This is a genomic window from Roseateles microcysteis, assembly GCF_036880965.1.
In the GTDB taxonomy this organism is placed as follows: Bacteria; Pseudomonadota; Gammaproteobacteria; order Burkholderiales; family Burkholderiaceae_C; genus JAUASW01.
In genome coordinates this window covers 113,215-167,633 of record NZ_JBAJMV010000006.1, presented here as the reverse complement: position 1 = coordinate 167,633, position 54,419 = coordinate 113,215, and the positions used below count along the sequence as shown (strand labels likewise).

General features: G+C 64.3%; 60 protein-coding genes, 1 tRNA gene and 1 riboswitch (2 of these 62 only partly in view). Of the genes, 16 read left to right on the top strand and 45 right to left on the bottom strand.

The genetic code is table 11. From position 1 onward, the window contains the following. The 11 genes from V3596_RS17510 to V3596_RS17460 form a co-directional block, all read right to left on the bottom strand. Window positions 1–752 carry the 5' portion of a FecCD family ABC transporter permease gene (locus V3596_RS17510; RefSeq protein ID WP_334279088.1) on the bottom strand. It extends 241 nt beyond the left edge of the window, so only the first 752 of its 993 coding nucleotides appear in the window; its start codon is at window positions 750–752; the stop codon falls past the left edge of the window. A 4-nt stretch (window positions 753–756) separates the two neighbouring features. Next, the gene (locus V3596_RS17505; RefSeq protein WP_334279087.1) at window positions 757–1,650 is read right to left on the bottom strand and encodes an ABC transporter substrate-binding protein; all 894 of its coding nucleotides are present in this window, start codon (window positions 1,648–1,650) and stop codon (window positions 757–759) included. Window positions 1,651–1,686: 36 nt separating this feature from the next. After that, a complete protein-coding gene (locus V3596_RS17500; RefSeq protein WP_334279086.1) occupies window positions 1,687–3,510 on the bottom strand; it encodes a TonB-dependent receptor domain-containing protein in 1,824 nt (607 codons plus the stop codon). A gap of 183 nt (window positions 3,511–3,693) precedes the next feature. Continuing rightward, window positions 3,694–3,932, bottom strand: a riboswitch (cobalamin riboswitch). After that, window positions 3,928–4,389 (bottom strand): hypothetical protein, encoded by a 462-nt coding sequence (locus tag V3596_RS17495; protein WP_334279085.1) that lies wholly within the window; start codon window positions 4,387–4,389, stop codon window positions 3,928–3,930. (Overlaps the previous riboswitch by 5 nt.) Then, window positions 4,386–5,036 (bottom strand): aminoacyl-tRNA hydrolase, encoded by a 651-nt coding sequence (pth, locus tag V3596_RS17490; RefSeq protein ID WP_334279084.1) that lies wholly within the window; start codon window positions 5,034–5,036, stop codon window positions 4,386–4,388. Before pth ends, V3596_RS17495 begins: the two co-directional genes overlap by 4 nt. Window positions 5,037–5,123: 87 nt before the next feature. Next, a complete protein-coding gene (locus tag V3596_RS17485) occupies window positions 5,124–5,750 on the bottom strand; it encodes a 50S ribosomal protein L25/general stress protein Ctc (protein WP_334279083.1) in 627 nt (208 codons plus the stop codon). 109 nt (window positions 5,751–5,859) lie between these two features. Next, a complete protein-coding gene (locus V3596_RS17480) occupies window positions 5,860–6,822 on the bottom strand; it encodes a ribose-phosphate pyrophosphokinase (protein ID WP_334279082.1) in 963 nt (320 codons plus the stop codon). Window positions 6,823–6,893: 71 nt separating this feature from the next. Further along, window positions 6,894–6,970, bottom strand: a tRNA-Gln gene (locus V3596_RS17475). A 41-nt stretch (window positions 6,971–7,011) separates the two neighbouring features. Continuing rightward, on the bottom strand, window positions 7,012–7,902 hold the full coding sequence (gene ispE / locus V3596_RS17470; RefSeq protein WP_334279081.1) for a 4-(cytidine 5'-diphospho)-2-C-methyl-D-erythritol kinase: 891 nt from the start codon (window positions 7,900–7,902) through the stop codon (window positions 7,012–7,014). 4 nt (window positions 7,903–7,906) lie between these two features. Next, window positions 7,907–8,452 (bottom strand): outer membrane lipoprotein LolB, encoded by a 546-nt coding sequence (locus V3596_RS17465; RefSeq protein WP_334279080.1) that lies wholly within the window; start codon window positions 8,450–8,452, stop codon window positions 7,907–7,909. Beyond that, window positions 8,452–10,182, bottom strand: a complete 1,731-nt coding sequence (locus tag V3596_RS17460) for a tetratricopeptide repeat protein (protein WP_334279079.1) — start codon at window positions 10,180–10,182, stop codon at window positions 8,452–8,454. The genes V3596_RS17465 and V3596_RS17460 overlap by 1 nt, the downstream gene beginning before the upstream one ends. An 80-nt stretch (window positions 10,183–10,262) precedes the next feature. Between V3596_RS17460 and mutM the strand changes: the two genes are divergently transcribed. The 3 genes from mutM to V3596_RS17445 are packed head-to-tail and all read left to right on the top strand — an operon-like array spanning window position 10,263 to window position 12,439. Continuing rightward, window positions 10,263–11,078: a bifunctional DNA-formamidopyrimidine glycosylase/DNA-(apurinic or apyrimidinic site) lyase gene (gene mutM / locus V3596_RS17455; RefSeq protein WP_334279078.1), complete on the top strand. Its 816-nt coding sequence runs from the start codon at window positions 10,263–10,265 to the stop codon at window positions 11,076–11,078. 35 nt (window positions 11,079–11,113) lie between these two features. Then, complete coding sequence (mutY, locus tag V3596_RS17450; protein ID WP_334279077.1) at window positions 11,114–12,115, top strand: A/G-specific adenine glycosylase; 1,002 nt, start codon at window positions 11,114–11,116, stop codon at window positions 12,113–12,115. Window positions 12,116–12,130: 15 nt separating this feature from the next. After that, window positions 12,131–12,439, top strand: coding sequence for a hypothetical protein (locus V3596_RS17445; RefSeq protein ID WP_334279076.1), 309 nt, complete (start codon window positions 12,131–12,133; stop codon window positions 12,437–12,439). Window positions 12,440–12,443: 4 nt separating this feature from the next. Here V3596_RS17445 and rapZ read toward each other — a convergent pair whose 3' ends face one another. The 3 genes from rapZ to V3596_RS17430 are packed head-to-tail and all read right to left on the bottom strand — an operon-like array spanning window position 12,444 to window position 15,915. Further along, window positions 12,444–13,364: an RNase adapter RapZ gene (gene rapZ / locus V3596_RS17440; protein ID WP_334279075.1), complete on the bottom strand. Its 921-nt coding sequence runs from the start codon at window positions 13,362–13,364 to the stop codon at window positions 12,444–12,446. Next, a complete protein-coding gene (gene recN / locus V3596_RS17435) occupies window positions 13,361–15,040 on the bottom strand; it encodes a DNA repair protein RecN (RefSeq protein ID WP_334279074.1) in 1,680 nt (559 codons plus the stop codon). Before recN ends, rapZ begins: the two co-directional genes overlap by 4 nt. After that, complete coding sequence (locus tag V3596_RS17430) at window positions 15,040–15,915, bottom strand: NAD kinase (RefSeq protein WP_334279339.1); 876 nt, start codon at window positions 15,913–15,915, stop codon at window positions 15,040–15,042. The genes recN and V3596_RS17430 overlap by 1 nt, the downstream gene beginning before the upstream one ends. Window positions 15,916–15,983: 68 nt before the next feature. On the opposite strand from V3596_RS17430, the gene hrcA reads away from it, so the two are divergent. The 4 genes from hrcA to V3596_RS17410 all read left to right on the top strand — a co-directional run bounded on the left by hrcA (window position 15,984) and on the right by V3596_RS17410 (window position 19,873). Beyond that, window positions 15,984–17,003, top strand: coding sequence for a heat-inducible transcriptional repressor HrcA (hrcA, locus tag V3596_RS17425; RefSeq protein WP_334279338.1), 1,020 nt, complete (start codon window positions 15,984–15,986; stop codon window positions 17,001–17,003). Between the two features lie 334 nt (window positions 17,004–17,337). After that, window positions 17,338–18,084: a type IV toxin-antitoxin system AbiEi family antitoxin domain-containing protein gene (locus tag V3596_RS17420; RefSeq protein ID WP_334279073.1), complete on the top strand. Its 747-nt coding sequence runs from the start codon at window positions 17,338–17,340 to the stop codon at window positions 18,082–18,084. Further along, window positions 18,081–19,004 carry a nucleotidyl transferase AbiEii/AbiGii toxin family protein gene (locus V3596_RS17415; protein WP_334279072.1) on the top strand — a complete coding sequence of 308 codons (924 nt, stop codon included), beginning with the start codon at window positions 18,081–18,083 and terminating at the stop codon, window positions 19,002–19,004. Before V3596_RS17420 ends, V3596_RS17415 begins: the two co-directional genes overlap by 4 nt. Window positions 19,005–19,480: 476 nt before the next feature. Further along, window positions 19,481–19,873, top strand: a complete 393-nt coding sequence (locus V3596_RS17410; protein ID WP_334279071.1) for a molybdopterin-binding domain-containing protein — start codon at window positions 19,481–19,483, stop codon at window positions 19,871–19,873. Between the two features lie 13 nt (window positions 19,874–19,886). On the opposite strand, the gene V3596_RS17405 is transcribed toward V3596_RS17410, so the two are convergent. The 28 genes from V3596_RS17405 to V3596_RS17270 all read right to left on the bottom strand — a co-directional run bounded on the left by V3596_RS17405 (window position 19,887) and on the right by V3596_RS17270 (window position 41,952). Then, entirely contained in the window at window positions 19,887–20,639 is a 753-nt protein-coding gene (locus tag V3596_RS17405; protein ID WP_334279070.1) for a sigma-70 family RNA polymerase sigma factor, read from the bottom strand. Beyond that, the gene (gene fliP / locus V3596_RS17400; RefSeq protein WP_334279069.1) at window positions 20,593–21,345 is read right to left on the bottom strand and encodes a flagellar type III secretion system pore protein FliP; all 753 of its coding nucleotides are present in this window, start codon (window positions 21,343–21,345) and stop codon (window positions 20,593–20,595) included. Before fliP ends, V3596_RS17405 begins: the two co-directional genes overlap by 47 nt. After that, complete coding sequence (locus tag V3596_RS17395) at window positions 21,342–21,728, bottom strand: flagellar biosynthetic protein FliO (protein ID WP_334279068.1); 387 nt, start codon at window positions 21,726–21,728, stop codon at window positions 21,342–21,344. Before V3596_RS17395 ends, fliP begins: the two co-directional genes overlap by 4 nt. Then, entirely contained in the window at window positions 21,725–22,036 is a 312-nt protein-coding gene (locus tag V3596_RS17390; RefSeq protein WP_334279067.1) for a FliM/FliN family flagellar motor switch protein, read from the bottom strand. The genes V3596_RS17395 and V3596_RS17390 overlap by 4 nt, the downstream gene beginning before the upstream one ends. Window positions 22,037–22,041: 5 nt before the next feature. After that, window positions 22,042–22,788, bottom strand: coding sequence for a FliM/FliN family flagellar motor switch protein (locus V3596_RS17385; RefSeq protein ID WP_334279066.1), 747 nt, complete (start codon window positions 22,786–22,788; stop codon window positions 22,042–22,044). Further along, window positions 22,785–23,975 (bottom strand): flagellar hook protein FlgE, encoded by a 1,191-nt coding sequence (locus tag V3596_RS17380; protein ID WP_334279065.1) that lies wholly within the window; start codon window positions 23,973–23,975, stop codon window positions 22,785–22,787. The genes V3596_RS17385 and V3596_RS17380 overlap by 4 nt, the downstream gene beginning before the upstream one ends. Window positions 23,976–23,983: 8 nt before the next feature. Then, window positions 23,984–24,325 carry a flagellar hook assembly protein FlgD gene (locus tag V3596_RS17375; RefSeq protein WP_334279064.1) on the bottom strand — a complete coding sequence of 114 codons (342 nt, stop codon included), beginning with the start codon at window positions 24,323–24,325 and terminating at the stop codon, window positions 23,984–23,986. Window positions 24,326–24,353: 28 nt separating this feature from the next. Beyond that, the gene (locus tag V3596_RS17370; protein ID WP_334279063.1) at window positions 24,354–25,517 is read right to left on the bottom strand and encodes a hypothetical protein; all 1,164 of its coding nucleotides are present in this window, start codon (window positions 25,515–25,517) and stop codon (window positions 24,354–24,356) included. After that, window positions 25,514–25,978, bottom strand: coding sequence for a hypothetical protein (locus tag V3596_RS17365; protein WP_334279062.1), 465 nt, complete (start codon window positions 25,976–25,978; stop codon window positions 25,514–25,516). Before V3596_RS17365 ends, V3596_RS17370 begins: the two co-directional genes overlap by 4 nt. Continuing rightward, window positions 25,975–27,303 carry a FliI/YscN family ATPase gene (locus V3596_RS17360; protein ID WP_334279061.1) on the bottom strand — a complete coding sequence of 443 codons (1,329 nt, stop codon included), beginning with the start codon at window positions 27,301–27,303 and terminating at the stop codon, window positions 25,975–25,977. Before V3596_RS17360 ends, V3596_RS17365 begins: the two co-directional genes overlap by 4 nt. Continuing rightward, window positions 27,293–27,997: a FliH/SctL family protein gene (locus V3596_RS17355; protein ID WP_334279060.1), complete on the bottom strand. Its 705-nt coding sequence runs from the start codon at window positions 27,995–27,997 to the stop codon at window positions 27,293–27,295. The genes V3596_RS17360 and V3596_RS17355 overlap by 11 nt, the downstream gene beginning before the upstream one ends. A gap of 11 nt (window positions 27,998–28,008) precedes the next feature. Beyond that, window positions 28,009–28,467, bottom strand: a complete 459-nt coding sequence (locus V3596_RS17350; RefSeq protein WP_334279059.1) for a hypothetical protein — start codon at window positions 28,465–28,467, stop codon at window positions 28,009–28,011. Further along, the gene (fliF, locus tag V3596_RS17345; protein ID WP_334279058.1) at window positions 28,464–29,903 is read right to left on the bottom strand and encodes a flagellar basal-body MS-ring/collar protein FliF; all 1,440 of its coding nucleotides are present in this window, start codon (window positions 29,901–29,903) and stop codon (window positions 28,464–28,466) included. The genes V3596_RS17350 and fliF overlap by 4 nt, the downstream gene beginning before the upstream one ends. A 3-nt stretch (window positions 29,904–29,906) precedes the next feature. Next, on the bottom strand, window positions 29,907–30,212 hold the full coding sequence (fliE, locus tag V3596_RS17340; protein WP_334279057.1) for a flagellar hook-basal body complex protein FliE: 306 nt from the start codon (window positions 30,210–30,212) through the stop codon (window positions 29,907–29,909). Beyond that, window positions 30,209–30,601, bottom strand: coding sequence for a flagellar basal body rod protein FlgC (locus V3596_RS17335; protein WP_334279056.1), 393 nt, complete (start codon window positions 30,599–30,601; stop codon window positions 30,209–30,211). The genes fliE and V3596_RS17335 overlap by 4 nt, the downstream gene beginning before the upstream one ends. Before the next feature lie 38 nt (window positions 30,602–30,639). Next, a complete protein-coding gene (locus V3596_RS17330) occupies window positions 30,640–31,002 on the bottom strand; it encodes a flagellar basal body rod protein FlgB (protein WP_334279055.1) in 363 nt (120 codons plus the stop codon). A 22-nt stretch (window positions 31,003–31,024) separates the two neighbouring features. Continuing rightward, a complete protein-coding gene (locus V3596_RS17325) occupies window positions 31,025–32,131 on the bottom strand; it encodes a flagellar basal body P-ring protein FlgI (RefSeq protein WP_334279054.1) in 1,107 nt (368 codons plus the stop codon). 1 nt (window position 32,132) lies between these two features. Further along, window positions 32,133–32,825, bottom strand: coding sequence for a flagellar basal body L-ring protein FlgH (locus V3596_RS17320; RefSeq protein WP_334279053.1), 693 nt, complete (start codon window positions 32,823–32,825; stop codon window positions 32,133–32,135). Further along, complete coding sequence (gene flgA / locus V3596_RS17315) at window positions 32,822–33,490, bottom strand: flagellar basal body P-ring formation chaperone FlgA (RefSeq protein ID WP_334279052.1); 669 nt, start codon at window positions 33,488–33,490, stop codon at window positions 32,822–32,824. Before flgA ends, V3596_RS17320 begins: the two co-directional genes overlap by 4 nt. A gap of 53 nt (window positions 33,491–33,543) precedes the next feature. Then, window positions 33,544–34,323 carry a flagellar hook-basal body protein gene (locus V3596_RS17310; RefSeq protein ID WP_334279051.1) on the bottom strand — a complete coding sequence of 260 codons (780 nt, stop codon included), beginning with the start codon at window positions 34,321–34,323 and terminating at the stop codon, window positions 33,544–33,546. Then, window positions 34,320–35,054, bottom strand: a complete 735-nt coding sequence (locus V3596_RS17305; RefSeq protein ID WP_334279050.1) for a flagellar hook basal-body protein — start codon at window positions 35,052–35,054, stop codon at window positions 34,320–34,322. Before V3596_RS17305 ends, V3596_RS17310 begins: the two co-directional genes overlap by 4 nt. Beyond that, window positions 35,048–37,099 carry a flagellar biosynthesis protein FlhA gene (locus V3596_RS17300; protein ID WP_334279049.1) on the bottom strand — a complete coding sequence of 684 codons (2,052 nt, stop codon included), beginning with the start codon at window positions 37,097–37,099 and terminating at the stop codon, window positions 35,048–35,050. The genes V3596_RS17305 and V3596_RS17300 overlap by 7 nt, the downstream gene beginning before the upstream one ends. Next, on the bottom strand, window positions 37,096–38,202 hold the full coding sequence (locus V3596_RS17295; RefSeq protein ID WP_334279048.1) for an EscU/YscU/HrcU family type III secretion system export apparatus switch protein: 1,107 nt from the start codon (window positions 38,200–38,202) through the stop codon (window positions 37,096–37,098). Before V3596_RS17295 ends, V3596_RS17300 begins: the two co-directional genes overlap by 4 nt. Then, window positions 38,199–38,963 carry a flagellar biosynthetic protein FliR gene (locus V3596_RS17290; RefSeq protein ID WP_334279047.1) on the bottom strand — a complete coding sequence of 255 codons (765 nt, stop codon included), beginning with the start codon at window positions 38,961–38,963 and terminating at the stop codon, window positions 38,199–38,201. The genes V3596_RS17295 and V3596_RS17290 overlap by 4 nt, the downstream gene beginning before the upstream one ends. A 3-nt stretch (window positions 38,964–38,966) precedes the next feature. Continuing rightward, complete coding sequence (locus tag V3596_RS17285; RefSeq protein ID WP_334279046.1) at window positions 38,967–39,233, bottom strand: flagellar biosynthetic protein FliQ; 267 nt, start codon at window positions 39,231–39,233, stop codon at window positions 38,967–38,969. A gap of 252 nt (window positions 39,234–39,485) precedes the next feature. Then, complete coding sequence (locus V3596_RS17280; protein WP_334279045.1) at window positions 39,486–40,718, bottom strand: 6-phosphofructokinase; 1,233 nt, start codon at window positions 40,716–40,718, stop codon at window positions 39,486–39,488. Window positions 40,719–40,789: 71 nt separating this feature from the next. After that, the gene (locus V3596_RS17275) at window positions 40,790–41,293 is read right to left on the bottom strand and encodes an outer membrane lipoprotein (protein WP_334279044.1); all 504 of its coding nucleotides are present in this window, start codon (window positions 41,291–41,293) and stop codon (window positions 40,790–40,792) included. A 101-nt stretch (window positions 41,294–41,394) separates the two neighbouring features. After that, a complete protein-coding gene (locus V3596_RS17270) occupies window positions 41,395–41,952 on the bottom strand; it encodes an HNH endonuclease (RefSeq protein ID WP_334279043.1) in 558 nt (185 codons plus the stop codon). A gap of 278 nt (window positions 41,953–42,230) precedes the next feature. Here V3596_RS17270 and V3596_RS17265 point away from each other — a divergent pair, with 278 nt between their 5' ends. From V3596_RS17265 to V3596_RS17225, 9 genes are all read left to right on the top strand, one after another. Then, window positions 42,231–42,947: a TetR/AcrR family transcriptional regulator gene (locus V3596_RS17265; RefSeq protein WP_334279042.1), complete on the top strand. Its 717-nt coding sequence runs from the start codon at window positions 42,231–42,233 to the stop codon at window positions 42,945–42,947. Window positions 42,948–42,975: 28 nt separating this feature from the next. After that, window positions 42,976–44,766, top strand: a complete 1,791-nt coding sequence (locus V3596_RS17260) for an acyl-CoA dehydrogenase C-terminal domain-containing protein (RefSeq protein ID WP_334279041.1) — start codon at window positions 42,976–42,978, stop codon at window positions 44,764–44,766. A 93-nt stretch (window positions 44,767–44,859) separates the two neighbouring features. Further along, entirely contained in the window at window positions 44,860–45,294 is a 435-nt protein-coding gene (locus V3596_RS17255; protein ID WP_334279040.1) for a DUF2147 domain-containing protein, read from the top strand. A 31-nt stretch (window positions 45,295–45,325) separates the two neighbouring features. Next, on the top strand, window positions 45,326–47,722 hold the full coding sequence (locus V3596_RS17250) for a 3-hydroxyacyl-CoA dehydrogenase/enoyl-CoA hydratase family protein (RefSeq protein WP_334279039.1): 2,397 nt from the start codon (window positions 45,326–45,328) through the stop codon (window positions 47,720–47,722). 24 nt (window positions 47,723–47,746) lie between these two features. Beyond that, window positions 47,747–48,247 (top strand): DUF4442 domain-containing protein, encoded by a 501-nt coding sequence (locus V3596_RS17245; protein ID WP_334279038.1) that lies wholly within the window; start codon window positions 47,747–47,749, stop codon window positions 48,245–48,247. A 14-nt stretch (window positions 48,248–48,261) separates the two neighbouring features. Next, window positions 48,262–49,476 carry an acetyl-CoA C-acyltransferase gene (locus tag V3596_RS17240; protein ID WP_334279037.1) on the top strand — a complete coding sequence of 405 codons (1,215 nt, stop codon included), beginning with the start codon at window positions 48,262–48,264 and terminating at the stop codon, window positions 49,474–49,476. Window positions 49,477–49,497: 21 nt separating this feature from the next. Continuing rightward, complete coding sequence (locus tag V3596_RS17235) at window positions 49,498–50,019, top strand: DUF1569 domain-containing protein (protein ID WP_334279036.1); 522 nt, start codon at window positions 49,498–49,500, stop codon at window positions 50,017–50,019. 28 nt (window positions 50,020–50,047) lie between these two features. Further along, window positions 50,048–50,812: an enoyl-CoA hydratase gene (locus tag V3596_RS17230; RefSeq protein WP_334279035.1), complete on the top strand. Its 765-nt coding sequence runs from the start codon at window positions 50,048–50,050 to the stop codon at window positions 50,810–50,812. Between the two features lie 22 nt (window positions 50,813–50,834). Beyond that, the gene (locus V3596_RS17225) at window positions 50,835–51,575 is read left to right on the top strand and encodes an SGNH/GDSL hydrolase family protein (protein WP_334279034.1); all 741 of its coding nucleotides are present in this window, start codon (window positions 50,835–50,837) and stop codon (window positions 51,573–51,575) included. On the opposite strand, the gene V3596_RS17220 is transcribed toward V3596_RS17225, so the two are convergent. The 3 genes in view from V3596_RS17220 to V3596_RS17210 are tightly spaced (at most 15 nt apart) and all read right to left on the bottom strand, a layout consistent with a single transcriptional unit that may run on beyond the window. After that, window positions 51,551–52,678 carry an NAD(P)/FAD-dependent oxidoreductase gene (locus V3596_RS17220; protein ID WP_334279033.1) on the bottom strand — a complete coding sequence of 376 codons (1,128 nt, stop codon included), beginning with the start codon at window positions 52,676–52,678 and terminating at the stop codon, window positions 51,551–51,553. The genes V3596_RS17225 and V3596_RS17220 overlap by 25 nt on opposite strands. Beyond that, entirely contained in the window at window positions 52,671–53,096 is a 426-nt protein-coding gene (locus V3596_RS17215) for an acyl-CoA thioesterase (protein WP_334279032.1), read from the bottom strand. Before V3596_RS17215 ends, V3596_RS17220 begins: the two co-directional genes overlap by 8 nt. Window positions 53,097–53,111: 15 nt before the next feature. Beyond that, window positions 53,112–54,419, bottom strand: partial view of an alpha/beta hydrolase family protein gene (locus V3596_RS17210; protein WP_334279031.1) — the 3' portion only. Its footprint extends 681 nt past the window's final position; only the last 1,308 of its 1,989 coding nucleotides appear in the window; its start codon lies beyond the right edge, outside the window — the gene reads right to left on this strand; it ends in the stop codon at window positions 53,112–53,114.

Below are 54,419 nucleotides of genomic sequence, written 5' to 3'. Positions count from 1 at the left end.
AGGCCGGCTTGCGCGACGGCGGCGCCGGTGCACAGGGTCAGCGTCGCAATCAGGATCAAGCGAACCATGGCCAGGCGCACGCCCAGGCTTTGCGCCGTGTCTGCGCCCAGGCTCAAGGCATCCAGCGCGCGGGCGGCACCGAGGCCGACAAGCAGAGCCACCAGCAACACTGGCGCCATCACGCCCACGCTTTGCCAGCTGAGGAAACCTGTGCTGCCGAGCATGAAGGCCTGCATCGAACGCAAGACATCGGCAGCGGTCAGGGTCAGCATCGACGTGATCGCGCCGAGAACCACGCCAACGATGACACCGGCCAGCAGCAAGCGCATCGTCTGTTCCAGCCCCTTGGCGAGAATCATTGTCAGTGCGACCGCGAAGACAGCGCCGGCAAACGCGGCCGTGGTCATGCCGATCTTGTAGCCCAGGGCCGCCGCTGTTGGCGACCAACCCAGCGCGACCAAGAGCAGGGCCACGCCCAGCGAAGCGCCGCTCGATGCGCCGAGCAGATAGGGGTCGGCCAGCGGATTGCGAAACAGCCCTTGCGCCACCGCACCCGCGAGGCCCAAGAGCGCACCGGTCAACCAGGCGCCGATGGAGCGCGGCAGGCGGATCTGCCAGAGGATCTGTCGGCCCACAGCGTCGTCCGCCGCTGGCAGCGCGAGGCCTTCGCTGCCAACGCCAATGCCGAGCAGCAGTAGTGCTGCACTGAGCAGCAGCAAGATGGCGAGCACGGTGACGGCCTTGCGGTTCATGGCTTCACTTCTTCGCCGCAGCGAGCTCCTGGAGGCAGCGCAGTACAGCCTGCGCTCCTTCACCCATGCGGGGGCCAGGTCTTGCCATCAGGTCGCCTTCGGCCGAGCTGAAGCGGCAGATGCGTTGATCACGCATGGCAGCGATGCGTTCCCATCCGGGGCGATCGGTCAGCTTCTGGGCATTGCGTTGCGACACCAGTATCAATTGCGGATCGGCGCGCACGACGAACTCGGGGTTCAGCTTCGGGAAAGGACCCAGCGCGGCCGGCACGATATTGCGCAGGCCCAGGCGAGCCAGGATCTCGCCGCTGAAGGAGATCTCGCCAGCGGCATAGGGCGCGCTGTCGACCTCGTAGTAGACGCGCAAGCCCTTCATCGATTCGGGCACTTGCGCGGCTGCAGCGGCGAGTTGCCGCTCGATGGTCTCTTTCAGCTGCGGGCCGGACTTGCTTTCGAGCAGGCGGGCGAGTGAGTCGATATGGCGGCGCACATCAGCGAGATTCAGGGTGTCGAGCACCAGCGTCTTGACGCCCAGCGCACCGAGGCGGTCATGCAGGCGCGAGGCCGGGCTCAGCATCACCAGATCGGGCCGCAAGGCCACGATGGCCTCGACCGAGGCATCGTCCATGGCGCCGAGCTTGGGCAGCTTGGCAATGCTGGCCGGGAAATTGGCATAGCGGTCCACGCCCACCAGGCGCTCGCAGGCGTCCAGTGCGCAGACCAGCTCGGTCAGTGAGGGCAGGAGGGAGACGATGCGCCGAGGCGGCTCGCTCCACTGCTGCTTGCGACCGAGATCATCGGTGAGGCTGATGTCGGCGGCCCGCGCGGGGCCGCCGCCCAGGGACAGGCCGCAAAGCAGGGCCAGGAGAAAGGAAGTCCTCTTGATTCTCTGCGTCACGGGCTGTCGTCCTCTGCTTCAGTGCTTAAACCAGGTTCAGAGCGCAGGCGTCCAGCGCAGGCCGATGAGGGCCTGGCGAGGGCCGGTGGCATAGCCATTGGCGTACTGGTAGGCGTGGTCGAAGACATTGTCCAGCTTCAATTGCAGGCGCAGTTCCTTCGTGAAGCTGTATTGCGCATCGAGCGTCACCACGCTGTAGCCAGGCAGGCGGACCGTGTTGGCCGCGTTGTCATAGCGATGGCCACTGCTCAGCAGCTGTGCGCCGAACTCCCAGCCTGCAACGCTGTAGTCGGCACGCAGCTTGGCTTGACGCTCCGAGCGACGTGCCAGCAGCTTGCCGGAGTTGGCAGAGGCCGCGCCGCCGCCGGTGCTCGCGTCTCGTGGCGCTTGCAGGTCCAAGGAGCCAGACAAGCGCAACGAGCCGAAGCTGCTGGCTGCATTCAGGCTGATGCCTTGCAGTCGCGCCTGGCTGACGTTTTCGTAGCAGCCGAACTGGTTCGGGCACTTCTTGATGTCAGCGGCGCCGAAGATGATCAGGTCGTTGATCAGGTTGCGGTAGGCGGTCACGCCAAAGCTCGTGCCGGCGTTCTCGTACTGCAGCGCGATTTCGCTGTTCTTGCCATGCTCGGCCTGCAGATGCTGGTTGCCGTAGGGGCTGAAGCGCTGGTAGAGCGTCGGCGCACGGAAGGCAGTGCCCACGGAGCCCTGGACGCGCCACTGCGGCGTCAGGCGGTAACCTGCAGCCAGGCTGCCCGTAGTGCTGCCGCCGAATTCGCTGTCGCGGTCATAGCGGGCGTGGGCTTGCACCGACAGCGGGCCCGAGCCCCAGACATAGCCGGCGCCAATCGCATTCTGATGGCGGTCGGCGGCGCCCGGCGTTGCGCTTTGTGGCAGGCTGGTGTTCAGGAGCTTGTCTTCACGACGCTCGACCAAGGCATTCAGCTGGCCGGAGCCCAGGCGCATGCTCGCATTGAAGGCATAGGCGCGGATGCGGGTTTCGGTCAGGTAAATGCTGGGCGCTGTCTCGTAGCGGTCCATCGATTCGCCGACCGAGAACTCGCTTGACAGGTCCTTGCTCCACTGGGCCGACCAGGCAGCGCGCAGCGCACGCATGTCGTTGCGGGTGCGGTCGTCGGTCTTGGGCTTGGCCGAGGCGTCGTACTGCGCATCCATCTTGTTCTTCAGGCCCAGCAGCTCGACGCGGTGTTGCTTGTTCAGCTGCAGGCCCAGGCGGGCGTTGCCGCTGGTGGACTTGTAGCCATCGTTGTCGGGCGTGAAGGTCGCGTCTGTCGTGGGGCGCGAGTTGAAACCGTCGCTGCGCTCGGTGGACAGCGTGATGGCGTAGTCCAGCATGCCACTGGCGCCAAAGATGCTGCCGTCAAGCTTGCGCAGGCCCAGGCTACCGGCGCCAACGCCCAGCTCGACCTGCGGCTTGCCGTCGCCCTTGCGGGTGAAGACTTGCACCACGCCGCCGACGGCGTCCGAGCCGTACACGGCAGCGCCAGGGCCGCGGATGATTTCCACGCGTTCGATCTGGGCCAGCGGAATCGCGTTCCAGCTGGCGCCGCTGCTGGCTTGCGAATCGAAGCGCACGCCGTCGATCAGCACCGTGGTGTGGCGCGTCTCGGCGCCGCGCACAAACATCGAGGTCTGGGCGCCGGGGCCGCCGGTGCGGACCATCTCGAAGCAGGCCTGGTTGCGCAGCAGGTCAGCCAGCGTGCCGAGGGCCTGGCGCTCGATGTCGGCGCGGGTCAGCACGGTCACATCGGCCAGCACATCGGCGAGGCGCTGCGGGCTGCGGGTGGCGGTGACAACCACCGAGTCCAGCTTGTTGGCGTTGTTCTGGGCGGTTGCGGGCATGCAGGCAATGGTGCAGGCAGCGGCCAGGGCGAGGGGAGTGGCACGCAGCGAAGCGGCCAGCAGGCGACGCTCTTGGCGTCGAGTCGTGGAGGTCATTAGAGAACGGGATCCGAAATACAACCAGTGGCCAGCTTCCCCGCAGGCCCCTGTGAATCGATGCTGTGCCGCCCAATTTCTTGGGCGAGCGCGCACCACCTGTTGGCCGGTATCCGGGCTGGTGGCACGCATCCCTGAATCCTTCCCAGCGCTCATGCGCCAGTGGATGTGTCGTTCAGGAACTGGAAGCCGGGCGGCTTCGTCCACTTACCGTTGCGGGGACAGCTCAGGTTGGCTTTGCTCCGCTGGAGCTTGGCTTCCTGATTCCCGTTTAACTGCCCCGGCATGTTTGCCTAAGGGCGAGCACCAACGGACGGGATTCTAGCGGGGCGCCGAGGAAGCGCCTGCCGGCACCGAAGACCTGTTGCGCTGCGGCAAGAACTTGGGTTTCTTGGGCTGTGGCTTGGTATGGGGGCTCGAGGCCGCTGCGCCCGGGGTGGCCGCAGGTGAGGCCAGGCCATCGATTCGGCCTGGAGCTGCCTGATTCTTGCGCTGCGTGGCCTCGGCCTGCAGCCGTTCCTGCTCCATTCGATCCGCCTGCTTGCGCTCGGCGGCAGCGCGCTCGCGCGCCTCGCGCTGCTGAGTGGCGGAGGGCTGATCAAACGCAACGGACTGAGCCGTGCCAGTGGGCTTGTCGCTGCAAGGGCTGTCCTGCAACTGGCGGCCTTCGGGGCCGCAACGGTAGATCTGGGCCTCGCGCCGTTGTGTCTGCGCCGGTGCGCTGCTGCTGAGGACTGCGAGGAGCAGGAGGTACAGCAGAGCGACAACCGGCGTCTTGGTCATGGCGTGGTTTCTGGTGTTGAAGGAGGAGGAGAAGCCGGTGCCGGCGGCTTGGGAGGCTTGGGGCGTGGCGGCTTGGCGTGGATCTTCATCATGGCCTTTTCCATGTCGCCGGCCAGCATCAGCGTCAGCGATTCATAGGATTTGGCGATGCAATCCTCAACCGCCTGGCGCTCCTCCAGCGGCGGCTTGCGCAGCACATAGTTCGCCACCTCGGCCTTGTGACCGGGATGGCCAATGCCCAGACGCAGACGCCAGAAGTTGGCGCTGGCTAGCTGGGCCTGCATGTCTTTCAAGCCGTTGTGCCCGCCGTTGCCGCCGCCCTGCTTGAACTTCATCTGTCCAGCCGGCAGGTCGAGCTCGTCGTGGACTGCGAGGATCTCTTCAGGCGCGATCTTGAAGAAGCGCGCGAGCGCTGCGACCGACTTGCCCGAGAGGTTCATGTAGGTCATCGGCTCGAGCAGCCAGATCGGGCCCGGCGCGCCTGGTGCATTGTTCACGCGGGCCACGAGGCCGTGATAGTTGCGGTCCAGCTGCAGCGAGGTGCCCAGGCCGCGTGCCACGCCATCAATCCACCAGAAGCCGGCGTTGTGGCGGGTGTCAACGTATTCGGAACCTGGGTTGCCCAGGCCAACAAGCAAGCGAATCATGGGCGTGGATTATCGGGGTGGCGAACAAGAAAAAAAGGCCCTGCGGTGCAGGGCCTTCCTCTGTAGAGCTGAAGCTCGACGCAAGAATTACTTCTTGCCTTTCTTCTTGCCCTTGCCGTCGTCTGCCGGAGCAGCTGCGACAACGATCACTTCTTCCGACACCGGCTCGACCGGGGTTGCGATCACCGGGTTCGGCTTGCCGTGCGTCACGACCTTGATGCCTTCCGGCAGCTTGATGTCGTTGACGTGCAGCGAGTGACCCTTGGTCAGGCCGCTCAAGTCCACTTCGATGAACTCAGGCAGTTGCTGCGCCAGGCAGGTGATGGCCAGTTCGGTCACGACGTGGTTGACCGTGCACTTGTCGGTCTTCACTGCCACCGAGTTCTCTTCACCGATGAAGTGCAGGGGCACCTTCTTCGTGATCTTGGTCGTGCTGTCGACGCGCTGGAAGTCGATGTGCAGCACTTGCGGCTTGTACGGGTGCATCTGGAAATCACGCAGCAGCACCTTCGAAACGGCGCCGTTGAGTTCCATGTCGAGGATGGAGCTGTGGAAAGCTTCCTTCTTCAGGGCGTGGAACAGTGCGTTGTGATCGAGTTCGATCATGGCGGGTTCGCCGGCACCAAAAACAATACCGGGGACCTTGCCCGCGATACGCAGGCGGCGGCTCGCTCCGGTCCCCTGCAGCTTGCGCTCAAAAGCGACAAAGTTCATAACAGACTCCAAACAATGGATGGGCACCCGCGACCAGGTTTGCCCGTGAATTGCAGCGTTGCCGCTGCGGCTTTACGGCCGCCCCGGCTTGAACCGAGGCGGCAGATTCTTAGAAATTGTTGTTCTGCTCGCTAAACAGGGAAGTGACCGACTCACCGTCAGAGATGCGGCGGATCGTCTCGGCGAACAGGAAGGCCACCGACAGCTGGCGGATCTTGCCGCAGGCCTTGGCCGCGTCGTTCAGCGGAATGGTGTTGGTGATCACCACTTCATCGAGCTGGGACTTCGAGATGCGCTCGATCGCCGGGCCAGACAGGATGGGGTGGGTGCAATAAGCAAACACGCTCTTGGCGCCGCGGTCCTTCAAGACCTCGGCCGCCTTCACCAGCGTGCCGGCGGTGTCGATCATGTCGTCCATGATCACGCAATTGCGGCCGTCGATCTCGCCGATCACGTGCATCACTTCGGAGACGTTGGCGGCCGGACGGCGCTTGTCGATGATGGCCAGGTCGCAACCGAGCTGCTTGGCCAATGCGCGGGCGCGCACCACGCCACCGACGTCGGGGCTCACGACCACCAGGTCGGAATAGTTGCGGGCCTTCAGGTCCGACAGCAGCACCGGCGAGGCGTAGATGTTGTCGACCGGGATGTCGAAGAAGCCTTGAATCTGGTCCGCGTGGAGGTCCATCGTCAGGACGCGCTCGACGCCGACGGTTTCCAGCAGGTTGGCCACAACCTTGGCCGAGATCGGCACGCGGGTGGAACGCGGGCGGCGGTCCTGGCGGGCATAACCGAAGTAGGGGATCACAGCGGTGATGCGGCGAGCGCTGGCGCGCTTCAGGGCATCGACCATGATCAGCAACTCCATCAGATTTTCGTTGGTCGGCGCGCAGGTGGGCTGAATAACGAAGACGTCGCGGGCGCGGACGTTCTGCTGGATCTCGACCGTCACCTCGCCATCGGAGAAGCGACCGACCACGGCCTTGCCGAGTTCGAGCCCCAGATGGGTGGCGATTTCTTGGGAGAGGACCGGGTTGGCATTACCCGTGAAGAGGACGGTGTTGAGCAGCACGACGGGCCATCCTTTGAATCAATGGCCCCGCGGCCAGCCCTGCGGGTCCCGGAGGTGAATAAACAGAAATTTGGCAGGGGCGGAAGGATTCGAACCTGCGCATGTCGGAATCAAAATCCGATGCCTTAACCAGCTTGGCGACGCCCCTACACAGGACACTGCAGAGGCTGCAGCACCCTATAACTTTGCTCAGTTGTCAGCCCAACCGCGTAACGGATGAACTTCCAGACTGCGGCACATTCTAGCAACCCATCCAGAGGGAAGCCCCTCTGCGAACGTCATGGACTGACAGTTTGCGCCTTCTTTCCCATCCACTCTGGCAAACACCGCGCTGCCCGAACCGGTCATCCGGCTGTTGCCGAATTTGCTCTGCAGAATCTGCAGGGCCTGACCAACTTCGGGGCTGAGAGCCTCGGCTGCTGGTTGCAAATCATTGCGACCAAACCCCTGTTGGGTTCCGCCTGAAAGCTCGCTGCCGTTGTGTGCAGGAAAGCCCGCTACTATAGCCACAGAATTCGATCTTGCCAAGTGGGGGCTCGAAAAAATGTCCTTGGTGGCGATGCTTTGCTGAGGCTTCACGACGGCAAAACATTGCTCGGGCAAGGAGATCGGGTGCAGGACATCACCGATGCCTTCGACGAATGCATGCGTGCCGCCAAGGAAGAAGGGAACGTCGGCGCCCAGGCTCAGCCCCAGCGGCAAGAGCTTGCTCAAAGGCCAGTTCAAGCCCCACAAGCGGTTCAAGGCCAGCAGCGTGGACGCGGCATCCGACGAGCCACCGCCCATGCCGGCGCCGGCTGGCAGGCGCTTCTCGATGTGGATGTCAGCCCCAAGGCCGCAGCCGCTCTGGGACTGCAAGGCGCGGGCTGCGCGCAGGCAGAGGTCATCGGGAGGCAGGGCATCGCCGCTGTCGTGGCGATGCAAGGCGCCGTCGTCGCGGCGCTCGAAATGCAGGGTGTCGGCCCAGTCGATCAGGGCGAAGATTGACTGCAGCAGGTGATAGCCGTCGGGCCGCTTGCCGACCACATGCAGGAACAGGTTCAGCTTGGCCGGGGCCGGAACATCGTAGAGCGCGCGCATCGCCTCATTGTCCCGCGACAGGAGACTCGAGGCGGGCTCGCAGCACCACTTCGTTGGGCTCGCTGCGCCGGGCGACTATCAAGCTCTTCTCTGCAAAGCCGCTGAGATCCACGGTCCAGCCGAGCTGCTTGAAGCCCTTGGTCTCGCCCTCCAGCGTCTGGCTGGGTGCATCAGGCCAGGGGCGGCCGCGCAGCCAGTCGAACAGGGCTGCAACTGGAATGGCTTCGCCCAGCAGGTCCTGCGTCAGGGTGTCGAGGTCTGGGTAGCGACGCTGCTCCTTTGGCGTCTGCATGAGCACAGATTCGCCGTCCCAGCGCGTGCGGGCGATCAATTGGCCCAGCGGTGTGCTGAGTTCCAGCAGGCCGGCTCGCGGCGTGCCTTGCAGATCAAAGCTGCCGCTACCGCCCTGGTCGCTGCCAGTGACCTTGACGCTCAGCTTGCCGCTGAACTGCATCGCGTCGGCCTGCACAGGCAGGGGCTGCGACTTGTCGCTGATGCTGGCGCAGGCCGTCAATGCCGCGGCAAGCGCGGCCACGAGCAAGCGTCGCATCAAGGCTTGGCCTTGAGCCGCTGCTGCGTGTCGCGCAGGGCTTCGTTGCTCGGGTCGCGCTTGGCGCCCTCGGCCCAGACACGTCGTGCCTCGTCCTGCTGCTGGGTCACCCACAGCAGTTCGCCCAGGTGGGCTGCGATCTCGGCGTCAGGGCGCGACTGGTAGGCCTGGCGCAGCAGCTTCAAGGCTGCGTCATGGTTGCCCAGGCGGTACTCGACCCAGCCCATGCTGTCGACGATGAAAGGCTCGTTGGGTGCGTACTGCAAGGCCTTGGCGATTAGCTCGCGGGCCTCGGGCAGGCGCTCGCGCCGATCGGCCAGCGAATAGCCCAGTGCGTTGTAGGCGTGATAGTGCTCGGGCTTGAGCTCGATGACGCGACGCAGCAGCGTTTCCATCTGGTCCACGCGGCCGAGCTTCTCTGCTGCCATCGACTGCTCGTAGATCAGGTCCACATCGCCCTCGAAGCGCTTGTTGGCCTGTTCGAGAACTTCGTAAGCCAGCTTCCACTGCTGCGATTCGCGCAGCAACTGGGCTTCGGCGATCAACTTGGCGCGGCCTTCGGCGTCGCTGGTTTCGGGCAGGGCCTGGATGAGCTTGCGGGCCTGTTCGATCTTGCCCTGGCGGGCCAGCAGCGAGGCGCGGCGGAACTGGGTTTCGGTGGCGCGCTGCGGGTTGTCGACCTTGGCCAGCCAGCTCTCTGCCGCCTTGTAGTCGCGCCGCATTTCCGCGGCCTGCGCCAGTTGCAGCCAGGCTTGCTGGAGCGCTTCCCTGGCGTCGAAGTCCTTGCTCGGAGGCATCTGCTCGATGCGTTTGACGAACTCGTTCAGCGCCAGTTCCGCGGCTTCCGGATGGTGGAGATCCAGCTCGAGCGCGCCGAGCGCATACCAGGCCGAGGGCAACTCGGGCGAGCGTTGGGTCACGAGACGGAACTCGCGCGCAGCATCGGCGCTGCGCTGCGAGCGGGCCAGTGCGCGGCCGTAGGCCTGGCGCAGGGAATGGCTGTCGGGGTGGGCGGCGAGGTGGTCGGCGACGACGGACTCTGCCTCCTTGCTGGACTGCATCAGTTCAAGCGCCAGCAATGGGGGCTCATCTGCGTCTGGCGCCGTCTGGGCTGCCAGGCGCACCAGCTCCAGAGCGCGAGCCGGCTCGGCGGCCATCGAGGCCAGGCGGCCATTGACCAGCAAGGCCATCAGCTTGGTGGACGGCAGGCGAGCCTGCTCCTGCAGTACCGGTTCCACGGCGGCCAGCACCTTTTTCGGCTCGGGCGAGCGCTGGAACAGCCGGGGCAGCGAGGCCAGTACGGCAATCCGCTGGTCTTCAGGCGTCAAGGCCAGCAGTGAACGCAGCGGTGCGGTGGCGTCCGCTGGGCGGTTCAGGAGGGTCACGAGCTGCAGCGTCATCTGCTGCGCTTCGATCGATTCCGGCACCGCATCGCGCCAGGCTCGTGCGGCGCTCAGTGCTTCGTCGCCGGCCCTAGCCTGCAATGCGATGTCTACGACGCGCCGGAAAAGTGCCTCGTCGCCGGTGCGACGTGCGGCATCAAGCAGCACCTGAAAGGCCACGCCGGGCTGGCCCGAGCGCAGTTCCATCTCGCCCACCAGCAACTGGTAGAACAGCGGCGCATCCATGTCGGAATTCGGCGGCGGCACCGGGTTGGCGCGTGCCGTCAGGCTGCTGGCGAGCAGGGCGGTGCACAGGGCGAGCTTGTGCAGGGCGGGGGTCTTGCGCATTGCTGAATGCTCCTGGTGGAGGCTCTAGTTGCGGGTCATTCTAGGGACGCTCTGTAAAGCTGCCACTTATCATGCCGGCCATGCCGGAATTGCCTGAGGTCGAAGTCACCCGCCGCTCGTTTGCCGACGCCATCGAGGGAGCGCGGGTCGAGGCTGTACGCCTGGGCAAGCCCTTGCGTTGGCCACTGGGCATCGAGCCGGGAGCGCTCAAGGGTCAGCGCGTCGGCCAGGCCCTGAGAAGAGGTAAATATTTGTGGCTGCCGCTGGAAAAGGGTGGCCTTCTGATGCATCTGGGCATGTCGGGCTCGCTGAATTTCTCGGCCGCCTCGTCGGCACCTGGTTTTCATGATCATTTCGACCTGCAGACCGACCGTGGCCTCTTGCGCCTGACTGATCCGCGCCGCTTTGGCGCTGTCGTCTGGTCGCCATCGTTGGAAGATGATCCGGCGGCCAAGCTGCTTTCCACACTCGGCCTGGAGCCCTTCGACCCTCGCTTTGACGGCGCCCATCTGCATGCCGGCCTGTCGGGCCGACGCGTCGCAGTGAAGCTGGCCTTGCTGGCGGGCGACATCGTGGTCGGTGCCGGCAATATCTACGCTTGCGAAGCGCTGTTTCGCGCCGGTATCGACCCGCGCGTGCCGGCGCAAAAGGTCAGTCGTCCGCGCGCTGCCAAGTTGGCGGCAGCGGTGCGCGGCGTACTGGCCCAGGCGCTTGAGGCGGGCGGGACAACCCTGCGGGATTTCAAGGACGCGCACGGCGTGGCCGGCAGCTTCCAGATGCAGGCCGAGGTCTATGGCCGCGAAGGGTTGCCCTGCCTGCACTGCGGCACCAAGATCAAGCGCATCGTGCAGGGCGCGAGGTCAACATTCTTCTGCCCCTCATGCCAGAAGCGCTGAAGGCAGTGAGCACCTTGAGCGCGATGAAGCTACCCATGGAATTCGGCCCTCTGCTGGTGGCCTGGCAACGCAAGCATGGCCGGCATGAGCTGCCTTGGCAGAACACGCAGGACCCGTACCGTGTCTGGCTCAGCGAAATCATGCTGCAGCAGACCCAGGTGACGACCGTGCTGGCCTACTACCAGCGCTTCCTGCAGCGCTTCCCGACTGTTGCAGATCTCGCGGCGGCATCGCTCGATGAGGTCCTGGCCATGTGGCAAGGGCTGGGCTACTACAGCCGGGCCCGCAATCTGCACCGTTGCGCCGTTGCCGTGGCGGCGCGGCCGGACGGTGCTTTCCCGCGCACAGCGGTCGAACTGGAGGAGCTGCCCGGTATTGGCCGCTCGACGGCAGCGGCCATTGCGGCCTTTTGTTTCCGTGAACGCGTGGCCATCCTCGACGGCAATGTGAAGCGGGTCTTGACGCGCCTGCTGGCTTTCGAGGGCGACATGGCCAGCAGCGCGCAGGAGAAATTGCTCTGGAAACATGCCGAAGCGCTGCTGCCGGACGAGGGCATCACGGCCTATACGCAGGGCCTGATGGACCTGGGCTCCAGCATCTGCTCGACCCGCTCGCCGCAATGCTTGCTATGCCCGGTGTCCGAGCTGTGTTCAGCGCGCGCGGCCGGGGAGACCGAGCGCTACCCGGTCAAGACGCGCAAGCTCAAGCGCGGCCGGCGCGAGAACTGGTGGCTGTGGCTGGAGAATCCGGCGGGCGAGGTGCTCTTGCAGCAGCGACCGGAGACGGGCGTCTGGGCGGGCCTCTGGACCCTGCCGCTGTTTGACGACGAGGCCGCGCTGCTATTGGCTGCCGAAGGCCTGGAGCCCGAAGTCCTGCCCCGCATCGAACATGCCCTGACGCATTTCGACTGGATACTGCATCCACGTCGGGCCGTTCTGACCAATGGCTATCAGGCGGCCGGCGTTGGACAATGGGTAGCTCGCGAGAAACTGGCCAGCTATGCGCTGCCCGCGCCGCTGAAGAAATTGCTTGGTTGAGGAGACAAGCGAACCATGAATGCTGCAGTGAAGAATGCCATCGAGTCCGCCCTGATCGCCATGCTGGTCGGTGCCGTGTGCCTGGGGCTCCTGATCATGGGCAATAACGGCGAAGAAGAGATTTCAGCCCTGCGAGCCAGCATGCTGAGCCTGGGTATTGCCGGCGCCATGGTGGCCCATTGGGTTTTCATGGCCCAGGCCTTGAAGCTGAGCGGCCGCTCGCTGCTGCCCTGGCTGATCGCACTCATCGTCTTCGTGCCCATCGCCTCGGTGGTCTTGCTCGCGCTGCTGATATCGGGCAACAAGACCAGCCAGGCCGGCTGAGGCTTCAGCGGTAGTCCAGCTCGCGGTGCCGCTTGAGCACCTGGCCGTGATAGGCGAATTGGCGCGTCAGCGTCTCCACCAGATAGACCGAGCGGTGCTGGCCGCCGGTGCAGCCGATGGCAATCGTCAGGTAGCTGCGCTGGTCGGCAGCAAAGCTGGGCAGCCACTGGCCGATGAAGGAGCCGATCTGCGCCAGCATCAGGCGCACCTCGGGCTGGTCTTCCAGGTAGGCCGCCACCGGCTTGTCTCGCCCGTTCAGCGGGCGCAGCTCGCGGTCGTAATAGGGGTTGGGCAGCACCCGCACGTCGAAGACGAAATCGGCGTCGCTCGGCACGCCATGCTTGAAGGCGAATGACTCGAACACCAGAGTCAGCGATTCGCCCTTGACCGCCACCAGGTCGCGCACCCAGGCGCGCAGTTGCGCGGGGCGCAAGAGGCTGGTGTCAATCACGGTCGATTCGACCCGCAGCGCGGCCAGCAGCTCTCGTTCCAGCTGGATTGCATCGAGCAGCGCGCGATGCGCGTCGTCGCCCGAGGTGTCGTCTTGACGCAGCGGGTGAGGACGGCGCGTTTCCGAGAAACGGCGCATCAGCGCCTCGGTATTGGCATCCAGGAAGATCGAGCGAACGGCCGTGCCCTCGCTGCGCAATTGCTTGATCAGCGGCAGCAGATGCGGCAAGGAGCCCGCGCTGCGCACATCCACTGCGATGGCCACGCGACGCTTGCCGCGGCGTTCTTCCAGCATCAGGAACTGCGGCAGCAATTCGGGCGGCAGGTTGTCCACGCAGAAGAAACCGGCGTCTTCCAGGGCATGCATGGCGACCGACTTGCCGCCGCCCGACATACCCGTCAGGAGCACCAGATCGGCGGCGCCAGTGGGGCTGACGCCGATATCAATCAAGGGGGCAGGGCTGGTGCTGATCATGATTTGGCGGCCTTGGCCGGCTTCGCGGAGAGCGTCAGCATCTCCTGCGCATGGGCCAGGCTGGTGGAAGAGAGACGTTCGCCGCCCAGCATGCGGGCGATTTCGGCCACGCGTGCCTCGCCGGACACCGGCTGCACATCGCTGCAGGTGACGCCGTGGTGCAAGGCCTTGGAGACGACGTAATGCTGGTCCGCGCAAGCGGCAACCTGGGGCAGGTGGGTGACAGCCAGCACCTGTGACGAGCGCCCCAGTTGCTTCATCAGCCGGCCCACGGTTTCGGCCACGGCACCGCCAACGCCGGCGTCGATCTCGTCAAAGATCAGGGTGCCGGCCGATTGGCCTTCCAGCTGGCAGGTCGTGACCGCAATCGCCAGCGCGATGCGCGAAAGCTCGCCGCCAGACGCGACCTTGGCCAGCGGACGCGGCGTGCTGCCGGCATGGCCAGCCACCAGGAACTCAGCCGACTCCAGGCCGAAGCTCTGCGGCTGCTCTTGCGGCAGCAAGGAAATTTCGAATCGCCCACCTGCCATGCCCAGCTGCTGCATCGCCTGGCTCACGGCTGCAGACAACTGCGGCGCGGCCTTGCCGCGCGCCGTGCTGACCCGCTTGGCCTCCAGCTCGAAGGCCTTGCGCGCTGCGGCCTGTGCCTGTTCCAGCGCGGCCAGGTCAGTTGCAGCTTCGAGCTGTTGCAGCTCGGCCTTCCATTCATTCAGGAGACCCGGCAACTCGGCGGGCTGGCGGCGATAGCGGCGCGCCATCTGCATCCAGGCCGAGAGGCGCTCATCCAGTTGCTGCAGACGTTCCGGCTCCTGCTCCGCGCCATGCAGATAGGAACTCAGGGTGTGAACGGCGTCCTGCATCTGCGCTTGCGCACCAAGCAGCGCCTCGACTGCGGGTTGCAAGCGCGGGTCGTAATCGAGCACCGCTTGGAGGCCGTCCAGCGCGCGCTCGGTCAGGCGCTCGGCACTGGGCTCGGATTCGCTCAGCGCATCCAGGGCGCCGCGCGCGGCATCCATCAAGGAGGCGGCATGCGAGAGGCGCTGGTGCTCGGCATTGAGCTCTTCCCATTCCTGCTCGCCAGGCGACAGGCGGTCCAGCTCGCCGATCTGCCAGGCCAGGCGTTCGTGCTCGCGAGCCAACTCGGCGGACCGGCTACGGGCGCTCTCCAGCGTCTCGCTCGCAGCGCGCCAGTCACCGTAGGACTTGGCAAGGGCGGCAGTATTCAGGCCTGCATAGGCATCGAGCAAGGCGCGTACCGCGGGCGCGCGGGTCAGGCCTTGCCAGGCGTGCTGGCCGTGGATGTCTACGAGGTGATCGGCCAGCTCGCGCAATTGGGCGACCGTGGCCGCACTGCCATTGATCCAGGCGCGACTCTTGCCTTGCGCGTCGATCACGCGGCGCAGGAGCAGGCTCTCGGAATCGGCGTCGAAGCCGGCCTCATCCAGCCACGTTGAGAGGCTCGTCGGGCGGTCGAATTCTGCGGTGATCTCGGCCTTGGCCGCGCCTTCGCGCACCACGCCAGCGTCGCCGCGGCTGCCCAGTGCGAGCTGCAGTGCGTCTATCAAGATCGACTTGCCGGCGCCGGTTTCACCGGTGAGGGCGGCGAAGCCGGCGCTGAAATCCAGCTCCAGCGAGGGGACTATTACGAAATCGCGAAGCGAAAGGCGGCGCAGCATCAGGCCACCCCTTCGTACCAACGCAGCTTGCGCCGCAGCGTCGCGTAGTAGCTCCAGCCCTTGGGATGCAGGAAGCAAACCTGGTGCTCCGAGCGGCGCACGCTGATGCGGTCGCCGTGCAGAAGGCTCGCCAGGCTCTGCATATCGAAATTCACACTCGCGTCGCGGCCGGCCACGATCTCCAGCAGCACGCCGCCCTGGTCGGGCAGCACGATGGGGCGGTTGGACAGCGCATGCGAAGCAATCGGCACGAGCACCCAGCCGGCAATGCTGGGGTGCAGGATCGGGCCGCCGGCTGAGAGTGAGTAGGCCGTCGAGCCCGTGGGCGAAGCGACGATCACGCCGTCGGCCCGCATATTGGCGACGAACTCTTCGCCCACCTGAACGCGCAGCTCCACCATGCCCGACGTGGCGCCGCGGCTCACGACCACGTCGTTCAGCGCCAGGCCCTCGAAAATGCACTCGCCATCCCGCCAGACAGCCCCCTCAAGCACGGCGCGCTTTTCCATCTCATAGTCGCCCACAAGAATGGGCTCGAGCGCTTCGCGGAAGCGCTCGATCGAGATATCGGTGATGAAGCCGAGCCGCCCCTGGTTGATGCCCACCAGCGGAATGGCGTGCCTTGCCATCTGGCGGGCGAAACCGAGCATCGTGCCGTCGCCACCGACCACGATGGCCAGGTCACAGTTCGCCCCGAGCTGGTCGGGACTCAATGCCTCGTAGGCGGTAATTCCGGTGTTTTGGGCAGTCTCGAGTTCGAGCGAGACGTCGAGGCCGAGGCCTGTGACGAACTCGGCAATCTCCTCCAGCAGCGGTCTGATGCCCCGCGCCTGATGTTTGCCCACGATTGCCGCATGTCGAAAACGCTTGGCCATGGAGGGAATTACACCACAGGGGCTTGTCCCGAACAGGCGAGGATGCGGGTGTCCGTACAATGAAAACCATGCTGGACGAGCGCTCCAAATCATTGCTGAAAACCCTGGTCGAACGCTATATCGCCGACGGCCAGCCTGTGGGCTCGCGCACGCTGTCCAAGGCATCTGGCCTTGAACTGTCGCCGGCCACCATCCGCAATGTGATGGCCGACCTGGAAGAGCTGGGCCTGATAGCGAGCCCGCACACGTCGGCCGGCCGCATACCCACGCCGCGCGGCTACCGGCTGTTTGTCGACACGATGTTGACGGCCCAGCCCCATCTGATGGAGCCCAAGCCCCTGGAACAGCAGTTGCAGCCCGACCAGCCGCAGCGCGTGATCACCAGCGCGGCCAACCTGCTTTCCAATCTCTCGAGCTTTGTCGGCGTGGTCACGGCGCCGCGCAAGGCCAGCGTGTTCCATCACATCGAGTTCCTGCGCCTGGGCGACCGCCGGGTGCTGGTGATCATGGTCTCGCCCGACGGCGACGTGCAGAACCGCGTCATCTTCACCGCGCAAGACCTGAGCCAGAGCGAACTGGCCGAGGCCAGCAACCGGCTCAACGCGCACTACGCCGGCTTGACGCTGGAGTCGGTGCGCGAGCGGCTGAAGAGCGAGGTGGACGAACTCCGCGGCGAAATCGCCGGCCTGATGCAAGCCGCCGTCCAGGCCGGCACTGACGCGCTGGGCACCGGCGAAGAGCATCTGATCATCTCCGGCGAGCGCAACCTGCTCACCGTACAGGATTTCAGCAACGACCTCGGCAGCCTGCGCCGCCTGTTTGGTCTGTTCGAAGAGAAAACGCAATTGATGCGTCTGCTGGACGTGTCCAGCCGCGCCGAGGGCGTGCGCATCTACATCGGCGGCGAGAGCCAGGTCGTGCCCTACGAAGAGCTCTCGGTCGTCTCCGCCCCCTACGAGATCGACGGCAAGGTCGTCGGTACCCTGGGCGTGATCGGCCCCACCCGCATGGCCTACGACCGCATGATCCAGATCGTGGACATCACCTCCCGCATGGTCAGCCAGGCGCTGTCGGCGCACGGCAAGTAGGCTGAAGCAGACGCCTCCCTTGCGCAGCAGCACGGCGTTCATCAGCGCCTGGGTGAGCTTGCCTTCGTTGTCAGGCATGGGCATCCGGCGCTGCTGCGCATGTGGGAGAAGCCGGCAGCGGGGTTACCGGGCGATGGGCTATCGGATCGGGCAGGAGTACGCAACTGGCACGCTGGGCTTGAAGTTGGAATAGAAAAATCCCCAACAAACCCGTTAAACGGGAATTTAGTGAACATTTCTATGCGTAACAACTGCATTGCCAATCGGGATGCCAGCCGTAGTCGAGCGGAATTCCCGCACAATGGAATGAAAAATTCCATAAAATTCCCGCCAAATGGGAACTTCTCCGTCTGTTCTATTCCGTCAGCTCTTGCCTAAGGTGCCTCGTGGTGCCCCGATGGCCTCTGCATGGCTGCAGGAGCGCGGTTTCAGTGCCAAGCAAGTCGCCCGGCTTGCCGAGGATGGCTGGCTTCAGCGCTTGGGGCACGGCGTTTACGTCCTGCCCGGCGATCAATTGAACCGCGATGCCAGTCTGGCTCAGCTGGTGGCACTCATCCCTGGGCTGCATGTCGCCGGCAAGACCGCACTGGCCTGGCGCGGGGTTCGGCACAACCTGGCTGTCAGGGAGCTACTAATCCTCTGGGGCGACAAGCCGGCCACGCTGCCCGCGTGGTTCACGGCGGTGTTCCCGGCCGACTACCAAGCCACCCACCTCTTCGACCAAGGGCTGGGCACCAATGTCGGTATCGCCCCGATGCCCGGTGGGCGCGCCGACGTCCCCGTCTCCACGCCGGAGCGGGCGCTGCTGGAGCTGCTGAGCGATGTAGGCAAGGGTCAGGAACTCGAGGAGGCTCGAAACCTGCTGGAGAGTGCGCGGTCGCTGAGGTTGCCTGTTCTGGACGAACTCCTGTCGCATCTCAAGCGCATCAAGGTAGCCCGTCTGGCGCACGCGTTGGCCGAGGAACTGGAACTGTCCTGGGCCGACCTGGCTCGTCAGCACAGCGAGCGCCTGGGTGGCGGACGCCGCTGGGTATCGACCACCAAGTCCGGCGAGCGGCTCAACCTGAAGCGCCCGACATGAATGACGCCTACATCCGGACGGTCCAACTGCTGCTTGACATCGCGCCTGCAGTGTTCGATACACCCTTGCTCGCGATGAAGGGCGGCACGGCGCTCAACCTCTTCGTGCAGGACATGCCGCGCCTGTCCGTGGACATCGACGGGGTCTTCATTCGCCACGACTTGGTGCGCGGGGATGCGTTGCTGGCTATCGGCGCAGAGCTCGCTGCGGCGCAGCAGCGCGTAGCCTCTCTGGGGCATGAGGTCGAGTTGCGCAAGAACAAGGACGGCACCGAAGCCAAGATGTTCGTGCGCAGCGCCGATGCAGAGGTCAAGGTCGAGGTCAACTTCGTCTTCCGCGGCACCGTGCTGCCTCCGCAAAGGCGCTCGCTCACCCCGACCGCCCAACAGATGTTCGCGGCGGACATCCAGGTGCCTGTGCTGGCCGCCCCAGAGCTTTACGGCAGCAAGCTGGTCGCTGCCCTGGATCGTCAGCATCCCCGCGACTTGTTCGACGTGCAGCTGATGCTCGACACGCATGGCTGGCAGGAGCCGCTGCTGGACTGCTTCGTCGTTTACCTGGCCGGCCACAACCGCCCGACTCACGAAGTGCTGTTCCCCAATGAGAAGCCACTGGAGGCTGTGTTCAAGGCCGAGTTCGAAGGAATGACGACCATGCCGGTCGAACTGGACGCATTGCTGGCTACGCGGCGGTACATGCTGGACGAACTCCCTCGTGCGCTGTTGCCCCGGCATTGTGACTTCCTGCTGTCCATGGTGCAGGCCGAGCCGGCTTGGTCGCTACTGCCCTATACCCATCTGGAGCAGTTGCCCGCCCTTCAGTGGAAGCTTCAGAACCTGAACCGACTCAAGAGGAGCGCAGACAAGTTCAAGCTGCAGCATGTTGAGCTGGCTGCCCGGCTGGCCAAAGCGAGGGGCTGAACGTGCCTCTGAATAAAGATGACTCGGCCAAATGCGAATCTTGCGAGTCATAGCGCTGCGTTATGATCGTCTTCGTTGTAGAAGTGGGCCGTTAGCTCAGTTGGTTAGAGCAGAGGACTCATAGCGAAAGTTGTGCACCGGGATGCGAAAGCGCCCGCGTGAATGGCGTCAAATTCGGTGAAACCTGAAGGCCGCAGCTGCGGTGCAAGGCAATGCCGAGCCAAGCCCTCCGGGGAAGGTGTAGAGACTAGACGGCGCCCGCCTAACTGCGTTCGAGCACATGGCGAAGGCATAGTCCAGGGAGGTCAGAAATGGCCGCAAACCGGAATCCTTTGGTCGCAGGTTCAAGTCCTGCACGGCCTACCATTTCTACCTCGGCATGGCGATTTCGACGCTCACGAGTGTCTGCATCCAAGTACGAGCCGAGGAGCGCTCACCCGACGCTTCAGTGCGCTTGCCCGACAATTTCGCCGCACATGACAACACCGATTCAGTCCTTAGCGCGAACGTTGAAACTGCTGCGTACGGAACTGGCTGAGACGCACAATCGGCCGGAGCACAGTAAGGGCGCCCATTCCTCAGTGGGCGGCGCGGTAGGTGCGACAGCGTCGCAGCGCAAAAGCGCTGTTTTACGTCTCCCTGGAAAACTCAAGGCCCTGCGATCAACCGAGGGCCAGCTTCCTCAGGGCGAGGTATTGCGAACCTTCGTCGAGGCAGCATTGCTGGATGAATTCGGAGACGAGCACCAGCTCGATCCACCGTTTGCCGAGCTGGTTGAAAAGACCTGCAAAGCGATCGAATCGGACCCGCGCAGCGCCGCCCTGATGCAAGTGGCAATGGGCGAACTGCTATCAATGCTCGAGCCTTGACTCCGGCTTGCCCCTAGGCAACAACGTCAAAGCCCTTGTTCAAACGCAGAAGCTCGCGCAGCCGCATCAGCCCAGCCCGGTGCAATTGCGAAACTCGCCCTTTCGTCAAGTTGACCCCGGCCGCAATTTCCTCAAAAGGGATCTGTTGGAAATAGTGCCGTTCGATGACTCGTCGCTCGCCGTCTGGGAGTCCCGTGACCAGCGTTGCCAGTCGAGCCCTCAGTTGCTGAAGTTCGATTCTTGCGTAGGCGTTGTCTGGGCGGCTGGACTCCTCATCCTGATACATCCCGGAGTCCTCAAGCGCGAAGCCAAGAGCGAGGCCCACGGCCAGGTCGGCAAGCCGCACGAGGGCGCTATCGGCGGGGCGCTGCGCTTCGCCAGGCAGTTGAATCGATGCTGATCGCTCCTTGACCATGCGGCGGCGAAACTCAAGCTGGCGCTGAAGTTCGCTGTATTCCGGCAAGCCGTTGAGGATCGCGCCTTCAACGCGGTAGGTTGCAAATGTCTCAAAGCGGGCGCCGCGGTCAGGCGAATAACGATCTATCGCCTCCAGGAGCCCAACCATTCCCAGCTGCACCAGGTCAGCAAACTCCAGCTCGGTTCCTCCGCGCCGCGCATAGCACTTCGCCGCCAGCCGGCGCACCAGGGACGTGTAGGCATCGACAAGCGCCGCCCTTTCAGCCGGTGATTGCCGATGCGCCCAGCGAGCCGCCTCTGCGTCAGTGGATGGTGCCGAGCAGGGAGCGGGTAACGATGTTCCAGCCATCTATCAGCACGAAGAGAAGTAGCTTCATGGGCACCGAGACAGTCGATGGCGGCACCATCATCATGCCTAGAGCCATCAGGACGCTGGCAACGATCAGGTCGATCAGCAGGAAGGGCAGGAAGATGATGAAGCCGATCTGGAAAGCGGTTCGCAACTCCGACAGCATGAAGGCCGGAATCAAGTGCTGAAGCCGCACGTCGGCCAGGCTTTGAGGCCGCTCGGCACCTGCCAGCTCGATCATCAGCCCGAGGTCCTGCTCGCGCGTCTGCCGCACCATGAACTCCTTGATGGGAGCAGCCCCACGCTCGGCTGCGGCCGCGACTCGCATTCGGCCGTTCAGCAAGGGCTGGACGGCATCAGCACTGACGCGCTCTAGCACCGGCTGCATGGAGAACAGCGTCAGGAACAGGGCCATGGTGATGATGACGATATTGGGTGGCGACTCCATCAGGCCGATTGCATGCCGCAACATCGACAACACGACAACGATGCGCACGAAGCAGGTCATGCAGATCAGCACGGCCGGAATGAAGCTCAGTGCCGTCAGGCTTAGAAAGATCCGCAGCGCCGATGCCATTTCAGGGGACTGAGCCGCGCGGTCAGCCCAAGCCCAGGACTGGGCCGAACCTGTTGCTGCAGCCCAGGCGCCGCCCGCAATCAGCCCGAGGACGAAGACGGCGGCCATGCGCAGAAATGTTGCCTTCATGGCCGATCACTACCCACATCGCGGGCCAGTGCTTCCGAATCAGGATCGTCACGCAGGCAGCTGGTACCACCGGGGCCGGTGCAGATGAGCAGCAGGCGCCCGGCGTAGCTCGCCACTACCAGCTGAGACTGCCCGCCAATTGCGCGGCTTTCCAGCACGTTCAGCAGGGGGCTGCGCCCCTCCCAGCGAAAAGCCCGGCCACCGCGGCGCTTGAGCAAGAGCATTGCAGCCGCGAGCAAGGTCATGCAAAGCACCAGCGCGAGCCCCCATTGCTGGCCGGAGGGGCCGGCCGATGCGGCGTCCGTCTTGAACGGGATAGGTGCGATAGCTTGCGCCTGACCCAAGGGATGCGACGCCGCAGCAGCCGCAGTGACCTTACTCATGCCACGAGACCTTCGGCGACTTCCACGATTCGCACACCGAACTGGTCGCCCACGGCCACCAGCTCACCGCGCGCCACGACCGTTTCACCGAGCATCACATCGAAAGGCGCATTCAGTGGCGACGTCAGGGTCAACACCGTGCCTTCCTTCATCGACAGGATTTCGCCAACCTTGCTGGTGGCCCGTCCTGCCACGATGGTCAGTTCTGCATTGACGTTGGAGAGTGCAGCGAGCCGTGAGGGCGGAGCCGCAGACTTGGTGCTAGCAGCGGCTCCGAGAACCGGCAGATCAATGGGTTGAATGGACATGGAGATTAGAAGGAAGCGTTGGCAGAAGTGGTGGCCAAAAGACTCACGGCGCGCGAGCCTGTGCCGGAGCAACCAAGCCGTGCGAGCTGGCGCAGACTGGAACCTGGCGCACTCAAATAGATGGCAGAGTCGAGGCCACGTGACAAGACAAGCACATCATCGACAGCGAGGTTGATGAGGTCTGGAACGCTGATGCTCACTTGTCCGACTTCGGCCACCAGGTCGACTGGCAGATGCGACAACACGTGTTCCGCCGCGACCTTGGCCAGCTTTGGCCGCGCCGCCGCGCGCAGCAGGTCGCCCGAGCGCAGCTGACTGCAAGACAAGGCCAAACTGAGTTGGCAGCCTTGCCATGCAATCCTTGCTTGCACACCCCAGTCACCGAGCGGGAGCACCGCCGCAGCGCTCGACACCGAGTTGGCAGCGAAGCGTTTGCGCAGGCGGTCAATCAGATCGGCCGCCAGTCGATTCGCTGTCAAATCCAGCACCGTGGAGTTCTCGCCAAGCGACGTGGAGAGCAAATGCACCAACTTGCTCCGCAGTACACGAGTGCATGCCGCGGACGCAGACAGCAGCTGCTCGCCTGCCGGCATGCCTTCGGCCGGGGGCACTCGGAGCACTTGCATGTCGCTACGCGAAGATTGAGGCAAGCCCCAGGCGACGGCCCAGGCATTGAACTCTGCCTGCAGGGCGGAGCCCAGGCGATCCAAGGCGACTTCCGACACCCAGCAGAAGGGGTGGATCAGGCTCACCGGTGGCCCTTCATGTCGAGCAGGTCCTGGATCAGGTCATTCGCGGTTGACACGATGCGTGACGCGGCTTGGTAGCCGCGCTGAGCCACGATGAGGTCGCTGAACTCAGTGGCGAGGTCGACGTTGGAACCTTCGATCTGGTTGGCTCCTATGCTGCCGAACAAGCCCTGATTCGCCGCACCCACATGCAGGCCACCGAGCGCGGAATATGTGAACTCGCTGCCGCCCTGCGGGCTCAGCATGGCATTGGCATCGAACGCCGCGAGTGCAAGCTTGGAGCCCTTGGCGGTTTGCCCGTTCGAGTAGACGAGCGCCATGGTTCCGTCGGCATCGAAACTGACCTTGGACAGACTGCCCATGGTGTAGCCGTCGGTCGAGCCTACGGTCAGGGAGGACGTGCTGCCCATGTCGAAGGAACTCACTTTGCTCGAGAAGTCGAGCTTGATGTTGCTGGTCGCAACGCCGGTCGGGGCGTAGCTGAGATCGATCCGATCAAAGCCTGGCATGACATAGCCAGCTGCAAATCGAATCTCTCCCGACGTCACTTCCCTGGTGCCGTCGAGTACTTTGACTACCCATGTTCCCGGCGAACCGGCCTTCGGCGTGAAGTTCATCTTGAGCGCGTGCTCACCGCCGATCGAATCGATGACCTTGAAGGAGGTGATGTTGAAGTCGGCCACGCTGCTGGACAAGTTGCCGGTCATCACGACCGCGCTGGTTGCCTTCGGTGCGCTGATGCGCAGGCCATTGAGGCTGATCGGCTCCTCGCCACTGGCACCCAGGCCGATGACCTGCTGGTCGGTGCCGCGCGCGACCAGCACGCCGTCCTTGTTGAACTCGAATTGCCCGGCGCGGGAGTAGTGCGACTCCCCGTTGCCGTCCTTGCGAGTGATGAAGAAGCCCTCGCCGTTGATGGTCAGGTCGAGCGGGTTGCCCGTCTGGCGCAGCTCGCCCGCGCGGAAATTCAAGAGCGTGTGGTTGAGCGCGACGCCACCGCCGAACTTCTGAGCGTCAGCCGTCAGTTGACCACTGCCATTGCCTGATGAGCTGTAATACAGATTGGAAAACAGGGTGCTGCTGGACTTGAAGCCGGGCGTGTTCAAGTTCGCAAGGTTGTTGCTGATTGACTTTAGGCCCGCTGAGAAGGCCTGCAGGCCGCTGGTGCCAATGAAGATGGAGTCAAGCATGGTGATCCTTATCGGACAGAGGTTAGGCTGGCGAGGGTGATGTCGGCGAGGATGGCGCCGGCACTGGTGCGAACTGTCAAGCGGGGTTCGCCGGCTGCGAAGCCAATGGCGCTCACGGTGCCGGTGCTTGGCCCGGCTGCCGTTTCCAGGTCCACGGTCTTGCCAAGGAGACCGACCGATTGGGCGGAGGCCTGCACCGACAGCAGCGAAGCCAACTTGTCGTTCATCTCCTGCGTTTGCTGCAAGGACGTGAACTGAGCCAGCTGGGTGACGAATTCCTGGTTGTCCATCGGCTTCAGTGGGTCCTGATTGCCGAGTTGGGTCACGAGTATCTTGAGGAAGTCCTGCATGCTGATCTGGCCGGCCGCAGAAGTTGCACTAGTCGCCATATTGGGTCTCGCCTGAACGGGTGTTGGGTCGAATGGCGGCTTGGTCGCCAGCCACGCCGGCTTTGTATTCAGTAGCGTCAGCGCTCTGCTTGCTTTCGCCTTGCCGCTCAATCACGCCATTGACGACGACCTGAACGCGCTCGTAGCCGGCTTCCATCAGCGCACGTGCCAAGCCTTGCGCCACTCGCCGCGAGTCGGGGCGATTCAGATCGGTGTCGCGCAGCGAGGCGATGGCCTCCTGCGAGTTCAACTCCCGAAGCCTGAGAAATCTTGGATTGGGTTCCGCCTCTTCCGGCCGATTGGCAAGTGCCTTGCCGCCACGAGCCGGCGCGGAAGGTTCAGAATCGTTTGATTCCTCTTTCGCAGCGCCAAGCGTGATCGATGCGGCGTTGACTCCCATGTTCAAGCTTTGCGGGCCTAAGGCTGTGGAGGGTCGAGAACTGGGCTCCAGGGCGGCGGCTGCAGTCTGCTGCGACTCCGGATCCTTTGCAGCCAACAGCTTGGCGATCGCTGCTTTTGAGCCGGTGCCGGCAGATTCCAAATGTGCCGTTGGTTTCGGCAAGCCGTTCATTCCACCAAGGCATTGACGCCCCACCAGCGCTTGGGGCTTCGGCTCAGATGCCGCAATCGCAGCCTTTGCCGTCGCTTGGCTCGCAGAGCTGACCTGCACTTCCGTCGATGAAGCTGGTCCGGCCGGCATAGCAGCGCTGATTGGCGCCGTCGAAGAGCATGGAATTGCATTCCAAGAGGCATCAGTCTCGCTGCCACTAAGCTCGTCAGTGGATGCCTGAGGACGTGCCGACCCAGCGTGGAGCAGCGTGCTGTCCTGACCCACCGTGGAAACCGCGCATGCGGAGCTTGCCACGGCTGCCGTTGACGAATGCCTTTGCATCGCTGCCGACATACCAATCGGCATCGACGCGACGCCCGGAAGCATGTTCTTACCGGCTTCGGTCGGGGTCGCTGGGCGCTCTGCGGGTTGCTTCGCCGCAGCAGCGGCTGCGCCAGTATTGAGCTGGTTCGCCACCGCCCAATCGTCGAGCCATTGGCGCTCAAGTTGAGACAGCAGGCTGCGCTGGAGCTGTGCACCGTCCCGGACCGGCGGCAGCCCGACGCCTGACCTGAAAGTCAAGGAATCAAAGAATGTGGTCAAGGTTCATCTCCTGATGTTTCCTGGCCCTTCCTGCGCAAGAGCCAGGCTTCTCCGGTGAGTTGCTGTTCCTGGGCTTGTCGCGCCCGCGATTGCTGTTGCTCGACGCGCGTGACGAAGTGCTGCAAGACCTTCTGGCTTCCAAAGCTGTGCTTGAGTTGATCGGTGGCCAGTTCGAGGTGCCTCTGCGCCTCCTTCTTGGCATGCAGTGCATCTTCAGCACCCCAATGCAAGTGCGCGTGAAATCGGCAGAATGCGGTTTCCGTTGCAGCGTCCACCTGGCTGTCCTGCCGGCGCTGAAGCCAAAGGCCTGCCACGCGCTGCAACTCATGCTGCAAGCTCACGTGCTGAGTTGATGCCGTTTCAAGCTCGTTGACTGTTCGCCTCAACGCATGTTGCTTGTCCACAGTCTTGTAGTGCTGCGCTCGTGCCGCCAGCGTCAACCAAGGCTTCTTCTTGTTCATGGGGACTCTCCGTGCGCCAGTGCATGGACAAGCGAGCGCCGTGACATCGGGCGGGTGGAACATTCGTCTGTGCGCTGCCGCAAGAACGAGGTGATGCGCTCCCAGTTCGATAGCGCACGGTCGAGGCGTGCGTTGCTGCCGACCTTGTAGAGCCCCATGTCCACCATCTCATGCTGACGCTTGTGAATCGCCAGCAGCGAGCGCAGGTCTTGGGCCAGAGCCAGATCTGGCGCTTCCAGCAAGGCGCTATCCAAGCGGCTGACGCTCTGCAGCACGTCAATCGCCGGGAAATGTCCTTCATTGGCCAGCTCGCGGCTGAGCACGATGTGGCCATCCAGCGTCGCGCGCAAGGCATCCGCGACGGGCTCGTTCAGGTCGTCGCCTTCGACCAGCACGGTATAGAGCGCGGATATGCTGCCGCCACCAGCGATGCCGCCGCAGCGTTCGCACAGTGCTGGGATTGCAGAGAACACCGACGGCGTGTAACCGCGTGCGGTCGGTGGCTGACCTGCGGCCAAGTCGATTTCGCGGCGCGCCATCGCGAAGCGAGTGACCGAGTCCATCATCAGCAAGACATGCTTGTTCTGGTCGCGGAAATACTCGGCGATGCTGGTGGCGGCGTAGGCCGCGCGTGCGCGCACGACGGCCGGCTGTTCGGCTGTGGCCACCACAACCACGGTGCGCGCGCGAGCTTCAGCGATCAGGCGCGTCTCCAGGAACTCCTTGACCTCGCGGCCGCGCTCGCCAATAAGCGCAATGACCGAGACATCGGCCTGGATGTTCCGAGCCAGCATGCCGAGGAAGGAACTTTTCCCTACGCCGCTGCCGGCAAAAATGCCGAGTCGCTGGCCGTTGCCGAGTGGCAGCAGGGCGTCGATGGCCCGCACGCCGGTATCGACAGGATGCTGGATGGGCGCGCGATCCAGTGGGTTGATCGGCGACGGATGCAGCGGCATCTGGCGCACCGATCCTCGCAGCGCCTCACCGCCCAGCGGAATGCCAAAGGCATCGACCACCTGACCCAGCAGGCCATCCGCAACCGCAATGCTGGGCTGCGCATGGCGCGCAAATACCTCGGCACCGACTGTCAGACCCTTGCAATGGCCATAGGGCATGAACATCGCGCGGTCGTCGTGGATGGCAACAACCTCGGCTTCAATGTGCTCGCCCTCCGGTGTGCGCAATTCGCAGACCTCACCAAGCGCCAATTCGGGACCTAGCGATTCAACACCCAGGTCGGTGACGCGCGTGACCCGGCCAACCGCCCTGAAGAGTGGCAGCTCATGCAGAGCTTGCGGCCAAGAGGGTGTAGCTTTAGCCCGCATGGCGGCCTTCACGGGCGCGATCCAGGGCGCCACGCAGCAGCGCCAGCTGAACCTCCAGACGCGCATCCAGCTTGCGAATCGAGCTCTTGATGCGGCAGCCGCCCAGGGTGATCGTCTCGTCTGCCTTGAACACAACGCTGGCTGGCCAGCCATTGGGATCGAGCCGTTGCGAAAGCTGCAGATCAGCGAAGTCCCTTGGATGGAGCAACACAGTCAGCGGTTCATCGATCCGGGCCTCAGAGAGCACCTGGCGAACCGCCGAAGCGACTGATTCGATAGAAGCCTCACCCAGCAAACGAGTCACGGCGATGAAGGTCCATTCGGTCACCTGCGATTGAAGAGCCTCTCGTGAGGCTTGCGTCTCAACAGCCACGGCCGAGCTGAGGCTGCGCCACTTTTCAAGCTGCGCCGTGGCAAGCACTTGCATGCGCTCCTCCAGCATGTGCTGGCTGCGGGCGTTTACCTGCGCCGCCGCTGCAGCGCTGGCGTCGGAGGCGCCCAGCTGGCGGCCACGTGCTTCGCATCGGGCCTGCAAAGCTTCAAGGTCAGACGCACTGATCCAAATGCCCTCGGATGCCTTGGGCGCACCGTCTACGGACGCTGCGGGCACCAATTCATTGGGCACCTCCAGCAAGTCCAGCGCACGCGGCTGAGGATTAAAGCGCGCCTGGCCAGATTTGAGAACTGCCGACATGGCTGGCGCTTTCATGACCGCTCTCCGCCGCCGACCCGAGCCGCTTCGCGCCAGCACTCGAGCACCAGTGCGCACAGGGCTGGGTTCCAGCTGACTCGGCAGCCGGCCGACGGCGCAGCATCGATCTCGGCTTGCCAATGCCCCAGCACGGGCGCCTGCAGGTCTTCAGGAAGCGAGGCGACAAGCATTTGCCGCAGCGCCGCGGGTTCGCGCTCAAGCTGACGGCACAGGGCGCGCGCTTCAGTCGGGTCCGGGTTCATCGCGAACCGCGCGACGGCGGCATTGAGGACATTGCGAAGCAACTCAGGATTGGGCGGGATGGCCAGGTCCGACAACTCAAGCAGTAGCTCCTGCAAGGCCGCTCGAACGGGCAAGCGCTCAAGGAGCCAATCACGATCGCTGGCCTCTAGCGCATGCAGCGCCAGTGCGACACGCCGCAGATCGGCGCCAGCTTCGACGTCGAGAATCATGGCGCTGGTGCTGCTGGCTTGAGCCAGCCCTTCAAGGTCACCAGCAGCGCATCGCGCTCGGCGTCACTCAAGCTGGCCGGCTTTGCAGCTGGGTGGCGGCGGCAGGTCCATGCTGCCAGAGCACCAAGCACCACAAGCAGCATCACTCCCGTCAGCACTTCCACAGCACGCGCCGAGGTTGACGCCTTGACTTGGGCAGCCCGCTGCGCTGCCGCCGGGTGCGCCTGGTCCGTTGCTGCATAACGCTCCGCTACAGCGGATCTTGCCTCAGCACGAGGCTGCGCACTGAACTCGGCCATCGAATGAACCGATATGTTGTCGCCACGAGAAGGGACCAAGCCGACGGCACTCGCCATCAGGTCGCGTACACGTGCAATCTCCACCTCGCTGAGCTTGCGCTTGACCACGACGGCCACACTCAGGCGCGACAGCTGGCCACCTGGAGAAACCGTCTGCGCCACGCGCTTACCGTTTTGATAGTCGGTCTCCTGAGTCACAACCTGCGGTGCGGTTCCGGCGCCGGCCGCCTGTTCGCTGCTGGAGTCCTTGCTGATGGAGCGCTCGCGGCTCACCACCCCAGTCGCCCGCTCACCCTGCGGCGCGCGCGCTGCGGCCAGCACCTCTTCGGTGATGATGCGCGACTGCTCGTGATTGATGACGGCGTCCACGGTCACCATGGCTTCGCCGGCTTGGAACAGCCGATCGAGGAGCTTCGTCGCCTTGCGCGTGAGGTGGGCCTCCATGTCCTGGCGGGCGTCGAGCTGGCCCGAAGCCACAGTGACGTCTTCGCCAGAACCTTTGGACAACACCACGCCGTGCTGGTCCAGCACGGTCACGCCCTCGGCCGTGATTTCAGGAACCGAGGCGGCCACCAGGCGCTGGATGCCAGCGACCTGCGCCGCATTCAGCGCTTGCCCGCCCTTGAGCATCACGGTCACGGAAGCCTTGGCCTTGTGCACGTCTTTGCGGAACAGCGTCTGGTCGGGCAGAGCGAGGTGCACACGTGCGTCCTGAACCTGATCAATCGCCAGGATGGTTCTCGTCAGCTCGCCTTGCAGCGCGCGCAGGTAGTTGACCTTCTGGACGAAGTCGCTGACGCCAAAGTCTGTGTTGTTGAACAGCTCGAAGCCGACAGCACCGTGCAAAGGCGGCTGCTTGGCCATCACGGCCATGCGCGTCTTGTGTACGGTGTCAGCGGCGACGAGGATGGAATGCCCGTCCTCACTCAAGCTGTAAGGCTGTTTGAGACGATCCAGCTCGGCCAACAGCACCGCCGCGTCGCGATCTGCCAGGTCCGAGAAGAGCACCGCCTTGGGTGTGCGAGATGCCCACCACGCCAGGCCCAGTACAAGGCCGAAGCAGACGAGGATGGACAAGCCGAAACCTACCTTCCTCTGGGTCGACCAGCCGTCAAAGAATCTGTCCTGTTCACTCATCACTCAAACCTGCATCCGCAAGACTTCTTGATAGGCTTCGAGCACCTTGGATCGGATCTGGCTCATCACCTGCATGGCCAGACGCGCCTGCTCCAGCTGCAGCATCACGTCGTGGAGATTGCTGGCGGTACCGGCGGCGATTTGCTGGACGCCTTGCTCAGCAGTCACCAGCTCGGCGTTCAAGATCGAGAGCTCACGCCCGACCCAATCCGCAAAGCCAGTCCCCTGGGGCTCGGCCACCGACGTGTTCGGCGCCGTGGCCAAGGTCGGCGCCGCTCCTCCAATCGCCTCAATTGCAGGCCCGCTCATGACTGACTTCCGAGCTCAAGCGCCTTGGCAGCCATGGCCCGCGCGCTGCTTGCAACCGCGATATTGGCTTCATAGGCACGCATGGCCGTGCTGACCGTGACCATCTCGGTGGCTTGGTCGATTCGTGAGTACGCGACGAAGCCTTGTGGGTTGGCGTGCGGGTGCCCAGGGTCATGCGCCAGCCGGGGAGGTGCGTCGCTGCCGATTACCTGCACTTTGCGCGTCAGCACGGTGTGGCTGGCGGACGACAGGGCTTGATTGAAGTTCACCGACAAGGGCTCAGCAACCACCTTCTGATGCGCGTAGGGGAGCTTGTCGGCAGGCGCTGTGGCATGAATGTTGGCGAGGTTCAGCGCAGCGATTTCCACGCGGCGCTTCTCCAGGTCCATGCCGGCGGCTGCAATCTGGAAGACGGCACGGTAGTCCATCAGCGACGCCCCTCCTGCACAGCAACGGACAAGATGCTCAGGTGGCGATTCATTGCCCGGAGCAAGGCCTGGTATTGCATGCTGTTGCTCGACAGCGAGGCCATTTCCTCGTCGAGAGCAATTGGCTTGTCACCGGCTTCGGCCAGCAGGCGCGCGGTCGGTATCGCATCTGCCTTGATGCTGTGGCCAGCCTCAAGCTTGGCCCGCAAGGAGCCCAGTAGTTCTTCAAACTGCACGCGTACTGGCTTAGCACCGTTGACGCTGGCGTTGGCAATGTTCTGCGCAATGGCCTGGTGCCGCAGCGCGCAGGCGTCCAGCGATTTGCTGACGAGCTGGAGGGTGGTTGGATCAATCAGATGCATGGGGTGCTTTCTGTCTCATTGACTACTGCACGACCAGCTCGGCATGCAGGGCGCCCGCTGCCTTGATGGCCTGGAAGATGGAAATCATGTCGCGCGGCGAGGTCTTGCCGCGGGCCAGTAGCTGCACCAGGTCTGCCACGCGCGTCGGCCCTGCGGGTACGAACTTCGGTGCGGCAGGCTCCTGTACGCGCAGCTGGCTGTTGGTGAAGACCTCGGTTCGAACGCCTGGGGCTGGCGAGCGCAGGAGCTGCGGCTGGGAGACGGCGGTTTCGCTGCTCACGGTCACGCGAGTCTCTCCAACGACGACAGACACCGGCGAGATTTGGACGCCGCCGCCTGCGACCAGAGTTCCGGTGCGCTCGTTGATTACGACGCGCGCGCGGTTGTCGGGCTCCACGGACAAGGCTTCTATCTGCCGCACAAAGGCTGGCACCTTGCGAAAAAAGGCCTGCGGCACCTGCACCTCAACGGAACCGGCATCGCGGATCTCTGCGAGCGGGGCACCGAAGTTTTCGTTGATGCGGTCTGCCATGCGCCCGGCCGTACCGAAGTCGGCCTGGTTCAGAACCAGTGCGATGGCGTGCTGCGCTTCCGGCTCTTCTTCAAGGCCGGCTTCCACCGTGCCGCCGCCGCTGATCAGGCCAGCGGTCGGGTGATTCTTCTGGACCTGATTGCCTTGTGCGTCGTGTCGGAAGCCGCCGACCGTCATTGCACCTTGGGCGAGCACATAGACGCGACCATCGGCCCCCTTGAGCGGCGCCATGAGCAGCGTACCGCCCTCAAGGCTGCGGGCATCGCCGATGGACGCAACGGCGACATCCAGATGGTCCCCCGGCCGCGCATAGGCCGGCAGGCTGGCGGTTACTGTCACGACGGCCAGGTTGCGGCTGGAGATGTCGTCCGACGAAACGACAAGATCAAAGCGGCTCAGCAGATTGGCCAAGGTCTGCCGCGTGGCCTTGCTGCGCGCGCTGTCGCCGGTGCCGGACAATCCGGTGACGACGCCATAGCCCACGAGCGCGTTCTCGCGCTGTGAAGAAACGCGAGCCAGGTCCTTGAGGCGAACAGGCTGCGCCGAAGTCTGCGCTGTGAGCCCGAGGCTCAGAAGGACGAAGAGATGTGCTCGCATCTCAGAATCCGAGCAGGTGCAAGAGGCGCTGCCACCAAGCCGGGCGCTGCTGCTCGCCTAGAACGCCGTCACCCACAAAACTCAACTTGGTCTCCGCCATGCGGCTGGAGAGCACCACGTTTTGCTCGTTCACGTCCCGCGGGCGCACGCGGCCGGCCGCGCGGATGGTTTGCTTCTCGCCATTGATCTCCAGCAGTTGCTCTCCGTCCACACGCAGGTCACCATTGGGCAACACCTCGCGCACCAGCACTGTGATCTGGGCCAGCACGCGGCCGGCACGATGCGTGCGCCCGGTACCATTGAAATCGTTGTTGCTGACGATGCCGGCACTCTTGCTCCAGCGCGGCAGCGTCAGGCCGACACTGGCGTTTGAATCGCGGCTTGTGTCGGTGTCGGCCGAAGAAGTTGCTGAAGAGTCTTCGTAGACCATCACCGTGAGCACCTCGCCGACCTGGAACTTGCGTCGGTCCGCAGTCAAGGCCTGAAAGCCGGCATCGGAGTACAGGCTGCCGCGAGCCCGGGGCCTGGCCTGCACGACAGCGGGAGCAACAGGACTCCCGTCGGCAGCAGATGCCGCAGCGGCTACCGATGCCATCGATGTCACAGGCGCGGGCCGGCCCAGGCCGAACTCGTCGCTGCTTTGGGCGTGCACGGAGGCCGTCAGCCCAAGAAGTATCAGGATTGCGTACTTCATGGCTTGTTCACCCGGACTGTTGTCAGGTCCACCAGGAGCCCCTCCATCGGTGCGCTGCGTCCATCTGCCTGAACTCTCACTGACTGCCCAACGCGGGCAGGCGCCAAGAGCTGAGCTGGCATGGCCAGCTCAATGCCTTCAGAAGCCATGACGACAGTCACGCGATCGCCACGTTGCAAGGTGTCCAGAGCGATCAGGTCCGCCGCGCGCACGGCCTCTCCGGCATGCAGTGTTCGACGGGCTCGTCCTTGCGGCGGTTCGTCGGTGCGCGCCGCCTCAACCGCGACGCCTGGTGGCCAGGTTTGCTCTTGCAAATGCAAGTCCGCGGCCTGCAACCGTTCGCCGGCCTTCAGTTCGCGCAGGAGCGCCCAGGTAGGCGCTGTCCAACCGATGGTGACGGGTAAGGCCAGCACGTAGGCCGCGCCACGCTCAGGCCGCACTTGCACCGACCAGGTCTGCTTGCCGCTGACCAAGCGCTCAGCCTCTTTGCGCTCTGCCTGAATCGTGGCCAGCCCGGAATTCGGACGCGAGCTCATTGGTCGGCAGTGGACCTCGGCTCGCCAGCCCGCACCTCTTCTGACTGCCATGCCTTCAGCCGCGGCGCGCACAGCAGCGCACAGTCCGGCCTCCGTCAATGGCTCTGCAACGGCCTTGGCCAGGGCCATCTGATGCCCGGCAGCTGACAGTAGCAACGCCAATCCCAGTGAGTGCCGCATGATCATTTGCGCAGGTTGTTGGTCATGCTGGCTATCTCGTCGGCCGTCTGCATCACCTTGACGTTCATCTCGTAGGCGCGCTGGGCCACCATCAGCAGGACCATCTCGTCGACCAGCTGGACGTTCGAGCTTTCGACGAAGCCCTGCTTGAGTCGGCCGGCGCCGGCTTCTCCGGCGGGCATCACCAAGGCATCGCCAGACGCTGTCGAGTCTCGCCACAGGCCATCGCCGATGGACGTCAGGCCGGACGGGTTCGAGAACATTGCGACGTCGATGCGTCCCAGGGAGAAGCTGCGGCCGGCGTCGTCGCGCCCCTGCACCTGCCCGTCCTCGGCAATCGCAATCTGCCGGACATCGGCCGGTACCTGAATGCGCTGGCGCAGTTCGAGACCGTCTGCCGTGGCGAGCAGGCGCTCGCTATTGACTTCCAGTCGCCCGCCGCGACTGAAGGCTGCGGAGCCATCGGGCAGTTGAACTTCGATGAAGCCCTCGCCCTGGATGGCCAGCGACAACGGATCGTCGCTGCGGCGCAGCACGCCCACCGCAAACGAGCGCAACAGACCCACCGACTTGACGCCGGCCAAAGTCGAATTCGCAGTTGGGCTGTTGGCTCCAGTGCCTCCAAGGGTTCTGATGGCCTCGCCGCTGATGAGGTCGCCAAATCGCAGGCTGCCTCGCTTGTAGCCCGGCGTGTCCATGTTGGCGACGTTGTTGGCGATCAGGTCCAGCTGCGCGGTCTGGGCCTTCATGCCGGTTGCGGCAATGTAGAGGGCGTCGTTCAAGTGTGCTCCCCAAATCGGCGAATCGCTTTCTCGGCCATCTCGTCCGCTGTCTGCAAAAGGCGCACCATGGACTCGGCGTGTCGGGTTGTGCTCATCAAGACCACCATCTCCTGGCTGGGCATCACGTTGGACTGCTCCAGGAAGGCGCTGCGCACGCCGAGCAGCGGGGAGTCGACATCCCATTGATTGGCGTCCGCGGTGAAAGTGCCGGCGCCCAGGGGCTGCAAGAACTGGCCCGCCTTCAAGCTCACCATGCGCAAGGCATCTAGCACCTGATCACCAGAGCGGAGCTGCCCTTGGCCATCGATCGCCAGGCTGCCTCGCTGCTCAGCGCGAACCGTGATGCCCCCGCGTTGCCCGAGTACCTTAAGGCCACCCATCGTGCGCAAGCTGCCGGCGGCATCAAGCTGCAGCCCACCATCGCGACTCAGCACCTGGGTGCCGTCCTCCTGCTCCAGTAGCAGGTAGCGGCCATCGGGCATCGCGATGTCCAGGGCGTTTCCTGTGGCGGCCAGCTTGCCGGCACGGGCATCGGTGTAGGTGCTCGCGATACTCGTGGCCGTCGCGTCCATCACGCCAGCAAACGGATGCTGTACCGCGATCTGCCGTTTGTAGCCGGCCGTGCTTGTGTTGGCCAGGTTGTGACTGGTCGCTTTCAGTCTGTCCAAGTCCTGTTGCAGGCCGATGGCTGCGATCTCTAGGGTTCCCATGGTCAGCTTTCTGGTCAGCACTCTTTGGTGCCGGAGGCGGGAACGCTCACGTTGCCAAAGGCCTTGAGCGGGATGAGGTTGGGGACTTCAGTGATGGCGAGAATCCGCATATGGGGCAGCGCTCTCTCGGTCATGGAGCGCAGGTGGCGACGCAGGTCGGGCGCGCAGAGCAGCACGGGCAGCAGGTTGCTGCGCACCATTTGCTCGGCGAGAGCAATCATTCGCGAGAGCATTTGTTCGATGAATCGCGGGTCCGTGGGCGTTGCTTCCGTCGTGCCGGCCCGAAGCCTCAGTTCCACGACAGGATCCAGGGTCAACACCTGAAGTGCCGAGGCGTCGCGCATCATTTGCTGGCAGATAGAGGCGCCCAGCCGCTGCCGCACGGCTTCAGTCAGGAGGGCCGCATCCTTGGTGTTGCGGCCTGCATCTGCCAGCGTCTCGACGATGGTTTCCACATGCAGCAGACTCACCTTCTCGCGCAGCAGCGCCTGGAAAACCCTCTGGACGTCGACGATTGCGAGGACGGTCGGCACCAACTCTTCCACGAGGCCCGGCTGAACCTCACGCACGTGGGACAAGAGCTTGTCTGTCTCCGCACGGGTCACCAGGTTGGCACATTGTTGACGCATCGTCTCGCCGATGTGGGTGGCAAAGACGGTGGGCGCATCGACCAGGGTGTAGCGCGCGGCCCGGGCGCGCTCGCGTTCGGCTTCTTCGATCCAGACTGCCGCCAGCCCATAGGTGGGATCTCGCGTCTCCACACCCTTGAGGTGCTTGGTGTCTCCACTGGGGTGAATGGCAAGCAGACGACCTTCGAGCAGCTCACCTCGGCCGTACACCACGCCGTAGATGAGGAGCTCATAGGCCGGCGCCGCCAACTTGGCCTCGCTGACGAATCGAACGGCGGGGAGCAGCAGGCCGAACTCGTGAGCGAACTGCTTGCGTACCGCCTCAATGCGCTGCACCAGGACGGCATCTTTACCCTGTGCCATCTTCGCCAGGCCACTGCCAATCCGCACTTCGATCGGATGGACGCGAGGCAGCGGTGTTGTAGGCTCCGCTGGTTTGTCCGTCGCACTTTCTGCCCTGTCTTCCGCGCTTTCTGCTGTCTTCTTGGCACGCATCGCGACAAGGGCGAACACCGCGAGGAGCGCAGCCACAGTGAGGACCGGAAAGGCCGGAATACTCGGCAGCAGCAGCAATAAAAACATGGTCGCAACCACCAGCCACAAGGCCTTTGGGAAGCTGGCCAGCTGCTTCACCACCTCGCCACTCAGGTTGGTATCCGAGGCCGAGCGGGTCACGATGATGCCGGTGCCCACGGCAATCACCAGCGCCGGGATCTGGGTGACGATGCCATCGCCAACCGTCAGCAGCGTAAAGGTTTGCAGCGCCTCGCCCCAGCTCATGCCGCGCTGCATGACGCCGATGACCAGGCCGCCGACGATGTTGATCAGCAAGATGATGATGCCAGCGATGGCGTCACCCTTGACGAACTTGCTGGCGCCGTCCATCGCGCCGTAGAAGCCGGCCTGACGCTCCAGTACCTTGCGCCGTGCTTGCGCCTCGACCTGGTCGATGAAGCCCATGTTCAGGTCGGCATCGATGCTCATTTGCTGGCCAGGCATGCTGTCCAGCGTAAAGCGGGCGGCGACCTCGGAGACGCGCTGCGCGCCGCTTGTCACCACAACGTACTGGACGACCACGAGGATCAGGAACACGATCAGGCCGATGACGAAGTTTCCTGCCACCACATAGGAGCCCACTGCACCGATGACCTGGCCGGCGCTGGCGTCTGTCAGGATCAAGCGCGTGGCCGCAACGTTCAGAGACAGCCGAAACAGCGTGGCAATCAGCAGCAGTGACGGAAAGGTCGAGAACTCGACCGGCCGGTGCATGTAGAAGGTCAGCATCAGGAGCACGAGCGCGAAGGCGACGTTGCTCAGAATCAGGAAGTCCAGCAAGCCGCCCGGGATCGGGGCGAACAGAATCGTCAGCACGCCCAGCACGAGCACAACGAGCAAGACATCGGAGTGTCGGCCAAGAATTCTTCTCGGGCTTTTCATGCGACCGCTCCCTTCATCTCGATGGGCCTGTCGTGCTTGGCCTCTCTTAAGCTATTGAGCCAGACCAGAATGCGCGCCACCGGCGGATACCACTGCTCGGGCACATAGGCGTCTTGCGCCACTTCCTTGAACAGGGCACGAGCCAGGCGGGGGCTGTGCACGATGGGCACACCGGTCTTGGTGGCCGCGTTTCGGATCTGCCGAGCCAGAACGCCAGCCCCTTTGGCAACGACCAGGGGTGCTGGCGTCACACCGTGGTCATAGCGCAAGGCCACGGCCACGTGCGTTGGGTTGGTGATCACCACCTGCGCCTGCGCCACATTGCCGACCGACTTGGACGCCTTCAGGAACTCCTGGCGGATCTGGCGCTGCCGGCTCTTGATCCGTGGATCACCTTCGCGGTTCTTGTGTTCGTCTTCGATATCGCGCTTGCTCATGCGCAGGCCACGCAGGAAATCCCAGCGGACGAAGATCAGGTCCACGAGCATGAAGAGCAATAGCACGGCGCACAGCCTGGCCATCAGCCCGCCAGTGGACTCGGTCAGCCGGAAGATCAGCGATTTGGCGGGTAGCCCAAGCAGTTGCAAGGCACTCCGCATTAGCGTGTGCAGAGCCAGGGCGGCAACCCCCGCCAGAGCCAGCAACTTGATTGCGCTCTTCGCGGCCTCGTACAGAATCTTGAGTGAGAAGAGTTTCTTGAAGCCTTGCGCTGGTTTGATGCGAGCGAAGTCGGGTGTAAGCGGTGTCGTTGAGAAGATCAGCCCGCCGCTTTGCAGCAAGCCCATCAGCACGGCAGCTACAACGATGCTCAGCAACAGCGGTGCCAAAACCAGCAATGCCTGGTGCATGCCAGACTCGGCGATTCGAGTCACCGACACCACCTCGCTGGCCAGCTCCGGCGGCAGCGCCAGGCCTTTAGCGAGCAGGCTCGCCATTCCTTTCAGTGCAGGCAACAGCAAGGCGAAGCAGCCAAACGTCGCAGCCGCCAGCACGGCAAACGAGCTTGCATCCGTGCTGCGAGCTGTCTGCCCATGCTTGCGAGCTTGCTCGCGCTTGCATGGCGTCGCTTGCTCGTTGCGATTCAGATCCTGGCCGCCGTTCACTGGAGAACTCCTTGCCAGAACGTGAAGACGCTTCGGAAAGCGCTTTCCATCACCGGAGCCATTGCCGGCGCAGACAAGGCCAGCACGATCAGCCCAGCGAAAGTCTTGATGGGCATGCCGATGAAGACAATATTCATCTGCGGGAGCACGCGGGAGGCCACGCTCAGCGCAATCTCGAGCAAGAGCAGGATGAACAGCGTTGGCGCAATCACAACGACCGCCACACTGAACATGCCGGCGGCCAGCACGAGCAGGTTGCCGGCATCGGGAAACTGCCAGCTCCCACCGGGAGGCACCCATTCGAGGCTGCGTGCGATGCCACGCAACAAGGCGTGATGACCCTCACCTCCGAAGAATATGGAGAGTGCCAACATCGAAAGCGCCACGCTCAACATCGGGACGTTAGAGCGGCTGACAGGGTCGAGGACGGCCCCCATACCGAGCCCCATCTGCAGGTCGACGATGCGGCCGGCCATCGAGAATGCCGCAAACGCTGAGTGCAGAGCCAAGCCCATCAAGGCACCCAGCGTGGCCTCGGCCAGAACGAGAAATATCAGTCCCTCAAGCGTTGCTGGAACCGGCGTTCTCAGGTTCAGGGCGATGCACAGCGTGCCGGACAGGGCCAGGGTGAAAAGGACCCAGAAGCTTGGCGGCGCCTTCACTGCCTGGGCCATTGGGCTCAAGCCAAGCAGCAAGCCGAGGCGTGTCCAGACCAGGCCGCACGCCAAAGCCCAGTTGAGGTCGATCTGTAGCAGATCCACGCTCTACACCAGCCTGGGAATGGAACGGATCAGCGAGCTGCTGTATGCAATCAACTGCCCAAGCATCCACGGCCCGATCAACACCAGAATTGCAACACTGGCGAGCAACTTAGGAATGAACGTGAGCGACATCTCCTGGATCTGCGTGACCACCTGGAAGATGCTCACCGCCAATCCAACAACCAGCACGGTCAATAGCAGCGGCGCGGATACGGCAACGGCCTTCCACAGCAACTGCCCAAGCAGATGCAGCGAAATGTCTGGTGACATCGCTCCCCCTCCCCATGTTCCTTGGCGTTCTTGGGCCTTCTGCGCGGGACTTCTATTTGGACACGCAGTGGCGTTCTTCAGACCCCGACTTCAGGTGCGCCTGTTACTACGCTTGGCGCATTGGATTGAAGCGAGAACGGCCTTGATCCGCAATGGGATTGAGCTCGGGTATGGCGATTCGATCCTTCAGATTGAGGAGGGATTGGCGCGCATTCTGGTGCGCGCATCCTGAAAGTCAGGAGCCCGAATTGCCTACTTGCCCAGCACCTTGGCCACCGGCGCCGGCCGCAGCCTGAAGGCCTCGGGCATGCCCGAGCCCAGGAGCGGGCGCAGGTACATGCGGAAGGCGTCGGTCACGTCGGTGCCGCTTTCGCTGATGAAGGCGTCTTCCATCGTGCGGGTCTTGCCGGCCACCGCGTCCAGCGGCAGCAGCTCGTAGTCAACCGAATAGAAGCCGGTGCGCTTGATGGCGACCGAGCCGGAGGTGCGGCCGCTGGCATCGCCCCACATCGCGTACTGCACGGCCTTCTCGCCCACTTCGCGGGCTTCGCGTTGATCAACGTCGGACACGCAGCCGACGAAGCTGCGCTGCACATAGCCGAAGGTGTCGCCACGCACGCGCTTGATCTTGAGCTTGGTCTTGATCTCTTCGCACAAGAGGTCGGCCAGCGCGCCGGAGCCGGAGAGCTGCACATTGCCATGGGCGTCGCGCTCCAGGTCCTTGGCGAGCTGCGCGGCAATCGGCTCGCCGGATGCGTCGTGGATGCCTTCCGAGACAGCGATCACGCAGCGGCCATAGCGCTCGTAGGTGGCCTTCACGTCGGCCAGGAACTTGTCGAGCGAGAAGACGCGCTCGGGCAGATAGATCAGGTGCGGGCCGTCGTCAGGGAACTTCTTTCCCAGCGCCGAAGCGGCGGTGAGGAAGCCGGCGTGCCGGCCCATCACTACCGCGAGATAGATGCCCGGCAGGGAGGCGTTGTCGAGGTTGGCGCCGGCAAAGGCCTGGGCCACGAAGCGCGCGGCCGATGGGAAGCCGGGGGTGTGGTCGTTGCCGACCAGGTCGTTGTCAATCGTCTTCGGGATGTGCACGCAGCGCAGTGGATAGTTGGCCGCCCGGGCCTGTTCGCTCACGATGCGCACGGTGTCGGAGGAATCGTTGCCGCCGATGTAGAAGAAGTAGCCGATATCGTGCGCCTGCAGGACCTTGAAGATCTGCTGGCAGTAGGCGATGTCGGGCTTGTCTCGCGTGGAGCCCAGTGCGGAGGAGGGTGTGCCGGCGATCAGCTCGAGGTTGTGGCTGGTTTCGGCGGTGAGGTCGACGAAGTCTTCGTTGATGATGCCGCGCACGCCGTGGCGCGCACCATAGACGCGCTCGATGCCGAGGTGGCGCCTCGCTTCAAGCACCACGCCGGCCAGCGACTGGTTGATCACCGCCGTCGGGCCGCCGCCTTGTGCGACCAGTACCTTGTTTGCGCCTGCTGCCATGATGAAAGCCGCTCCGTCTAGCTTGAGGGAGCGGCCATTGAACCATGAGGCGCCGAGGCGGCGCGACCCGGTTATTGCCCGGGGGTGGGCGCCGGGCGTGCGGCGCTTTGCTGCACCACGGGAGCACGGGTCACGCGGGTCTTGCCGCCGGTGGTGGTGAGGATCACCGCTTCGCCGGCAGCAAAATTCTCTTCGCCCTTGGCCTGCACCACCGAGCGGCGCTCGCCGTTGCGCATCTGCAGGAGGATTTCGATGGCTTCCTCGCGGGTGGCGTTGCGCTCGATGGCATTGCCGACCACGGCGCCAACCACGGCTCCGATCACGCCGACCACCTGGCCTTCGCGGCGGCCACCGACCGAGGAGCCGGCAATGGCGCCGGTGACGGCGCCGGCGGCGCCGCCGATGCCGCTTTGCGTGCCATCAACCACGACGGGGCGGACCGACAACACGGTGGCGTCTTGCACCAGCGCAAGGCGCTGCGCGTCGCCGCGCTGGACCACATCGGGGTTGGTCGTCGAGCAGGCAGAGAGGGTGGCCATCGCCGCGATTGCCAGCGTGGAAACAAGAAATTTCATGATTGGGCTCCGAGGGGTCATGTGACCCCCAACGGCAGCTATTTTGCGTCCGTTGACCTGATTACAAGTCTTTACGGACTTCTTTGTGCAGGCCCATGACTTCAGGCATAGAGCCGGCTGGAGCGCGGCACGCTGGCGAGCAGGAACTCCATCTGGTCGGCCAGGATGCGGCGGCCACGCAGGATCATGTCTTCATGCAGGCTGGGCACGTAGGGCAGGTAGAGCAGGCTCATGTTGGCCTCTTCCGGCAGCCGGCTGCCTTTTCGACCATTGCAGCAGCGGCAGGCGGTGATGCAGTTCATCCAGCTGTCGACGCCGCCGCGGGAGGTGGGGATGATGTGCTCGCGGGTCAGGTCTTCGCTGTGGTGGCGATGGCCGCAGTAGGCACAGACCTGGCGGTCGCGCGTGAAGAGCTTGGGGTTGGTCAGCGCCGGCGTTTGGCGCCAGGCCCGGCTGGGCACGGCGCCGCGCACGGCGATGATGGGATGCACTTCGATGCGGGACTGCATGCCGGTGCGGCGCTGCAGGCCGCCACGCATCACCTGGCAGGGGTCGCCAAGCGTCCAGGCCACGCCATCACTGGCGTAGATCACGGCGGCTTCCTTGGTTGTGATCCAGGCCTGGGGGCGACCCGAAACATCCAGTTGCAGAACATCCACAGCGCAGACCTCCTGGGCGCAGCGTACTGCAAGAGTGCGTACTGACTCAATAGCAGCGGCCATCAGTGGACGGCTTGTCGCGTGATCGCCATGTCATGGCAATGGCCGTCCAACCGTCATCAAGTGGTCAAGAGCCGAGCGCTTGAATCGGGCCGGCTAGGCGGCATCCCCTAAAAAATGCACGGATTCAGTGAGGCAGTCGAGCCAGCTTTCTGCAAAATAGAACGACCGTTCGTTTTATTATGCGATCCGTCGCTTCCTTTCCGGATCCTGCCACCGTGTCAGCTCTGCCGTCCAATCCGCCCAAAGCCGCCGTTGCGCCGCGCCGCGTGGCCCGCTCGCTGCAGAAGGGCCAGCAGACCCGTGCCGCCATCCTGGAAGCGGCGCTGGGGCTGGCTTCGCACATGGGGCTGGAAGGCCTGTCCATCGGCGCGCTGGCGGACATGATCAAGATGAGCAAGTCCGGCGTGTTCGCACATTTCGGCTCGCGCGAGGAATTGCAGATCGCCGTGGTGCGCGAGTATCACGCCAAGTTCGAGGAAGAAGTCTTCTTCCCGGCGATTCGCGAAGTCCGCGGCCTGCCGCGCTTGCGCGGTCTGTATGAGCGCTGGGTGCGCCGCGTCTCGGTCGAAATCGATTCGGGCTGCATCTATATCAGCGGCGCGGTCGAGTTCGACGACCGGCCCGGCCCGGTGCGCGATGCCCTGGTCACCATGGTGCAAGCCTGGCACGGCGCGCTGTTCAAGGCCATCGTGCTGGCCAAGGAGGTCGGCCATCTGCAGGAGGCGGCCGACGTCGAGCAGATCCTCTTCGAATTGCACGGCCTGATCCTTTCCCTCCATCACGATGCGCGCTTCATGCGCAGCCCCGGCGCCTTGCAGCGCGCGGGCGTTGGCTTCGAGCGCATCGTCCAGTTCTACGCGACGCAGTCGGGCCTCAAGGCCGACGCGGCAGCGAAAAAGCCCGAACCGGCCGCCGGCAACAAGCGGTCCTGACCCCCCAGATTCAAACCGAGGAGCCACCATGCCCCAGTACAACCCGCCCCTGCGCGACATGCAGTTCGTGATGCACGAAGTGCTGAACGTCGTCGACGAGCTGAAGCTGCTGCCGGCTCATGCCGACATGGATGTCGACACCATCAACGCCATCCTGGAAGAAGGTGGCAAGTTCGCGTCCGAAGTGATCCAGCCCTTGAACCTTTCGGGTGATGCCGAAGGTTGCAAGCTGGACAAGACCACGCATGAAGTGACGCCCCCGAAGGGCTTCAAGGAAGCCTACGCCAAGTACGTGGAAGGCGGCTGGCCTGCGCTGGGCTGCGACCCCGAGTACGGCGGCCAGGGCCTGCCCGTCATCGTGAACCAGGCCTTCTACGAGATGCTGAACTCGGGCAACCAGGCCTGGACGATGTACCCGGGCCTGAGCCACGGCGCCTATGAAGCCCTGCATGCCCACGGCACGCCCGAGCAGAAGGCCACCTACCTGCCCAAGCTGACCAGCGGCGAGTGGACCGGTACCATGTGCTTGACCGAGCCGCATTGCGGCACTGACCTCGGCATGCTGCGCAGCAAGGCCGAGCCGCAGGCTGACGGCACCTACAAGATCACCGGCGCCAAGATCTTCATCTCGGCCGGCGAGCACGACATGGCCGCCAACATCATCCACCTGGTGCTGGCCCGCCTGCCGGATGCACCGGCCGGCTCCAAGGGCATCTCGCTCTTCGTCGTGCCCAAGTTCAATGTGAATGCCGACGGCTCGCTGGGCGAGCGCAATGGCATCTATTGCGGCGGCCTCGAGCACAAGATGGGCATCCACGCCAACTCGACCTGCCAGATGGTGCTGGACGGCGCCGTCGGCACGATGGTTGGCCAGCCCAACAAGGGCCTGGCAGCGATGTTCGTGATGATGAATGCCGCCCGCCTGGGCGTGGGCAACCAGTCGTTGGGCCTGACCGAAGCGGCGTACCAGAACGCCGTTGCCTACGCCAAGGACCGCATCCAGATGCGTTCGCTCTCGGGCCCGAAGGCGCCCGACAAGGCGGCCGACCCGATCATCGTGCACCCCGACGTGCGCAAGATGCTGCTCACCGCCCGTGCCTACGCCGAAGGCGGCCGTGCGCTGAACACCTATGTCGGCCTGCAGCTCGACAAGGCGCTGAGCTCGGACGACGAAGACGAGCGCAAGGAATGCGAAGCCGAAGTCGCGCTGCTGACGCCCATCATCAAGGCTTTCATCACCGACAACGGCTGGATCGCCACCTCGCATTGCATGCAGGTCTTTGGCGGCCACGGCTACATCCACGAGTGGGGCATGGAGCAGTTCGTCCGCGACGCCCGCATCAACATGATCTACGAGGGCACCAACACCATCCAGTCGCTGGACCTGCTGGGCCGCAAGATTCTCGGCAACAACGGCGCCACGCTGAAGAAGTTCGGCAAGAAGATTGCCACGTTCGTGGAAGACGAGGGTACCGATGAAGCCATGCAGGAATTCATCAACCCGCTGGCGGAGCTGGGCGACAAGGTCACCAAGCTGACCACCGAGATCGGCATGAAGGCCTTCGGCAACCCGGATGAAGTGGGTGCTGCCGCAGTGGACTATCTGCGCGTGGTCGGCCACCTGACATTCGCCTACTTCTTTGCCCGCATGGCCAAGGTGGCCCTGCAAAAGAAGGACAGCGGCGACCCGTTCTACACCGCCAAGCTCTCGACGGCGCGCTTCTATTTTGCGAAGCTGCTGCCGGAGACGGCATCGCTGATCCGCACCTGCCGCGCGGGCTTGAGCCCGCTGATGGAAATGGACGAAGCGCTGTTCTGATCCACAAGTCTGCGTCCTTGCCTCATTGATCCCAGGCCCGCTGACAAGACAAACGTCAGCGGCGGGCCATCACAACACCAGGAGACACCACCGATGAAAGCACTGATCACCGCCGCCACCCTGAGCCTCTTGAGCAGCCTCGCTGCCGCGCAGGCCACGCCTGTGGGCCTGTGGAAGACGATCGACGACGACGGCAAGACCGAAAAGTCGCTGGTGCGCATCACCGAGAACGGTGGCGTGTTCACCGGCACCATCGAGAAGATCTTCGACGCGAGCAAGGCCGATGGCAAATGCGATCAGTGCAAGGACGACCGCAAGGACAAGCCCGTGGTGGGCCTGCAGATCATCCGCAGCGTCAAGCAGGATGCAGACGACAAGACCTTGTGGGGCGGTGGCGAGATCCTCGACCCCAACAATGGCAAGACTTACAAGACCCGGCTGAAGCCGGTTGATGGTGGCAAGCGCATGGAGATGCGCGGCTATATCGGTTTCTTCTACCGCACCCAGGTCTGGGTGCGCGTCGAGTAAAGAAGCCTTTCAGAATTTCAGGAGAACTTCCGTGAGTCGATTCCAAGTCCGCAAAGTCGCCGTGCTCGGCGCTGGCGTGATGGGCGCGCAGATCGCCGCCCATCTGGTCAATGTCAAGGTGCCGGTCATCCTGTTCGACCTGCCCGCCAAAGAGGGCCCCAAGAACGGCATCGTTACCAAGGCGGTCGAGGGCTTGAAGAAGCTCAAGCCCGCGCCGCTGGGCGTGGCCGAGAACGCCGCGCTGATCCAGCAGGCCAACTACGAAGAGCACCTGGAGCTCCTGAAAGACTGCGATCTGATCATCGAGGCCATTGCCGAGCGCATGGACTGGAAGCTCGATCTGTACACCAAGATCGCTCCGTTCATCGCCCCGCATGCCATCGTCGCCTCGAACACCTCGGGCCTGTCGATCACCAAGCTCAGCGAAGTGCTGCCCGAAGAAATCAAGCCGCGCTTCTGCGGCATCCATTTCTTCAACCCGCCGCGCTACATGTACCTGGTGGAGCTGATCAACACGCCGACCACGCGTCCGGAAGTGATCGACCAGCTGGAGAGCTTCGTGACCACGGCCGTGGGCAAGGGCGTTGTGCGGGCGAACGACACGCCCAACTTCGTCGCCAACCGCGTCGGCATCGCCGGCATGATGGCCACGATGATCGAGGCCGAGAAGTTCGGCCTTTCCGTTGACGTCGTTGACGACCTGACCGGCAAGAAGCTGGGCCGCGCATCGAGCGGCACGTTCCGCACGGCAGACGTGGTCGGCCTGGACACGATGGCTCACGTCGTCAAGACTATGCAGGACAACCTGAAGGACGACCCCTTCTACAGCACCTACGCCACGCCCAAGGTGCTGGCCGGTCTGATCGAGAAGGGTGCCCTCGGCCAGAAGAGCGGCGGCGGCTTCTACAAGAAGGTCGGCAAGGACATCCAGCGCCTCGATTTCGCCACCGGCGAGTACGTGGCCGGCGGCAAGAAGGCGGACGAGATCGTGGCCCGCATGCTCAAGAAGCCTGCGCCTGATCGCATCAAGCTGCTGCGTGAATCGACCAACCCGCAGGCCCAGTTCCTGTGGTCCATCCTGCGCGACAGCTTCCACTACGCCGCCGTGCACCTGAACACCGTGGCCGACACGGCCCGCGAAATCGACTTCGCGATGCGCTGGGGCTTCGGCACTGCCCAAGGTCCGTTCGAGCTGTGGCAAGCCGCTGGCTGGAAGCAGGTCGCTGAATGGATCTCGGCCGACATCGCTGATGGCAAGACGCTCGCGAGCGCCCCGCTGCCCGCCTGGGTGACCGAAGGCCCGGTGGCCGAGAACGGTGGCGTGCATTCGAAGGAAGGCTCCTGGAGCGCTCATGAGGGCAAGTTCAAGCCGCGCGCCAAGCTGCCGGTCTATGAGCGTCAGGCATTCCCTGAATCGCTGGTGGGTGAGGGCGCTGTCGAGCCGCTGAAGGCTGGCACCGAAGAGTTCAAGAACGAGGAAGTGCGCGTCTGGACGCTGGACGGCGAAGTACTGATCGCATCGATCACCGCCAAGCTGCACCTGATCAGCCCGACCGTGACCGAAGGCCTCCTGAAGGCCGTCGAGATCGCCGAGGCCAAGTACAAGGGCCTGGTGATCTGGTCGCCGGACGATGTGTTCTCGGCCGGCGCCAACCTCGAAGCGCTGATGCCGGTCTTCATGAGCAAGGGCTCCAAGGGCATCGCTCCGGAAGAGAAGAAGCTGCAGGACGCGATGCTGCGCATCCGCTACGCCAACGTGCCGGTGGTCGCCGCCATGCGCGGCCTGGCTCTCGGCGGTGGCTGCGAGCTGGCCGTGCATTGCGCCCGCCGTGTCGCGCACATGGAAAGCTATGTCGGCCTCGTGGAAGTCGGCGTGGGCCTGATCCCGGGTGCCGGCGGCCTGACCTACATTGCCCGCCGCGCCGCCGAAATGGCCAAGGCTGGCAATGCCGATGCCGACATCTTCGCCTTCCTGAAGGATGGTTTCACCACGGCCGCCACGGCCAAGGTCGCCACCTCCGCGCTCGAAGCCAAGAAGAACGGCTTCCTGCTGGACAGCGACATCATCGTGGCCAACAAGGACGAGCTGCTGCACATCGCCACGGCGCAAGCCAAGGCCTTGTTCGAGACCGGCTACCGCGCGCCGGCCAAAGCCCTGTTCCCGGTGGCCGGTCGTTCGGGCATCGCCACGATCAAGGGCCAGCTGGCCAATATGCGTGACGGCGGCTTCATCAGCGCGCACGACTTCCATCTCGCAGCACTGATCGCCGATGTGGTCTGCGGCGGCGAAGTGGAGGCCGGTTCGCTGGTCGACGAGGAGTACCTGATGTCGCTGGAGCGCAAGCACTTCTGCTCGCTGCTGGACCACCCGAAGACCCAGGAACGCATCATGGGCATGCTGCAAACCGGCAAGCCGGTGCGCAACTGATCCACGGCTGCTTCATCCACCGTCATGAACGCCACTCCGAACCGTCTCGCCCGCACCTTGCAGCGCGTTGAAGCGCTGCCGGCACTGCTGCGCGGGCCGGCGCGCAACCTGGCCCTGCGCCGCGCTGTGCCCTTCACGGGCACGGCCGGCCTGGACTTTGTTGCGCTCACCCCTGCGATGACGGAAATCGCCATTGCCAACAAGCGGCCGGTCCAGAACCACATCCAGGGCGTTCACGCCGCTGCGATGGCCCTGCTGGCCGAGACGGCCACCGGCATGGTGGTCGGCATGAATGTGCGCGACGACTGCCTGCCGCTTTGCAAGTCCATGCATGTGGATTTCAAGAAGCGCGCCACCGGCGCGATGCGCGCGACGGCGCGTTTGTCCGAAGCACAGCGGGCCAGCATGGCGGCTGATGCCAAGGGCGAGGTCACGGTGTCGGTGGTGGTGACGGATGAGGCCGGCGTGAACCCGGTTGAATGTGAATTTGTCTGGGCCTGGATACCCAAGGCCCCCAAGAACTGAAAGGCTGAACAATCATGGCTAAGCAATTGCAAGAGGCGTATATCTGCGCCGCCACCCGTCTGCCCATCGGCAAGTCGGGCCGTGGTTACTACAAGAACACCCGTCCGGACGAAATGCTGGCGCGCGCCATCCAGGCGGCGCTGGCCCAGGTGCCAGGTCTTGACCCCAGCGCCATCGAAGACGCCATCATTGGCTGCTCCTTCCCTGAAGGCGAGCAGGGTATGAACATCGCCCGCGTGGCAGCTGTGCTGTCGGGCCTGCCGAACACGGTCGGCGGCGTCACGGTCAACCGCTACTGCGCTTCGGGCATCACCGCGCTGCAGATGGCCGCCGACCGCATCCGCATCGGCGAGGCCGAAGTGATGATTGCCGGTGGTGTGGAGTCGATGTCGATGGTGCCCATGGGCGGCAACAAGCCGTCGCTGCCGCCTGCCATCTTCGAGCGCGACGAGAACATCGGCCTGGCCTACGGCATGGGCCTGACGGCCGAGAAGGTCGCCGAGAAATGGAAGATCAGCCGCGAAGCGCAAGACGAGTTCGCGCTCGAATCGCACCGCCGCGCGCTGGCCGCCATCGAAGCGGGCCACTTCACCGCTGAAATGACGCCGTTCGAGATCCTCGAGCGCAGCCCCAACCTGGCCGACGGTTCGATCAACGTGAAGAAGCGCATCGTCGACACCGACGAAGGCCCGCGCAAGGACACGTCCGCTGAAGGCCTGGCCAAGCTCAAGCCCGTGTTCGCAGCCCGTGGGTCGGTCACCGCCGGCAACAGCTCGCAGACGTCCGACGGCGCTGGCGCCCTGATCGTCGCCTCTGAAGCCGCCGTCAAGCGCTTCGGCCTGACGCCGCTGGCCCGTTTCGTCTCCTTCGCCGTGCGTGGCGTGCCGCCCGAGATCATGGGCATCGGCCCGATCGAGGCCATCCCTGCGGCCCTGAAGCTGGCCGGCATCACCGCCGCCGACCTGGGCTGGATCGAGCTGAACGAAGCCTTCGCCGCGCAGTCGCTGGCTGTGCTCAATGATCTGGACAGCAAGGGCATCGTGCTGGACCGCAGCAAGGTGAACCCGAATGGCGGCGCGATTGCGCTGGGCCATCCGCTGGGTGCCACCGGCGCGATCCGTGCTGCTTCGGTGATCCACGGCCTGCGTCGCACCGGTGCCAAGTACGGCATGGTCACGATGTGCGTCGGCGCCGGTCAAGGCGCAGCTGGCATCATTGAGCGTCTGTAATCAAGCAAGAAGGAGGGCGCGATGAAACGTCGGCAGCTGCTCAAGACCGGGGCGCTGCTGACGGCGCCCGCCCTGCTCACGGGCTGCCAGGGCGACCTGGTGGCCCCGTTCACCAAGTGGACCGAGGCGCAGAAGGCTGTGCTGGAGCTGCGCTTTCGCGAGCCCAGGCCGCAAGGCACCAGCTGGGCGCTGACGCAGATCCTGCAGCACCTGGCGCAGAGCATCGAGTATTCGATGAGCGGCTTCCCCGAGCCGAAGTCGCGCTTCTTCCAGGTCACGGCCGGCAACACAGCTTTCGCCTTCTTTGACGCGCGCGGCAAGATGAGCCATTCGCTGGAAGACCCGATCCCTGGCGCACCCGCGCTCGACGCGAATCACAGCGTCAAGGGTTCGATCCAGCGCCTGCTGGACGCGATGAATGCCTTCGCTGCCTTCAAGGGTGAACTCAAGCCCCATTTCGCCTACGGCCCGCTCACGCGCGAGCAGTACGAGCGCGCCCACCTGATGCATCTGGCCAATCACTGGCAGCAGCTCAAGGGCTGACAATCTGCCTATCGAATCAGGAGACAAGATGAGCATCAAGACCGCTACCGTCAACGGCGTGGCCACCATTGAGATCGCCCGCCCCGAGAAGAAGAACGCGCTGACCCGGGCGATGTATCAGGCCATGGCCGACGCGCTGGTTGCCGTCAACAGCGACAAGGCCGTGCGCGCCGTGCTGATCCAGGGCCAGCCCTCGATCTTCACCTCGGGCAATGACATCGAAGACTTCATGGGCAGCCCGCCGCGCGACACGGACGCGCCGGTCTTCCAGTTCATGCGTGCCTTGCTTGGCTGCGAAAAGCCAGTGGTCGCCGCCGTGAACGGTGCTGCCATCGGCATCGGCACGACGCTGCTGCTGCATTGCGATTTCGTCTATGTGGCCGATGACTCGCGACTGGCCATGCCCTTCGTCAGCCTGGGCCTGGTGCCCGAATTTGCCTCCAGCCTGGTGGTGCCAAGCCTGATGGGCAATCGCCGCGCCGCCGAGAAGCTCTTGCTGGGCGACCCGTTCACCGGCGAGCAGGCGGTGGAATGCGGCATTGCCAACGCCGTGCTGCCGGCAGCCGAAGTGGTGGCCCATGCACGCCGCGTGGCCGAGCGCTTCAACAACCTGGCACCGAGCGCTGTGCGCGAGAGCAAGCGCCTGATGCGTGCCGGCACGGCCGAGCAGGTCTGGGCCACGGTCGAGAAGGAAGCCGAGATCTTCAGCGCCCGCCTGCGCAGCCCCGAAGCGACCGAGGCCTTCCAGGCCTTTTTCCAGAAGCGCGCACCGGACTTCTCCAAGTTCGAATGAGGACGATGCGGGCCGCACGCTGATGCTGGTGCTCGCCAAGGTCGCGCTCGCGCCGCTGCTCCTGTGGCAAGGCGCGCGAGTGCGCCGCACGGCCTTGCAGCTGCCTGAAGCCGCGGGCCCGAGCGCCGGTGTTGCCGGCAGCGGCGGGCTGAAGCTGCGGCTGTTGATCGTTGGTGATTCGTCAGGCGCAGGCGTCGGCGCAGCCACGCAGAGCGAGGCTTTGGCGGGGCGCCTATCGGCCGCGCTCGCCGAGCGATTGGGCGGCAGCGTGCATTGGCAACTGCTGGCCCGCACGGGCAACCGCACGGCGGACAGCCTCCGGCAGTTGCGCGATGCGAGTTCGCTGGAGCCGGCCGATGTGATGGTCACGGCCTTGGGTGTCAACGACGCCGTGGGGCAGGTGAGTGCGAGTCTGTGGACCCGCCAGTTGGCCGAGCTGCATCAGTTGGCCGTGGCGCGCCTTGGCGTCCGCTACAGCCTGCACAGTGCTGTGCCGCCGATGCATGCCTTCCCTCTGCTGCCCCAGCCGCTGCGCTGGCTGCTGGGCGCGCAAGCGATGCGCTTGAATCGCGCCCTGGTTCGTGACCTGGCTGACAGCAAGGACCGTGGCGTACAGGCCGCGCCGGCGAATCTGCATCAGCCCGGCGGCGCTGCCGCCCTGATGGCGCCCGATGGGTTCCATCCGAACCCGGCCGGCTACAAGCTCTGGGCCGACGCGCTGGCCGAGCGCATCGCTGCTCAGATCACATTGAGTTCGCGGTAAGGCTTGTCGGCGGCAATTCGGTCGGGCGATAGCGGGCTCAGGTCGAGGCTTTGATAGCTGCCATCGCAGATCAGCTCGGCGAGGCCCCGACCGACACCTGGCGCATGTTGCAAGCCATGGCCTGAGAAGCCACAAGCCAGGTGCAGGTTCGGGCATTCGCGCATCGGACCGACGAGGCCGTTCGCGTCGAACGCATTCATCTCGTAGTAGCCGGCCCAGGCGCGCTCCAGGCGAAGTGATTCGAAGCCCGGCACCCGTTCGGCCAATGCCGGCCAGAGCCGCTCTTCAAAAAGATTCGCTTCGGGGTCCAGGGGCAGGTCGGAGCGGCTATCCAGCGGCTCGCCGCCGCAGATGAATTGCCCATCGCCCTCGGGCCTGAACCAGAGGCTGGACGGGTCGATGACCAGCGGACTGCGCGGCGCATGCTCCGGGCTGCGAAAGACATACACGCTGCGCCGCTTGGCCTCGACCGGCACGTGCAGGCCAGCCGTTGCCGCCAGCCTGCCGGACCAGGCGCCGCAGGCCAGCAGATAGAGATCGGCCTGTTCGATGCCGACGTCAGTGCGCACGCCGCCGATGCAGCCCCTCGTATCGCGCAGCAGTTCCAGCGCTTCGCCACGAAGGTACTCGGCGCCCGCCGCCAAGGCTTGCCGGCGCAGGGCCATCAGCAAGGCCCAGCCGTCGAACCAGCCTTCGCCGCTGCGGCCAAAGGCGCCGAGGGCCAGGTCTTGCGTCGCCAGCCAGGGCCAGCGCTGCTTCAATGCGTCGGGACTCAGCAGTTCGATGTCTGCGCCGCAGCGGGCCTGCAATGCATGCAGTTCGCGCAGCCGCTCCGGCTCAGCGGTCAGGTAGAGGTAGCCGCGCTCATTGAACTGGGCCTCAGCGCCCATGCCGCGCAGGTATTCCAGTCCGTACTGCGACAGCGCAATGTTCAAGGGACTGGAAAACTGCTGGCGTATCGAGGCTGCAGACAGGGCCGACGAGGCCTGCGCATAGCTCGGGTCGCGCTCCAGCACCCGCACCCGCCAGCCCTTGTGCCCACTCAGCTTGGCGGCGACGGCCGAGCCCAGGGCTCCGCCGCCCATCACCAACAGATCAGGCATGCTGTTCGATGACGCGCGGCTTGCCTTCGCGATCAATGGCCACGAAGGTCAGGTTGGCCTCGGTGACCTTGACCACCTGCGGGTTGGCCGGGTTGCGCTCGGCGATCACCTCGACGTGGACGGTGATCGAGGTGCGGCCAACGCGCACGATGGAGGCATAGAAGGACAGCAGGTCGCCGATGGACACCGGCTGCTTGAACACGAACTCGTTCACCGCCACGGTTGCGACACGGCCGCGCGAGATGCGGGCCGGCAGTACCGATCCAGCGATGTCGACCTGGGCCATGATCCAGCCACCGAACACGTCGCCGTTGTGATTGGCGTCGGCCGGCATGGGCATGACGCGCAACACCAGCTCGCGCTGCGAGCCGGTGCCGCCGATGTCGTGGGGGAGGGGAGGAATGGCGGGCTGAGTCATGCCCGCCATTCTCCGTCACTGCTTCAGGTTCTTGTCGAGAAAGGTCTCGACCTTGGTCCAGAAGTCGACGCTGTTCTTCGGCCGTGCCCAGCCGTGGCCCTCGTCTTCGTAGACGATCCACTCCGGCTTGTTGCCGGCAGCGATGAGAGCGTCGCGCATCTTCTCGCCATGGACGATGGGCACGCGGCGGTCGTGATAGCCGTAGGCCAGCAGCACCGGTGCCTTGATCTGCCTGGCCAGCATGATGGGGGCGTTGGCGGCCAGCATCTTCTCGTCCGCGACCGGGTCGCCGATGGTTTCCGGCATCGAATACTTCTTGCTGTCGCGGTCGATGTCGGACCAGTGCACGTCGAACATCAGGCGCGGGTCGGTCACGCCGACCCAGGACACGGCGCAGCGGAACAGATCGCCTTGCTTGGCCACGCCCATCAGCGCCGCATAGCCGCCGTAGCTGGCGCCGGCGATGCAAGCACGCTTGGGGTCGGCCCAGCCTTTGCTGACCGCGAACTTCAAGGCGTCGGCCAGGTCATCCTGCATGGCCATGCCCCACTGCTTGTAGCCGGCCCGCATCAGCTTGTCGCCGAAGCCGCTGCTGCCGCGGAACTCGGGCTCGATCACCAGATAGCCACGCGAGGCCAGGAACTGGGCGTCGTCCTTGAAGCCCCAGCTGCGGCCGCGGGCCCAGGGCCCTCCGTGAACCAGCACGACGGTGGGCAGCGCGGTGTCAGGCTTGCTGCCCGCCGGGCGCGTGACCCAGATCGGGAATTCCAGGCCATCGCGGGCCTTGATGCGCAGCAGGTCGGTCTGCCCCATGCGGCGCTCGTCGATGCCGGCCTTGAGGTTGCCCAGGCGCTGCCAGGACTTGGTCTTGCCGCTGTAGATCAGGTATTCGCCGGGATGACGGTCCGAATAGGAGAGGACCAGCACCGTTTCGGTGGTGTCGCAGCCGCGGCAGCTGAGCAGGTTGACGCGGCCTGGCAGCAGCTTGTCGACCTGCTGCTGGAAGGCCTTCATGGCCGGGTTGATCCACAGCGTCTCGCTGTCATCGAGCCGGACGCGGTAGCCGACCGTCTTGTCGACGCCGCGGTCTTTCAGGCGCGTCACGCGCGTGTCGTAGCCAGGGGTTGTGAACTGCGGCTCGGCCTTGGGCGCGCCCGTTGCGAAATCGAACTGGTGCAGCTGCGTGTAGTTGCCTTGGCTGTCGAGCTTGTAGACGAAGAAGCGGTCCTCGCCATCGAAGAAGGCCGGCGTGAACTCCTGGTTCAGGAAGGGGAAGCGGCCGATCTCGTGCCAGTCGCCGCCTTGCGCAGCGCGGTAGTAGTA

Excerpts from the sequence above, each read along its gene's own strand:
- V3596_RS17500 (WP_334279086.1), bottom strand. The coding sequence starts at position 3,510 with ATGCCCGCAACCGCCCAGAACAACGCCAACAAGCTGGACTCGGTGGTT.
- V3596_RS17495 (WP_334279085.1), bottom strand. The coding sequence starts at position 4,389 with ATGACCAAGACGCCGGTTGTCGCTCTGCTGTACCTCCTGCTCCTCGCA.
- pth (WP_334279084.1), bottom strand. The coding sequence starts at position 5,036 with ATGATTCGCTTGCTTGTTGGCCTGGGCAACCCAGGTTCCGAATACGTT.
- V3596_RS17485 (WP_334279083.1), bottom strand. The coding sequence starts at position 5,750 with ATGAACTTTGTCGCTTTTGAGCGCAAGCTGCAGGGGACCGGAGCGAGC.
- ispE (WP_334279081.1), bottom strand. The coding sequence starts at position 7,902 with ATGCGCGCGCTCTACGATGTTCCGGCCCCGGCCAAGCTGAACCTGTTC.
- V3596_RS17465 (WP_334279080.1), bottom strand. The coding sequence starts at position 8,452 with ATGCGACGCTTGCTCGTGGCCGCGCTTGCCGCGGCATTGACGGCCTGC.
- V3596_RS17460 (WP_334279079.1), bottom strand. The coding sequence starts at position 10,182 with ATGCGCAAGACCCCCGCCCTGCACAAGCTCGCCCTGTGCACCGCCCTG.
- mutM (WP_334279078.1), top strand. The coding sequence starts at position 10,263 with ATGCCGGAATTGCCTGAGGTCGAAGTCACCCGCCGCTCGTTTGCCGAC.
- mutY (WP_334279077.1), top strand. The coding sequence starts at position 11,114 with ATGGAATTCGGCCCTCTGCTGGTGGCCTGGCAACGCAAGCATGGCCGG.
- V3596_RS17445 (WP_334279076.1), top strand. The coding sequence starts at position 12,131 with ATGAATGCTGCAGTGAAGAATGCCATCGAGTCCGCCCTGATCGCCATG.
- rapZ (WP_334279075.1), bottom strand. The coding sequence starts at position 13,364 with ATGATCAGCACCAGCCCTGCCCCCTTGATTGATATCGGCGTCAGCCCC.
- recN (WP_334279074.1), bottom strand. The coding sequence starts at position 15,040 with ATGCTGCGCCGCCTTTCGCTTCGCGATTTCGTAATAGTCCCCTCGCTG.
- V3596_RS17430 (WP_334279339.1), bottom strand. The coding sequence starts at position 15,915 with ATGGCCAAGCGTTTTCGACATGCGGCAATCGTGGGCAAACATCAGGCG.
- hrcA (WP_334279338.1), top strand. The coding sequence starts at position 15,984 with ATGCTGGACGAGCGCTCCAAATCATTGCTGAAAACCCTGGTCGAACGC.
- V3596_RS17420 (WP_334279073.1), top strand. The coding sequence starts at position 17,338 with ATGGGAACTTCTCCGTCTGTTCTATTCCGTCAGCTCTTGCCTAAGGTG.
- V3596_RS17415 (WP_334279072.1), top strand. The coding sequence starts at position 18,081 with ATGAATGACGCCTACATCCGGACGGTCCAACTGCTGCTTGACATCGCG.
- V3596_RS17410 (WP_334279071.1), top strand. The coding sequence starts at position 19,481 with ATGACAACACCGATTCAGTCCTTAGCGCGAACGTTGAAACTGCTGCGT.
- V3596_RS17405 (WP_334279070.1), bottom strand. The coding sequence starts at position 20,639 with ATGGCTGGAACATCGTTACCCGCTCCCTGCTCGGCACCATCCACTGAC.
- fliP (WP_334279069.1), bottom strand. The coding sequence starts at position 21,345 with ATGAAGGCAACATTTCTGCGCATGGCCGCCGTCTTCGTCCTCGGGCTG.
- V3596_RS17395 (WP_334279068.1), bottom strand. The coding sequence starts at position 21,728 with ATGAGTAAGGTCACTGCGGCTGCTGCGGCGTCGCATCCCTTGGGTCAG.
- V3596_RS17390 (WP_334279067.1), bottom strand. The coding sequence starts at position 22,036 with ATGTCCATTCAACCCATTGATCTGCCGGTTCTCGGAGCCGCTGCTAGC.
- V3596_RS17380 (WP_334279065.1), bottom strand. The coding sequence starts at position 23,975 with ATGCTTGACTCCATCTTCATTGGCACCAGCGGCCTGCAGGCCTTCTCA.
- V3596_RS17375 (WP_334279064.1), bottom strand. The coding sequence starts at position 24,325 with ATGCAGGACTTCCTCAAGATACTCGTGACCCAACTCGGCAATCAGGAC.
- V3596_RS17365 (WP_334279062.1), bottom strand. The coding sequence starts at position 25,978 with ATGAACAAGAAGAAGCCTTGGTTGACGCTGGCGGCACGAGCGCAGCAC.
- V3596_RS17360 (WP_334279061.1), bottom strand. The coding sequence starts at position 27,303 with ATGCGGGCTAAAGCTACACCCTCTTGGCCGCAAGCTCTGCATGAGCTG.
- V3596_RS17355 (WP_334279060.1), bottom strand. The coding sequence starts at position 27,997 with ATGTCGGCAGTTCTCAAATCTGGCCAGGCGCGCTTTAATCCTCAGCCG.
- V3596_RS17350 (WP_334279059.1), bottom strand. The coding sequence starts at position 28,467 with ATGATTCTCGACGTCGAAGCTGGCGCCGATCTGCGGCGTGTCGCACTG.
- fliF (WP_334279058.1), bottom strand. The coding sequence starts at position 29,903 with ATGAGTGAACAGGACAGATTCTTTGACGGCTGGTCGACCCAGAGGAAG.
- fliE (WP_334279057.1), bottom strand. The coding sequence starts at position 30,212 with ATGAGCGGGCCTGCAATTGAGGCGATTGGAGGAGCGGCGCCGACCTTG.
- V3596_RS17335 (WP_334279056.1), bottom strand. The coding sequence starts at position 30,601 with ATGGACCTGGAGAAGCGCCGCGTGGAAATCGCTGCGCTGAACCTCGCC.
- V3596_RS17330 (WP_334279055.1), bottom strand. The coding sequence starts at position 31,002 with ATGCATCTGATTGATCCAACCACCCTCCAGCTCGTCAGCAAATCGCTG.
- V3596_RS17325 (WP_334279054.1), bottom strand. The coding sequence starts at position 32,131 with ATGCGAGCACATCTCTTCGTCCTTCTGAGCCTCGGGCTCACAGCGCAG.
- V3596_RS17320 (WP_334279053.1), bottom strand. The coding sequence starts at position 32,825 with ATGAAGTACGCAATCCTGATACTTCTTGGGCTGACGGCCTCCGTGCAC.
- flgA (WP_334279052.1), bottom strand. The coding sequence starts at position 33,490 with ATGGCCCTGGCCAAGGCCGTTGCAGAGCCATTGACGGAGGCCGGACTG.
- V3596_RS17300 (WP_334279049.1), bottom strand. The coding sequence starts at position 37,099 with ATGAAAAGCCCGAGAAGAATTCTTGGCCGACACTCCGATGTCTTGCTC.
- V3596_RS17285 (WP_334279046.1), bottom strand. The coding sequence starts at position 39,233 with ATGTCACCAGACATTTCGCTGCATCTGCTTGGGCAGTTGCTGTGGAAG.
- V3596_RS17280 (WP_334279045.1), bottom strand. The coding sequence starts at position 40,718 with ATGGCAGCAGGCGCAAACAAGGTACTGGTCGCACAAGGCGGCGGCCCG.
- V3596_RS17275 (WP_334279044.1), bottom strand. The coding sequence starts at position 41,293 with ATGAAATTTCTTGTTTCCACGCTGGCAATCGCGGCGATGGCCACCCTC.
- V3596_RS17260 (WP_334279041.1), top strand. The coding sequence starts at position 42,976 with ATGCCCCAGTACAACCCGCCCCTGCGCGACATGCAGTTCGTGATGCAC.
- V3596_RS17255 (WP_334279040.1), top strand. The coding sequence starts at position 44,860 with ATGAAAGCACTGATCACCGCCGCCACCCTGAGCCTCTTGAGCAGCCTC.
- V3596_RS17245 (WP_334279038.1), top strand. The coding sequence starts at position 47,747 with ATGAACGCCACTCCGAACCGTCTCGCCCGCACCTTGCAGCGCGTTGAA.
- V3596_RS17240 (WP_334279037.1), top strand. The coding sequence starts at position 48,262 with ATGGCTAAGCAATTGCAAGAGGCGTATATCTGCGCCGCCACCCGTCTG.
- V3596_RS17235 (WP_334279036.1), top strand. The coding sequence starts at position 49,498 with ATGAAACGTCGGCAGCTGCTCAAGACCGGGGCGCTGCTGACGGCGCCC.
- V3596_RS17230 (WP_334279035.1), top strand. The coding sequence starts at position 50,048 with ATGAGCATCAAGACCGCTACCGTCAACGGCGTGGCCACCATTGAGATC.
- V3596_RS17225 (WP_334279034.1), top strand. The coding sequence starts at position 50,835 with ATGCTGGTGCTCGCCAAGGTCGCGCTCGCGCCGCTGCTCCTGTGGCAA.
- V3596_RS17220 (WP_334279033.1), bottom strand. The coding sequence starts at position 52,678 with ATGCCTGATCTGTTGGTGATGGGCGGCGGAGCCCTGGGCTCGGCCGTC.
- V3596_RS17215 (WP_334279032.1), bottom strand. The coding sequence starts at position 53,096 with ATGACTCAGCCCGCCATTCCTCCCCTCCCCCACGACATCGGCGGCACC.